The organism is Streptomyces sp. NPDC042364 (genome assembly GCF_056437585.1).
In genome coordinates this window covers 406,087-460,696 of the sequence record NZ_JBWKAJ010000005.1, presented here as the reverse complement: position 1 = coordinate 460,696, position 54,610 = coordinate 406,087, and the positions used below count along the sequence as shown (strand labels likewise).

The 54,610-nt window shown below is 70.8% G+C and carries 60 protein-coding genes (2 of these 60 running past the window's edge); 32 read left to right on the top strand and 28 right to left on the bottom strand.

Annotated elements, in window-relative coordinates; all coding sequences use genetic code 11:
• A protein-coding gene (locus tag AC067N_RS13920) for a phosphatase PAP2 family protein (RefSeq protein ID WP_478679101.1) crosses the window boundary here: on the top strand, positions 1–712 show its 3' portion. The gene continues 11 nt to the left of window position 1, outside the view; 712 of the gene's 723 nt are visible here — the last part of the coding sequence; the start codon falls outside the window, past its left edge; its stop codon occupies positions 710–712.
• A 119-nt stretch (positions 713–831) separates the two neighbouring features.
• On the opposite strand, the gene AC067N_RS13915 is transcribed toward AC067N_RS13920, so the two are convergent.
• Complete coding sequence (locus AC067N_RS13915; protein ID WP_478679100.1) at positions 832–2,400, bottom strand: FAD-binding oxidoreductase; 1,569 nt, start codon at positions 2,398–2,400, stop codon at positions 832–834.
• 567 nt (positions 2,401–2,967) lie between these two features.
• Here AC067N_RS13915 and pstS point away from each other — a divergent pair.
• From pstS to pstB, 4 genes are all read left to right on the top strand, one after another.
• A complete protein-coding gene (gene pstS, locus AC067N_RS13910; RefSeq protein ID WP_478679099.1) occupies positions 2,968–4,095 on the top strand; it encodes a phosphate ABC transporter substrate-binding protein PstS in 1,128 nt (375 codons plus the stop codon).
• A 138-nt stretch (positions 4,096–4,233) separates the two neighbouring features.
• A complete protein-coding gene (pstC, locus tag AC067N_RS13905) occupies positions 4,234–5,241 on the top strand; it encodes a phosphate ABC transporter permease subunit PstC (protein WP_478679098.1) in 1,008 nt (335 codons plus the stop codon).
• Positions 5,238–6,302, top strand: coding sequence for a phosphate ABC transporter permease PstA (gene pstA / locus AC067N_RS13900; protein WP_478679097.1), 1,065 nt, complete (start codon positions 5,238–5,240; stop codon positions 6,300–6,302). The genes pstC and pstA overlap by 4 nt, the downstream gene beginning before the upstream one ends.
• A gap of 70 nt (positions 6,303–6,372) precedes the next feature.
• Positions 6,373–7,149, top strand: a complete 777-nt coding sequence (gene pstB, locus AC067N_RS13895; protein ID WP_478679096.1) for a phosphate ABC transporter ATP-binding protein PstB — start codon at positions 6,373–6,375, stop codon at positions 7,147–7,149.
• A gap of 154 nt (positions 7,150–7,303) precedes the next feature.
• On the opposite strand, the gene AC067N_RS13890 is transcribed toward pstB, so the two are convergent.
• Both AC067N_RS13890 and AC067N_RS13885 read right to left on the bottom strand, forming a co-directional pair.
• Positions 7,304–8,302 (bottom strand): inorganic phosphate transporter, encoded by a 999-nt coding sequence (locus AC067N_RS13890; RefSeq protein ID WP_478679095.1) that lies wholly within the window; start codon positions 8,300–8,302, stop codon positions 7,304–7,306.
• A gap of 7 nt (positions 8,303–8,309) precedes the next feature.
• On the bottom strand, positions 8,310–8,930 hold the full coding sequence (locus AC067N_RS13885) for a DUF47 domain-containing protein (RefSeq protein ID WP_478679094.1): 621 nt from the start codon (positions 8,928–8,930) through the stop codon (positions 8,310–8,312).
• A 188-nt stretch (positions 8,931–9,118) separates the two neighbouring features.
• Here AC067N_RS13885 and AC067N_RS13880 point away from each other — a divergent pair, with 188 nt between their 5' ends.
• Positions 9,119–9,484 carry a metal-sensitive transcriptional regulator gene (locus tag AC067N_RS13880; protein WP_478679093.1) on the top strand — a complete coding sequence of 122 codons (366 nt, stop codon included), beginning with the start codon at positions 9,119–9,121 and terminating at the stop codon, positions 9,482–9,484.
• 95 nt (positions 9,485–9,579) lie between these two features.
• Here the strand turns inward: AC067N_RS13880 and AC067N_RS13875 are convergent, their stop codons facing one another.
• The 11 genes from AC067N_RS13875 to mshD form a co-directional block, all read right to left on the bottom strand.
• Entirely contained in the window at positions 9,580–9,750 is a 171-nt protein-coding gene (locus AC067N_RS13875) for a hypothetical protein (RefSeq protein ID WP_478679139.1), read from the bottom strand.
• A gap of 287 nt (positions 9,751–10,037) precedes the next feature.
• Positions 10,038–10,859 (bottom strand): SCO4651 family lipoprotein, encoded by an 822-nt coding sequence (locus AC067N_RS13870; RefSeq protein WP_478679092.1) that lies wholly within the window; start codon positions 10,857–10,859, stop codon positions 10,038–10,040.
• 415 nt (positions 10,860–11,274) lie between these two features.
• On the bottom strand, positions 11,275–11,688 hold the full coding sequence (locus AC067N_RS13865; protein ID WP_478679091.1) for an NUDIX hydrolase: 414 nt from the start codon (positions 11,686–11,688) through the stop codon (positions 11,275–11,277).
• The gene (locus AC067N_RS13860; RefSeq protein ID WP_478679090.1) at positions 11,685–12,773 is read right to left on the bottom strand and encodes a CHAD domain-containing protein; all 1,089 of its coding nucleotides are present in this window, start codon (positions 12,771–12,773) and stop codon (positions 11,685–11,687) included. Before AC067N_RS13860 ends, AC067N_RS13865 begins: the two co-directional genes overlap by 4 nt.
• Positions 12,754–14,985 carry an RNA degradosome polyphosphate kinase gene (locus tag AC067N_RS13855; RefSeq protein WP_478679138.1) on the bottom strand — a complete coding sequence of 744 codons (2,232 nt, stop codon included), beginning with the start codon at positions 14,983–14,985 and terminating at the stop codon, positions 12,754–12,756. The genes AC067N_RS13860 and AC067N_RS13855 overlap by 20 nt, the downstream gene beginning before the upstream one ends.
• A gap of 427 nt (positions 14,986–15,412) precedes the next feature.
• The gene (locus AC067N_RS13850; protein ID WP_478679089.1) at positions 15,413–16,255 is read right to left on the bottom strand and encodes an ABC transporter permease; all 843 of its coding nucleotides are present in this window, start codon (positions 16,253–16,255) and stop codon (positions 15,413–15,415) included.
• Positions 16,252–17,244, bottom strand: coding sequence for an ABC transporter permease (locus AC067N_RS13845; RefSeq protein ID WP_478679088.1), 993 nt, complete (start codon positions 17,242–17,244; stop codon positions 16,252–16,254). Before AC067N_RS13845 ends, AC067N_RS13850 begins: the two co-directional genes overlap by 4 nt.
• On the bottom strand, positions 17,241–18,227 hold the full coding sequence (locus AC067N_RS13840) for an ABC transporter permease (RefSeq protein ID WP_478679087.1): 987 nt from the start codon (positions 18,225–18,227) through the stop codon (positions 17,241–17,243). Before AC067N_RS13840 ends, AC067N_RS13845 begins: the two co-directional genes overlap by 4 nt.
• Positions 18,224–19,189 (bottom strand): ABC transporter ATP-binding protein, encoded by a 966-nt coding sequence (locus AC067N_RS13835; protein WP_478679086.1) that lies wholly within the window; start codon positions 19,187–19,189, stop codon positions 18,224–18,226. Before AC067N_RS13835 ends, AC067N_RS13840 begins: the two co-directional genes overlap by 4 nt.
• Entirely contained in the window at positions 19,186–19,581 is a 396-nt protein-coding gene (locus AC067N_RS13830) for a GntR family transcriptional regulator (protein ID WP_478679137.1), read from the bottom strand. Before AC067N_RS13830 ends, AC067N_RS13835 begins: the two co-directional genes overlap by 4 nt.
• 126 nt (positions 19,582–19,707) lie before the next feature.
• Positions 19,708–20,637 carry a mycothiol synthase gene (gene mshD, locus AC067N_RS13825; protein ID WP_478679085.1) on the bottom strand — a complete coding sequence of 310 codons (930 nt, stop codon included), beginning with the start codon at positions 20,635–20,637 and terminating at the stop codon, positions 19,708–19,710.
• A 333-nt stretch (positions 20,638–20,970) separates the two neighbouring features.
• Between mshD and AC067N_RS13820 the strand changes: the two genes are divergently transcribed.
• A complete protein-coding gene (locus tag AC067N_RS13820) occupies positions 20,971–22,773 on the top strand; it encodes a bifunctional metallophosphatase/5'-nucleotidase (protein ID WP_478679084.1) in 1,803 nt (600 codons plus the stop codon).
• 83 nt (positions 22,774–22,856) lie between these two features.
• Here AC067N_RS13820 and AC067N_RS13815 read toward each other — a convergent pair whose 3' ends face one another.
• From AC067N_RS13815 to AC067N_RS13805, 3 genes are all read right to left on the bottom strand, one after another.
• Positions 22,857–23,747 (bottom strand): AraC family transcriptional regulator, encoded by an 891-nt coding sequence (locus tag AC067N_RS13815; protein WP_478679083.1) that lies wholly within the window; start codon positions 23,745–23,747, stop codon positions 22,857–22,859.
• A gap of 82 nt (positions 23,748–23,829) precedes the next feature.
• A complete protein-coding gene (locus tag AC067N_RS13810; protein ID WP_478679082.1) occupies positions 23,830–24,135 on the bottom strand; it encodes a hypothetical protein in 306 nt (101 codons plus the stop codon).
• Positions 24,135–24,362, bottom strand: a complete 228-nt coding sequence (locus AC067N_RS13805; protein ID WP_478679081.1) for a hypothetical protein — start codon at positions 24,360–24,362, stop codon at positions 24,135–24,137. The genes AC067N_RS13810 and AC067N_RS13805 overlap by 1 nt, the downstream gene beginning before the upstream one ends.
• Positions 24,363–24,511: 149 nt before the next feature.
• Here AC067N_RS13805 and AC067N_RS13800 point away from each other — a divergent pair, with 149 nt between their 5' ends.
• A complete protein-coding gene (locus tag AC067N_RS13800) occupies positions 24,512–25,339 on the top strand; it encodes a helix-turn-helix domain-containing protein (RefSeq protein ID WP_478679080.1) in 828 nt (275 codons plus the stop codon).
• The gene (locus AC067N_RS13795; RefSeq protein ID WP_478679079.1) at positions 25,336–25,545 is read left to right on the top strand and encodes a DUF397 domain-containing protein; all 210 of its coding nucleotides are present in this window, start codon (positions 25,336–25,338) and stop codon (positions 25,543–25,545) included. The genes AC067N_RS13800 and AC067N_RS13795 overlap by 4 nt, the downstream gene beginning before the upstream one ends.
• 25 nt (positions 25,546–25,570) lie before the next feature.
• Here the strand turns inward: AC067N_RS13795 and AC067N_RS13790 are convergent, their stop codons facing one another.
• Complete coding sequence (locus AC067N_RS13790; RefSeq protein ID WP_478679078.1) at positions 25,571–26,221, bottom strand: hypothetical protein; 651 nt, start codon at positions 26,219–26,221, stop codon at positions 25,571–25,573.
• A gap of 112 nt (positions 26,222–26,333) precedes the next feature.
• Positions 26,334–26,999 (bottom strand): hypothetical protein, encoded by a 666-nt coding sequence (locus tag AC067N_RS13785; protein WP_478679077.1) that lies wholly within the window; start codon positions 26,997–26,999, stop codon positions 26,334–26,336.
• Positions 27,000–27,340: 341 nt separating this feature from the next.
• Here AC067N_RS13785 and AC067N_RS13780 point away from each other — a divergent pair, with 341 nt between their 5' ends.
• Together AC067N_RS13780 and AC067N_RS13775 are read left to right on the top strand one after the other, a co-directional pair.
• Entirely contained in the window at positions 27,341–27,688 is a 348-nt protein-coding gene (locus AC067N_RS13780; RefSeq protein ID WP_478679076.1) for a DUF6247 family protein, read from the top strand.
• 32 nt (positions 27,689–27,720) lie between these two features.
• Complete coding sequence (locus tag AC067N_RS13775) at positions 27,721–28,011, top strand: hypothetical protein (protein ID WP_478679075.1); 291 nt, start codon at positions 27,721–27,723, stop codon at positions 28,009–28,011.
• A 12-nt stretch (positions 28,012–28,023) separates the two neighbouring features.
• Here AC067N_RS13775 and AC067N_RS13770 read toward each other — a convergent pair whose 3' ends face one another.
• From AC067N_RS13770 to AC067N_RS13755, 4 genes are all read right to left on the bottom strand, one after another.
• A complete protein-coding gene (locus AC067N_RS13770) occupies positions 28,024–29,478 on the bottom strand; it encodes a HAMP domain-containing sensor histidine kinase (protein ID WP_478679074.1) in 1,455 nt (484 codons plus the stop codon).
• Positions 29,475–30,209, bottom strand: a complete 735-nt coding sequence (locus tag AC067N_RS13765) for a response regulator transcription factor (RefSeq protein ID WP_478679073.1) — start codon at positions 30,207–30,209, stop codon at positions 29,475–29,477. The genes AC067N_RS13770 and AC067N_RS13765 overlap by 4 nt, the downstream gene beginning before the upstream one ends.
• A 131-nt stretch (positions 30,210–30,340) precedes the next feature.
• Positions 30,341–30,571 (bottom strand): hypothetical protein, encoded by a 231-nt coding sequence (locus AC067N_RS13760; RefSeq protein ID WP_478679072.1) that lies wholly within the window; start codon positions 30,569–30,571, stop codon positions 30,341–30,343.
• Between the two features lie 156 nt (positions 30,572–30,727).
• Positions 30,728–31,867, bottom strand: a complete 1,140-nt coding sequence (locus AC067N_RS13755; RefSeq protein WP_478679071.1) for a S1C family serine protease — start codon at positions 31,865–31,867, stop codon at positions 30,728–30,730.
• A 230-nt stretch (positions 31,868–32,097) separates the two neighbouring features.
• Between AC067N_RS13755 and AC067N_RS13750 the strand changes: the two genes are divergently transcribed.
• Positions 32,098–32,739: a hypothetical protein gene (locus AC067N_RS13750; protein ID WP_478679070.1), complete on the top strand. Its 642-nt coding sequence runs from the start codon at positions 32,098–32,100 to the stop codon at positions 32,737–32,739.
• A gap of 60 nt (positions 32,740–32,799) precedes the next feature.
• On the opposite strand, the gene AC067N_RS13745 is transcribed toward AC067N_RS13750, so the two are convergent.
• A complete protein-coding gene (locus AC067N_RS13745) occupies positions 32,800–33,822 on the bottom strand; it encodes a LacI family DNA-binding transcriptional regulator (RefSeq protein ID WP_478679069.1) in 1,023 nt (340 codons plus the stop codon).
• A gap of 106 nt (positions 33,823–33,928) precedes the next feature.
• Positions 33,929–34,708 carry a winged helix-turn-helix transcriptional regulator gene (locus AC067N_RS13740; protein WP_478679068.1) on the bottom strand — a complete coding sequence of 260 codons (780 nt, stop codon included), beginning with the start codon at positions 34,706–34,708 and terminating at the stop codon, positions 33,929–33,931.
• A 207-nt stretch (positions 34,709–34,915) separates the two neighbouring features.
• Here AC067N_RS13740 and AC067N_RS13735 point away from each other — a divergent pair, with 207 nt between their 5' ends.
• The 8 genes from AC067N_RS13735 to AC067N_RS13700 all read left to right on the top strand — a co-directional run bounded on the left by AC067N_RS13735 (position 34,916) and on the right by AC067N_RS13700 (position 40,557).
• A complete protein-coding gene (locus AC067N_RS13735; RefSeq protein ID WP_478679067.1) occupies positions 34,916–35,884 on the top strand; it encodes an alpha/beta hydrolase in 969 nt (322 codons plus the stop codon).
• Positions 35,885–35,915: 31 nt separating this feature from the next.
• Complete coding sequence (locus AC067N_RS13730) at positions 35,916–36,170, top strand: MoaD/ThiS family protein (RefSeq protein WP_478679066.1); 255 nt, start codon at positions 35,916–35,918, stop codon at positions 36,168–36,170.
• A gap of 10 nt (positions 36,171–36,180) precedes the next feature.
• Positions 36,181–37,473: a hypothetical protein gene (locus AC067N_RS13725; protein WP_478679065.1), complete on the top strand. Its 1,293-nt coding sequence runs from the start codon at positions 36,181–36,183 to the stop codon at positions 37,471–37,473.
• Between the two features lie 304 nt (positions 37,474–37,777).
• Entirely contained in the window at positions 37,778–38,506 is a 729-nt protein-coding gene (locus AC067N_RS13720; RefSeq protein WP_478679064.1) for an LmeA family phospholipid-binding protein, read from the top strand.
• A 268-nt stretch (positions 38,507–38,774) separates the two neighbouring features.
• Positions 38,775–38,855, top strand: a complete 81-nt coding sequence (locus AC067N_RS13715; protein WP_355172694.1) for a putative leader peptide — start codon at positions 38,775–38,777, stop codon at positions 38,853–38,855.
• A gap of 129 nt (positions 38,856–38,984) precedes the next feature.
• Positions 38,985–39,824 carry a sulfurtransferase gene (locus AC067N_RS13710; protein WP_478679063.1) on the top strand — a complete coding sequence of 280 codons (840 nt, stop codon included), beginning with the start codon at positions 38,985–38,987 and terminating at the stop codon, positions 39,822–39,824.
• A gap of 75 nt (positions 39,825–39,899) precedes the next feature.
• On the top strand, positions 39,900–40,190 hold the full coding sequence (locus AC067N_RS13705; protein ID WP_043502058.1) for a DUF1416 domain-containing protein: 291 nt from the start codon (positions 39,900–39,902) through the stop codon (positions 40,188–40,190).
• Between the two features lie 97 nt (positions 40,191–40,287).
• A complete protein-coding gene (locus tag AC067N_RS13700; RefSeq protein WP_478679062.1) occupies positions 40,288–40,557 on the top strand; it encodes a DUF3099 domain-containing protein in 270 nt (89 codons plus the stop codon).
• A gap of 65 nt (positions 40,558–40,622) precedes the next feature.
• On the opposite strand, the gene AC067N_RS13695 is transcribed toward AC067N_RS13700, so the two are convergent.
• Entirely contained in the window at positions 40,623–40,985 is a 363-nt protein-coding gene (locus AC067N_RS13695; protein WP_055537811.1) for a DsrE family protein, read from the bottom strand.
• Between the two features lie 266 nt (positions 40,986–41,251).
• On the opposite strand from AC067N_RS13695, the gene AC067N_RS13690 reads away from it, so the two are divergent.
• From AC067N_RS13690 to ygfZ, 3 genes are all read left to right on the top strand, one after another.
• On the top strand, positions 41,252–41,827 hold the full coding sequence (locus AC067N_RS13690; RefSeq protein WP_478679061.1) for a heme-binding beta-barrel domain-containing protein: 576 nt from the start codon (positions 41,252–41,254) through the stop codon (positions 41,825–41,827).
• A gap of 65 nt (positions 41,828–41,892) precedes the next feature.
• Complete coding sequence (locus AC067N_RS13685) at positions 41,893–42,408, top strand: Fur family transcriptional regulator (RefSeq protein ID WP_478679060.1); 516 nt, start codon at positions 41,893–41,895, stop codon at positions 42,406–42,408.
• Between the two features lie 10 nt (positions 42,409–42,418).
• Complete coding sequence (ygfZ, locus tag AC067N_RS13680; RefSeq protein WP_478679059.1) at positions 42,419–43,384, top strand: CAF17-like 4Fe-4S cluster assembly/insertion protein YgfZ; 966 nt, start codon at positions 42,419–42,421, stop codon at positions 43,382–43,384.
• A 37-nt stretch (positions 43,385–43,421) separates the two neighbouring features.
• On the opposite strand, the gene dtd is transcribed toward ygfZ, so the two are convergent.
• The gene (dtd, locus tag AC067N_RS13675; protein WP_478679058.1) at positions 43,422–43,847 is read right to left on the bottom strand and encodes a D-aminoacyl-tRNA deacylase; all 426 of its coding nucleotides are present in this window, start codon (positions 43,845–43,847) and stop codon (positions 43,422–43,424) included.
• Positions 43,848–44,064: 217 nt separating this feature from the next.
• Between dtd and AC067N_RS13670 the strand changes: the two genes are divergently transcribed.
• From AC067N_RS13670 to AC067N_RS13655, 4 genes are all read left to right on the top strand, one after another.
• Entirely contained in the window at positions 44,065–44,703 is a 639-nt protein-coding gene (locus tag AC067N_RS13670) for an RsiG family protein (RefSeq protein WP_478679057.1), read from the top strand.
• A 145-nt stretch (positions 44,704–44,848) separates the two neighbouring features.
• Positions 44,849–45,898, top strand: coding sequence for an asparaginase (locus tag AC067N_RS13665; RefSeq protein WP_478679056.1), 1,050 nt, complete (start codon positions 44,849–44,851; stop codon positions 45,896–45,898).
• 76 nt (positions 45,899–45,974) lie between these two features.
• A complete protein-coding gene (locus AC067N_RS13660; protein ID WP_478679055.1) occupies positions 45,975–47,264 on the top strand; it encodes a GNAT family N-acetyltransferase in 1,290 nt (429 codons plus the stop codon).
• A gap of 408 nt (positions 47,265–47,672) precedes the next feature.
• Positions 47,673–48,515, top strand: coding sequence for a winged helix-turn-helix domain-containing protein (locus tag AC067N_RS13655; RefSeq protein ID WP_478679054.1), 843 nt, complete (start codon positions 47,673–47,675; stop codon positions 48,513–48,515).
• Positions 48,516–48,532: 17 nt separating this feature from the next.
• Here the strand turns inward: AC067N_RS13655 and AC067N_RS13650 are convergent, their stop codons facing one another.
• A complete protein-coding gene (locus tag AC067N_RS13650; RefSeq protein WP_468103107.1) occupies positions 48,533–48,721 on the bottom strand; it encodes a hypothetical protein in 189 nt (62 codons plus the stop codon).
• Between the two features lie 166 nt (positions 48,722–48,887).
• Between AC067N_RS13650 and AC067N_RS13645 the strand changes: the two genes are divergently transcribed.
• From AC067N_RS13645 to AC067N_RS13625, 5 genes are all read left to right on the top strand, one after another.
• On the top strand, positions 48,888–49,778 hold the full coding sequence (locus AC067N_RS13645; RefSeq protein ID WP_478679053.1) for a GntR family transcriptional regulator: 891 nt from the start codon (positions 48,888–48,890) through the stop codon (positions 49,776–49,778).
• Positions 49,779–49,807: 29 nt separating this feature from the next.
• The gene (locus AC067N_RS13640) at positions 49,808–50,515 is read left to right on the top strand and encodes an HAD family hydrolase (RefSeq protein WP_478679052.1); all 708 of its coding nucleotides are present in this window, start codon (positions 49,808–49,810) and stop codon (positions 50,513–50,515) included.
• A 339-nt stretch (positions 50,516–50,854) separates the two neighbouring features.
• Entirely contained in the window at positions 50,855–53,047 is a 2,193-nt protein-coding gene (locus AC067N_RS13635) for a phosphotransferase (RefSeq protein ID WP_478679051.1), read from the top strand.
• Positions 53,044–53,652 carry a TetR family transcriptional regulator gene (locus AC067N_RS13630; RefSeq protein ID WP_478679050.1) on the top strand — a complete coding sequence of 203 codons (609 nt, stop codon included), beginning with the start codon at positions 53,044–53,046 and terminating at the stop codon, positions 53,650–53,652. Before AC067N_RS13635 ends, AC067N_RS13630 begins: the two co-directional genes overlap by 4 nt.
• Before the next feature lie 67 nt (positions 53,653–53,719).
• Positions 53,720–54,610 carry the beginning of a HelD family protein gene (locus tag AC067N_RS13625; RefSeq protein ID WP_478679049.1) on the top strand. It continues 1,275 nt past the right edge of the window, so 891 of the gene's 2,166 nt are visible here — the first part of the coding sequence; the start codon lies at positions 53,720–53,722; the stop codon falls past the right edge of the window.

Sequence of the window (54,610 nt, the reverse complement as noted above, 5' to 3'; positions counted from 1 at the left end):
CGCCGCGCATGCCGCACTTGCCGCTGATTCCGGATCCAATCCCGACGTCGAGCTGCTCTACGACATCAACGGCCTGGCCAAGGCCGCGCCGACCTGGCTCGACCGGGTCATGGAGTTCGTCGGCGAGTACGGCCTGCTGTTCGCCATGGTGCTGCTGATCCTCGGGTGCTGGTGGGGTGTGCGCAAGCGCGGCGGCGAGGACGCGGCCTCGTCCGTGGCCGCGCTGGTGTGGGCGCCGCTGGCCGCCGGCATCGCCGTACTGGTCAACGTGCCGATACGCGGATTCGTCGAGCGGCCCCGGCCCTTCCTCGACCACGAGGGGCTGGAGGTGCTCGTCTCCGGCAAGACCGACTACTCCTTCGTGAGCGATCACGCGACCCTGATCATGGCGATGGGCGTCGGGCTCTTCCTCGCGAACCGCAGGTTCGGGCTGGTCGGACTGGTCGTCGCGCTGCTCGGCGGTTTCATCCGCGTGTACATGGGCGTGCACTACCCGACCGATGTGATCGGCGGCTTCGCGCTCGGCACCGCCGTCGCCCTGCTGCTCTCGCCGCTCGCCATGGCGCTGCTGACGCCGGTGACGAGGGCGATCGAGCGGTCGCCCCGGGTGGGGTGGATCGTCCGGGCGCGCGGGCGCGACGGACAGCGCGCGGTGATCCCGGGCGCGCGGGTGGAGACGTCCTCGGCGGAGGAGCGGGACCTGGCGGCGTAGCACCGCGAGCCGGACCCGGCGTACGAACGGCCCCCTCACCGCAAGCCGGTGAGGGGGCCGTCGTCATGACCGGGGCTCCCGCGACGGCGTGAGCGCCCCGGAGCGGGCCGCCTCAGGGGCTACAGCGCCTGCGGGAACGTGAAGAAGCGGTTCGGGTCGTACTTCTTCTTCAGGGTCGTCAGCCGGGCCGTGGCGTCGCCGTAGTACGCCTTCTTCCAGTCGGTGAGGGTCGGGTCGCTGTAGTTCTGGTACGCGGCGCCCGAGGCGTGGCGGGACATCGACTTGTGGGCGGTGTTCAGCCAGGACTGGGCGGCCGTGCCGGAGGTGCCGGCCCGCCAGGAGGCGATGTACTGGGCCAGCATCCGCGAGCGGCGGTGGACGAAGGCCGTCGCCGTCGGCGCGACCCGGTTCACCTGGCCGCCGAGCGCGGTGAGCGCGATGCTGCCGGCACCGCCCTTCACCCCGGTGATCTGGGTGAGCAGGGTCTGGATGCCGGCCGAGGAGATCGAACGGTCGAAGAAGTCCGAGCGGGCGGCGTACGTCTCGCGGCCCAGGGCGCCCTTGGGGGAGCGGCCGGGGGTCGTGCCGGGCAGATGGCACTGGGCGTCGTCGGCGAAGGACGAGCAGCCGGCGTAGCCCTCCATGGCGTCCTCGTACGTACGGCGCTTGAGGGAGACGCCGCGGGCCGGGGCGCCCACCCGGTCGGCGAGCCGGTCGACGGCGTTCTGCAGCTCGCCGTAGGTGCCGAGGGAGAAGGCGGCGACGGAGACCCTCGGGGTGCCGCCGGCGGCGTTCGAGATGTGGCAGGACGACCAGATCTCGTCGGGCTGGGCGGGGCCCCACTCCTGCCAGGCCCTCAGGACGGCGGCGGCCTTGGACCAGGGCCAGGTGAGGTACGCGGTGACGCCGGGCGGGGCCGCGTGGGTCTTGAAGCGGAGTTCGGTGACCACGCCGAAGTTGCCGTTCCCGGCGCCGCGCAGGGCCCAGAAGAGGTCCTTGTGGGTGGTGGCGTCGGCGACCAGCCGTTTGCCGTCCGCCGTGATGAGGGTGGCCTGGGTGAGGCTGTCGCAGGTCAGGCCGTAGGCGCGGGACGTCACGCCGTGGCCGCCGCCGAGGGTGAGGCCGGAGACGCCGACGGTGGGGCAGGAGCCGGCGGGGATGGTGACGCCCTTGGCGGCGAGCGCGCGGTAGACGTCGATGAGCTTCGCGCCGGCGCCGATCACGGCCTCGCCGCCGGAGGCGCGGACCTTGTTGAGCTTGGAGACGTCGACGATCAGACGGCCGTTGCCGGAGGACCAGCCGGCGTAGGAGTGGCCGCCGTTGCGTATCGCCACCCTGAGGTCGTGGGCCCTGGCGTAGGCGAGGGTGGTGCGGATGTCGTCGGGGTGGGCGACGTAGGCGACGGCGGTGGGCTTCAGGGTGTCGAAGCGGGTGTTGTAGAGCTGGCGGGCCGTGGTCCAGGCCTTGTCGCCGGGGCGGACGAGGGGGCCGTCGAGGTCGCGGGCGAGGGCGGACCAGTTGGCCGCGGTGGGCTTCCCGCCCGCGCGCGTGGCCGTCGTCGTGGTCGTCCGGAGGGAGGCGTTCGTGGCCGTGGCCGAGGCGTCGGAGCCGCCGCCGGAGGTGCAGGCCGAGGTGGTCAGTGCGGTGAGTGCGGCCGCACCGCCGCCGATGAACGTACGCCGTTCCATGTGCGCCTCCCGGTGCGCCGCGATGTGGGGTCGTGAGACGAGACGGGCGTGGGTGGGGGTGGGGTTCCCTCAGCCGCGGGTGCGGGTGCGGGTGCGGGATCGGGTTCGGGATCGGGTTCGGGTTCGGGTTCGTCGTGGTGGCTTCGCGTGAGTCCGCGACGCCGTGGGCAAGGCTGCGGTGGACGTGTCTGGTATGCGTGGAGTTTCCTTTTGTTGGGGATTAGTGACCCCGTTAACTGCACATGTGCTGTTCGGTCCTGGAGTGGAGGGTGACTGTGCGAGGGGGTGTCCGGTCCAGGGGGCGGCGGGCTCCGTGAGCATTCCGTTACCTCACCGCACTGTCGGCAGGGGTTCACTCGTCGTTCACTTCCGTCCATCGGCGGCTTCACCTGATCTGCCTAATTTCGGCCTTACCCGGTGCGGGACGCGAGCCGAGAACACGGCCTCTCATCCCGTGACGACAGCAGCCTGAGGGGCGACAGGTGCCCGCAAGAGCACTCCCGAGGCTGATACGACGACTTCGCACGCCGCCATGTGGACGGCGGCTCCTGGAAGGAACTCCCGAAAGTGAAGCTTCAGCGCAAGAACCGGCTGCGCGCCCTTTCTCTCGGTGCTGTCGCCGTCACCGGCGCCCTGACCCTGACGGCTTGTGGGTCGGACGACACGGGCGGCAACACCGCGGGCGACAGCACGGCGTCGGCCAACAGCAAGATCGACTGCGGCGACGCCAAGGGCCAGCTGCTGGCCGACGGCTCCTCCGCGCAGAAGAACGCCATCGACGCCTGGGTCAAGCAGTACACGGCCTCCTGCAAGAGCGTCCAGATCAACTACAAGGGCAGCGGTTCGGGCGCCGGCATCACCGCGTTCACCCAGGGCCAGGTCGCCTTCGCCGGCTCCGACTCCGCGCTGAAGCCGGAAGAGGTCACCGCCTCCAAGAAGGTCTGCTCCGGCGGCCAGGGCATCGACCTGCCGATGGTGGGCGGCCCGATCGCGGTCGGCTATAACGTCCCGGGCGTCGACAGCCTGGTCCTGGACGCCAAGACCCTCGCGCTGATCTTCGACAGCAAGATCACCAACTGGAACGACAAGGCCATCGCGGCGCTGAACCCCGACGCGAAGCTCCCCGACCTCAAGATCCAGCCGTACCACCGCTCGGACGAGTCCGGCACCACGGACAACTTCACCAAGTACCTGATCGCCGCCGCTCCCGACCAGTGGAAGTACGAGGGCGGCAAGGCCTGGCAGGCCAAGGGCGGTCAGTCCGCGCAGGGCTCCTCCGGTGTCGCCCAGGGCGTGAAGGAGACCGAGGGCGCGATCTCCTACATGGAGCTCTCGTACGCCAAGGACGGCATGAGCACGGTCGACATCAAGACCGAGGCCGCCGAGCCGGTCAAGGCGACCGTCGAGAACGCCACCAAGGCCATCTCCGAGGCCCAGGTCGTGGGCACCGGCAAGGACCTCGCGCTGAAGCTGAACTACACGCCGACCGCCGAGGGCGCCTACCCGATCACCCTGGTCACCTACGAGATCGTCTGTGACAAGGGCAACAAGGCGGACACCCTGCCCGCCACCAAGTCCTTCCTCGGCTACATCGCCAGCGAGGACGGCCAGGCGCTGCTCGCCGACGCCGGCTACGCCCCGATGCCCGAGGAGATCATCACCAAGGTCCGCAGCACCATCTCGGACCTGAGCTGACCTGAGTGCGGCCCGGCCCCCACCGGGACCGGGCCGCACCGTCCGGTGCACCGCCGCCAGGAGCCGTCCCGCCACCGCGGGCGGCTCCGCCCCGAGTCGACGTCCCCGCGACGACGGCTCCGCAGACCGGAGAACCTGATGGACATATCCACGACCAAAGACACCCCACTTCCCTCCACGCCACCGCCCCCCGCCAAGGAGGCGAAGCGCGCCGCGCGCGGCGCCACCCGCCCCGGCGACCGCATCTTCCTCGGGCTCTCCCGCGGCTCCGGCATCTTCCTGCTGGCGATCATGGCGGCCATCGCGGTGTTCCTCAGCTACCGGGCCGCACTCGCGATCAGCCAGGACGAGGGCAACTTCTTCACCACCTTCGAGTGGAACCCCACCGGCACCCCGCCGGTCTTCGGCATCGCGGTGCTGGCCTTCGGCACCATCGTGTCGTCGGTCATCGCGATGGCCATCGCGGTCCCGGTCGCCGTCGGTATCGCCCTGTTCATCACGCACTACGCCCCGCGCAGGCTGGGCGGCCCCATCGCGTACGTGGTCGACCTGCTCGCCGCCGTCCCGTCCATCGTGTACGGCCTCTGGGGCGCCCTCGTGCTCGTACCGCAGCTCGACGGCCTCTACGGCTGGCTGAACGACTACCTCGGCTGGACCGGCATCTTCGAATGGCAGGGCGGCGCCCCCCGTTCGATGCTCACCGTCGGCATCCTGCTCGCGATCATGATCCTGCCGATCATCACCAACGTGAGCCGCGAGGTCTTCCGCCAGGTCCCGCAGATGCACGAGGAGGCCGCGCTCGCCCTCGGCGCCACCCGCTGGGAGGTCATCCGCATGGCGGTCCTGCCCTTCGGGCGCTCCGGTGTCATCTCCGCCTCGATGCTCGGTCTGGGCCGTGCCCTCGGCGAGACGATGGCCGTCGCGATGGTCCTGTCCTCCAGCTTCGAGATCAACCTCAGCCTGCTCGACCCGGGCGGCGGCACCTTCGCCCAGAACATCGCCAGCAAGTTCAGCGAGGCCACCGAGATGGGCCGGGACGCGCTCATCGCCTCCGGTCTGGTCCTGTTCGTCATCACCCTGCTGGTCAACGGCGCGGCCCGCCTGATCATCGCCCGCCGCAAGGAGTTCTCGGGGGCCAACGCATGAGCAACGCAACTCTCTCCGACAGGCGCCCCAGCTCCCTGCGCGCCGCGTCCCTGCCCAAGTGGTTCTCCTGGGCGGTCGCCGCCGCCTCGGTCGGCCTGGGCCTCGGCATCTCGGCCGCGCTGGGCCTGGAGAGCTCCATCCAGTGGGCCCTCATCGCCGGAGTCCTCTTCGTCGCCGGGACGTTCGGCATCGCCGCCCGCGTCGAGGGCAAGCGACAGGCCAAGGACCGGGTCGCCACCAGCGTCGTCTGGGTCGCGTTCCTCCTCGCCGTCGCCCCGCTGGCCTCCCTCGTCTGGGAGACGGTCAGCCGCGGGGTGAAGGTCCTCGACATGTACTTCCTCACGCACTCGATGGGCGTGGTCGCCGACACCGAGCCGGGCGGCGGCATCTACCACGCCATCCTCGGCACCCTGGAGCAGGTCGGCCTCGCCACCCTGATCTCCGTGCCGATCGGTGTGCTGACCGCGATCTACCTCGTCGAGTACGGCCGCGGCAACCTCGCCAAGGCCGTCACCTTCTTCGTCGACGTCATGACGGGTGTCCCGTCGATCGTCGCGGGTCTGTTCATCCTCAGTACCTGGATCCTGATCCTGGGCATGGGCCCCTCCGGCTTCGCCGGCGCGATGGCGCTGACCATCCTGATGCTGCCGGTCGTCGTCCGCTCCACCGAGGAGATGCTCAAGCTCGTCCCGAACGAGCTGCGCGAGGCATCCCTGGCCCTCGGCGTGCCGAAGTGGCGCACCATCCTCAAGGTGGTGCTCCCGACCGCGATCGGTGGTATCACGACAGGTGTGATGCTCGCGGTCGCCCGTATCGCCGGTGAGACCGCCCCGGTCCTGCTGCTGGTGTGGGGTTCCAACTTCATCAACACGAACCCCTTCACCGACCCGCAGGCGTCGCTGCCGATGTACATCTATCTGCAGTACGCCAACAGCGGCGGCTCCGGAGCGGCGTACGACCGTGCGTGGGCGGCGGCCCTGACGCTCATCGCCTTCATCATGATCCTGAACCTGGCGGCCCGCGGCATCGCCCGCTGGAAGGCTCCCAAGACCGGTCGCTGACGCGGCCATACAGCGACCAGTTCCCCAGCGAATTCCCCGCGAATTCCTCGCGAAAGAAGCAGTGATTCACATGGCCAAGCGAATCGACGTCAGCGGCCTCAACGCCTATTACGGTTCCTTCCGGGCCATCGAGGACATCTCGATGACCGTCGAGCCCCGCACCGTGACGGCCTTCATCGGCCCCTCCGGCTGCGGCAAGTCCACCTTCCTGCGCACCCTGAACCGGATGCACGAGGTCACGCCGGGTGGCCGCGTCGAGGGCAAGGTCATGCTCGACGACGAGGACCTGTACGGCGCCGGGGTCGACCCGGTGTCGGTGCGGCGTGAGGTCGGCATGGTCTTCCAGCGCCCGAACCCGTTCCCGACGATGTCGATCTACGACAACGTGGCGGCCGGCCTGAAGCTCGTCGGCAGCAAGAAGAAGTCCGAGATGGACGACGTCGTCGAGAAGTCCCTCAAGGGGGCGAACCTCTGGAACGAGGTCAAGGACCGCCTGGGCAAGCCGGGCTCCGGCCTCTCCGGCGGGCAGCAGCAGCGGCTCTGCATCGCCCGGGCGATCGCGGTCGAGCCGAAGGTGCTGCTCATGGACGAGCCCTGTTCGGCCCTGGACCCGATCTCCACCCTCGCCATCGAGGACCTCATCGGTGAGCTGAAGGAACGGTTCACGATCGTCATCGTGACGCACAACATGCAGCAGGCGGCGCGTGTCTCGGACCGTACGGCGTTCTTCAACCTGGCGGCCGTCGGGCAGCCGGGCAAGCTGATCGAGATCGACGACACCGAGCGGATCTTCTCCAACCCGTCGGTGCAGGCCACGGAGGACTACATCTCCGGCCGCTTCGGCTAGGCCGGTCTGCGGGTGCCGGAGCCGCCGTCCCGGCTCCGCCCCGCCCCCAGGACCCCTCGTGGCGCTGCATGGCGGTGCCGCCACGAGGTAGGTAAAGGGCCCGTCCCCCGGCTCCCGGGGGACGGGCCCGCGCCCTTTTCGGACGGTGTTCCCGTCAGAGGAACGCCAGGTTCACGATCCAGAAGCTGGTCGCGGCCACCAGGGCGGCCGCCGGCATGGTGATGAACCAGCCGAGGATGATGTTCTTGGCGACGCCCCAGCGGACCGCGTTCACCCGCTTCGTGGCGCCGACGCCCATGATCGCCGAGGTGATGATGTGGGTCGTCGAGATGGGGGCCTTGAAGATGAAGGCCGTGATGAACATGATCGACGCGCCGGTGGTCTCGGCGGCGAAGCCCTGCGGCGGGTCGAGTTCGATGATCTTCCGGCCCAGGGTGCGCATGATGCGCCAGCCGCCCGCGTACGTGCCGAGGGACAGCATGACCGCGCAGGCGATCTTCACCCAGACCGGGATCGGGTCGCCGTAGTCCTCGACGTCCGCGATGACCAGGGCCATCACCACGATGCCCATCGTCTTCTGGGCGTCCTGGAGACCGTGGCCGAGGGCCATACCGGCAGCCGACACGGTCTGCGCTATACGGAAGCCGCGCTTGGCCTTGTGCGGGTTGGAGCGGCGGAAGATCCACATGATCGCCGCCATCACCAGATAGCCGACGACCAGGCCGACCACCGGGGAGACGAACATCGGGATGACGACCTTCTCCAGCACACCGGACCAGTAGACCGTCGTCCCGCCGGCCAGGGCCGCGCCCACCATGCCGCCGAACAGCGCGTGGGAGGACGAGGACGGCAGACCGAAGTACCAGGTGATCAGGTTCCAGGTGATCGCGCCGACGAGGGCCGCGAAGAGGATGCCCATCCCCTTCGAGCCCTCCGGGGTGGAGATCAGCCCTTCGCTGACCGTCTTGGCGACCCCGCTGCCCAGGAAGGCGCCGATCAGGTTCATGACCGCAGCCATGGCGAGCGCGGCACGCGGGGTGAGCGCACGGGTCGACACCGAGGTCGCGATCGCGTTCGCGGAGTCGTGGAAGCCGTTGGTGTACGTGAAGAAGAGCGCGACCCCGATGGTCACGACCAGAGCGAAGGTGTCCATGAAGGGCTCAGGACTCCTTGACCGCGATGGTCTCCACCGTGTTCGCCACGTGCTCGAAGGCGTCCGCGGCCTCTTCCAGCACGTCCACGATCTGCTTGAGCTTCAGGACCTCGATGGCGTCGTACTTGCCGCTGAAGAGATAGGCGAGCAGCTTGCGGTGGATCTGGTCCGCCTGGTTCTCCAGCCGGTTCACCTCGATCCAGTACTCGGTGAGGTTGTCCATCGTGCGGAGGTTGGGCATGGCCTCGGCGGTCAGCTCGGCCGCGCGCGCCAGGACCTCGATCTGCCGCTCGACGCCCTTCGGCAGCTCCTCGACGTTGTAGAGGACGACCAGGTCGACGGCCTCCTCCATGAAGTCCATGATGTCGTCGAGGGAGGACGCGAGGGAGTAGATGTCCTCGCGGTCGAACGGCGTGATGAACGAGGAGTTCAGCTGGTGGAAGATCGCGTGGGTGGCGTCGTCACCGGCGTGCTCCGCTGCCCGCATGCGCTCCGCGATCTCGGCCCGGGCGGACGTGTCCGCCCCGAGCAGTTCCATCAGGAGCTTCGAGCCCGTGACGATGTTGTCCGCGGAGGCGGCGAACATGTCGTAGAAGCTCGTCTCCCTGGGGGTCAGACGAAAGCGCACAAGGGGTCCTCGGGGTGCATCGGTTTCGGTCAGGCTGATGCTAAGTGCATCATCCGGCCACGGCTAATGGGCCGTCCCCCAGTGTCGCCCATCGGCCACGGCGGTCGGCAGGGGGGCCGCCCGCAGGCCGTATACCCGCCAAAGTTCGGTACGATATACCCAGTAGGGGTATATGTCTGGAGGACGCGATGACGACCACCGGGGCCGGCGCGGAAGCGCCCTCCGTCGCAGACGCCGTGGAGCCGCCCGTCGTGACCGACCACGACCGCGGAATCCATGGGTATCACCAGCAGAAGGACGAGCATCTCAAGCGTCTGAGGCGCATCGAGGGCCAGATCCGAGGGCTCCAGCGGATGGTCGACGAGGATGTCTACTGCATCGACATACTCACGCAGGTCTCCGCCTCCACCAAGGCCCTGCAGTCCTTCGCGCTGCAACTGCTGGAGGAACACCTGCGGCACTGCGTCGCCGACGCGGCCCTCAAGGGGGGTGCCGAGGTCGACGCGAAGGTGGAGGAGGCCACGAAGGCGATCGGCCGGCTGCTGCGGACCTGAGCGTCCGCGCGGCTCCCGGGTGATCGATTTTCGGCCACCGTCCGCGTTCCGACGGCTCCCGTGCCGCGCCGGCTGGGGGCCGTCGCCATGACGGACTACGGGCCGTCCTGCGCCCGTTCTTCCCGTACGCGGAGGACTTCGTCGATGCGGTCGGGGCTCAGGCGGTCCCCGTCGGTGGCCGAGGCGGCGATGATGAGTTCACCGCAGAGCTCGATCTCGGCGAGGGCCACGTGGTCATGAACAGCCGTACCGCCTGCCGGAGCCACGCGCATCACCTCTTCTCGGCCGTCACCCTCAGGGCTGTCCCGTGATCCCCGGTGGATCGGCGCGCGGCGTCGGATGCGGTGCATCGCGGGGCGGGGGAGCGTCCGCGTACTGGATGTATGCGGGCGTTCCGACAACGCGGCGAGGTGCCGTAGCCGGCGTCGCGCGCCCGCCGGGGGTGACGGGACAACCCTTAGGGTAGGCAGCGGCCCACGGAACGCGCATGGCACCAACGGACCATTTCCGGCCCCCCGCTGTCCCCCAGGGCCCCGGACTCCGGTCGTCCTGATCACTCCGCGATCTTCCCGGCGTAGATGTCCTCCGGCTCCGGCAGTTGTACGGCGACATGGACGCCGAAGTCGTACAGCAGCGTCGTCGAGGCGACGACCACCGTGCCCTGCTGCCGGCCGTTGACGAAGCTGAACCGGTGGCGGACCTTGCGGATCCGGCCCTCGTCGTCGAGGTACGCGTCGAAGGGGACCCGGGCGGTGGCGAACCCCCGGGCCGCGGCGCGCAGCGGGGCCCGGTTGCCCTCGGAGGCGGCACGGGAGGCGGCGGCGAGGTCGGCGGTGCCGCGGTAGTGGCGGACGGGGATGCCCTCGATCTCGGCCCGCCCGACGTAGGTCGCGGTGCGCGTGCCGCGCAGGACCTCGGCGGCGGCGAACGGGTCGGTGGCGCCGCCGGTGACCAGGTTGCCGTCGGAGAGGGTGCCGGTGTCGACGCGGACCCACTTGTCGGCGGGGACGCCCGCGCCCCGGTTCTTCATGAACAGGGCACCGGGGGCGAGGAGTTCGGTGATGGGGCGGTGCTCGCTGGTGCCCGCGGGGTCCTGCGGCAGCATCACCTTCAGCCGGCCGAGCTGTCTGCCGTAGTCGTAGACGCCCTCGCCGTGGATGCTGACACGGGTGCCGCCGGTGGCCATCTCCATCTCCGTGCGGGTCTTGGAGCTGCCCGCGCGGACGAGGGTGGGGGCGGCGCGGTGGAGGAGTTCGACGGGGTCGGAGGGGACGGCGTCGTCACCGGCGACGCCGGGGGCACAGCCCAGGGGGAAGACCATCAGTCCCGCCGCGACGACCACCGATCCCGCCCTGCCGCGCCGCCGCGTCACCATCGCCCGCAAACCCCCTGGCCGGTCCGTACCGGGTCCTCCTGCCGTCCGGGTTAACGACGGCTACGGGCGGTCGTCACGCGGGGGCCGGAGGGGCCGGGGCGGGGGGGAAGGGAGCGGAGTTGGGGAGACGTTCATCTGTCCTGGGTAACGTCATCGATGTGGCACAGCACGACGAGGCGGTATTACCGCAGGAGCACCGCACGACGACCGTCGAACAGGGCCGCTTCTGCGTGGCCCGCTGCTCGTGCGGCTGGCGCGGCCCGGCCCGCAGGGCCCGCAGCCTGGCCCGGACCGACGCCGAGGGCCACGCGGGCGGGGGGTGAGGGGGCGCCCGGCGCGAAAGGGCCCGGGGCAGGTCCGCGGCCGAGGACCGTGCGGCGCCCGGAAGGCCGTACGGGTCGTGCGCGGTCGGCGGTCAGGCGTGGCGGAGCGCCGCCAGGAACTCGTCGACCAGTTCCTGGTCGCGGGGCTGGGTGAGACGGGCGCGGGCCTCGGCCGGGTCCAGCCAGAGCACCCGGTCCACCTCACGGCTGGGGGTGAAGTCGCCGCCGGTCGCCTCGGCCGCCCAGTAACTCACCTGCTTGGCGCGTCCGCCCACGAAGTAGTGGGTCGAGGGCAGGCGCGGGCCGGGCTCGCAGCGGTACCCGGTCTCCTCCTCGACCTCGCGCAGCGCCCCCTCGAGGGGGGCCTCGCCGCGCTTCAGCTTCCCCTTGGGGTGCGACCAGTCGTCGTACTTCGGCCGGTGGACCAGGCAGATCTCCAGGTCTCCGGCGGCGGGGGAACGGCGCCACAGGACACAGCCCGCCGCGTTGATGACATCACCGCTCATGACGTACTCACCGCCTCCTTCTGCCAGGACTGCTGGAACGCGAAGCGGGCCGCCTCGACCTCGTGGCGTTGGTCGGCGTGCAGGACACCGAGGGCGTAGGCCGTGGCCGGGGCGATCCGGGGGGTGCGGGCGGCGGCCGCCGCCGCGGAGGCCGCCTCGGAGGCGTCGCGGTGGCGGTTGAGGGCGTCACCGGCCGCGAGGAGCCGGACGTCCACGGGGACGGCCTGGGGGTGGAGGACCTCCAGGGCGTAGCGGTGGAGGCGCAGCAGGAGCCGGACCTGGTGCCAGGGGGCGTCCTGGGGGTGGGGGGCGGTGTCGGGGGAGAGGCCGTGGACGAGGGCCTCGGCGTTGTAGGGGTGGCCGGCGGTCAGCAGGGGCAGGCCGGCGACCGCGTCACGGAGGCGGTCGTGCGCCGCGGCGGCCAGGGGCCGCAGGTCCGCGGCGGTCGCGGTGGGGGTGAGGGGGACCTCGCTGGCGAGGACGGCGAGGCTGTCGGCGACGGCGTGGAAGCGGGAGGAGCCGAGGGCCTGGAGGGCCGCCGAGTGGGCCCGGGTGCGGGCGAGGGTGAGCTGGCGGTCGAGGAGGGCGCCCGCCTTCGCGGCGCCGACGGTGAGGTTGCCGCGGTCGGGGGTGGCCGGGGGGCGGGCGCCGGTGCCGCCGGGCCCCGCGCGTTCCGCCCCGGCGGTGCGGCCCGCCAGGGCGGGGCCGGCCGGGGAGGGGAACCCGCCGGCGGCTCCGGACAGCCGGTTAAGGGCCGCCACCAGGCGCTCCAGCCGGGCCGCGTAGGCGTGCTCGCGGCCCAGGGTCCCCGACAGCCAGGCCAGTTCGGGGCGGAGGGACTCCGACCAGTCCGCGTCGAGCAGGGGGCGGAAGGTGTGAAGGGTGCCGCTGATGCGGCGGGCCGAGCGGCGCAGGGCGAGCGCCGCGTCGGTGGACTCCTCGGCTCCGGATGCCGCGCCCCCACCGGTCTCCCGGTGGGTGCGCAGCGCGCGGAGGAACTCGGTGGCCTGGGTCCGCAGATACCCGGCGAGGGCGTCGGCGGCGACGGCCGTGGAGTTCGCGGGGTCAAGGTGTCGCTGTGCCACGCCGGCGCCTCCGGGCGTCAATGAGCATCTCCTGGACGTTGCGCAGGGGCTGGCCGTCCGTGTCGGTCGAGTGCCGGGTCCACTCGCCGTCGGGGCCGAGGTGCCAGGAGGAGGTCGTGTCGGACATACCGGTCTCCAGCAGGCGGTTGAGGGCCGCCCGGTGGGCCGGGTCGGTGACTCGTACGAGGGCCTCGATCCGGCGGTCGAGGTTGCGGTGCATCATGTCGGCGCTGCCGATCCACACCTCGGGCTCACCGCCGTTGCCGAAGGCGAAGATCCGGGAGTGTTCGAGGAAGCGGCCGAGGACGGAGCGGACGCGGACGTTCTCCGAGAGGCCGGGGACGCCCGGTCGTACCGCGCAGATGCCGCGCACCCAGATGTCGACCGGCACCCCGGCCTGCGAGGCCCGGTAGCAGGCGTCGATCAGGGCCTCGTCGACCATCGAGTTGACCTTGATGCGGACGTACGCGGGACGTCCGGCGCGGTGGTGCTGGACCTCCTTGCTGATGCGGGCGATCAGTCCGTCGCGCAGGGACTTGGGGGCGACGAGGAGCCGGCGGTACGTCTCGCGGCGGGAGTAGCCGGAGAGCCGGTTGAACAGGTCGGAGAGGTCCGCGCCGACCTGCTGGTCCGCCGTCAGCAGGCCCAGGTCCTCGTAGAGGCGGGCCGTCTTCGGGTGGTAGTTGCCGGTGCCGACGTGGCTGTAGCGGCGCAGGGTCTCGCCCTCCTGGCGGACCACCAGGGACAGCTTGCAGTGGGTCTTCAGGCCGACCAGGCCGTAGACGACGTGGCAGCCCGACTCCTCCAGCTTGCGGGCCCACTTGATGTTGGCCTGCTCGTCGAAGCGGGCCTTGATCTCGACCAGGACGAGGACCTGCTTGCCGGACTCGGCGGCGTCGATCAGCGCGTCCACGATCGGGGAGTCGCCGGAGGTCCGGTACAGGGTCTGCTTGATGGCGAGGACGTCCGGGTCGGCGGCCGCCTGCTCCAGGAACGCCTGGACGGAGGTGGAGAAGCTGTCGTACGGGTGGTGCAGCAGGACGTCCCGCTCGCGCAGGGCGGCGAAGATGTCGGGCGGCGACGCCGACTCGACCTCGGCCAGGTCGCGGTGGGTGCCGGCGATGAACTTGGGGTACTTCAGCTCGGGCCGGTCCAGGGCGCCGATGCCGAAGAGACCGGTGAGGTCGAGGGGGCCCGGCAGCGGGTACACCTCGGCCTCGGAGATCTTCAGCTCGCGGACCAGCAGGTCGAGGACGTACCGGTCGATGGACTCCTCGACCTCCAGGCGCACCGGCGGCCCGAAGCGGCGCCGCATCAGCTCCTTCTCCAGCGCCTGGAGAAGGTTCTCGGCGTCGTCCTCCTCGACCTCCAGGTCCTCGTTGCGGGTGAGGCGGAAGGCGTGGTGCTCCAGCACCTCCATGCCCGGGAACAGCTCCTCCAGGTGGGCCGCGATCACGTCCTCGATCGGGACGTAGCGGCTGGGGGAGGCCTCCAGGAAGCGGGAGAGCAGCGGCGGCACCTTCACCCGGGCGAAGTGCCGGTGGCCGGAGACCGGGTTGCGGACGACCACGGCCAGGTTCAGCGACAGGCCCGAGATGTACGGGAAGGGGTGCGCCGGGTCCACGGCGAGCGGGGTGAGGACCGGGAAGATCTGGTGCCGGAAGAGCGTGAACAGGCGGGCCTGCTCCTTCTCGGTCAGCTCGCCCCAGCGGACCACGTGGATGCCCTCCTCGGCGAGCGCCGGGGCGATGTCCTCGTGGAAGCACGCGGCGTGCCGGGCCATCAGCTCACGGGAGCGGGCCCAGATCATCTCCAGCACCTCGCGGGGCTGGAGGCCGGAGGCGGACTTGGTGGCGACGCCGGTGGCGATACGGCGCTTCAGGCCGGCCACCCGGACCATGAAGAACTCGTCCAGGTTGCTGGCGAAGATCGCCAGGAACTTGGCCCGCTCCAGCAGGGGCGTGTTCGGGTCCTCGGCGAGCTCCAGGACCCGCTCGTTGAACGCGAGCCAGCTGCGCTCCCGGTCGAGGAAGCGGTTCTGCGGCAGGCGGTCGCCGTCGTACGGGGCCTCCTCGTAGGCGTCGAGGTCGGCGTCCATGTCGGGTTCGAGATCGGAGACCACGGCCGCCACCGTGTGCGGGCGGTGCGCGGCTATGGAGCCGACGGACGGCTGCGCGTGCTGGACCTGTGCCTGGGCATTCGACTGGCTCATACCACCATTGTTCCGCGCCGCGAGCATCACAGGCGCGTCGGAGAGAGCCGGCGGGAGCGCGGCGGCGTTCCCGGCGATGTCCGCGTCGATCCGCGCGACGACGTCGTCGGTGGTGCCGGAGCGCACGGAGGGCGCCGCGGGGCCCGTGGTGGTGGCCGCGGGAGCGCCCCTCCCCGCGCTCTTCCCGTTGCTTGGGCCGTTGCGTGGGGGTGGCGAGGGCTCGGGCACGACGGGGTTCATTGCGGAAGCGTCGCAAGGTCGTCTGAATCACCGGTTACGGAGACCTTACGTGCGGGATAGCGCAGGGCGGCCCGCCGGTTCCCCGGGCGCACGCCCCGGCCCCCGAGTGCTTCGTCTGACAGCGGTCCTCGCTGTACGCCAGCGGGGCACGCCCCCCGTAGGAGGGGCGTGCCGGGTCCGGGTGCCGTCAGCGGGTGCGGCGGCGCAGCAGCCGGTAGGCGGCGGTGGTGGCCAGGACGGCGACGGCGAGGATGACGCCGGTGGTCATCAGGTGCAGCGGCCAGAAGCGGGAGGCCGGGATGGCGTCGAGATCATGGCTCGCGACGGTGCCCGTGAGGGTCCTCGCCGGCCACAGCTCGCTCCAGTGGTCGTCGAGGTACAGGTGGAACCAGAGGACGAAGCCGAAGGCCACGGCCAGGGCCGGCAGTGAGCGCCGGAGGGCGAGGCCCGCGAGGGCGCCGACGGCCAGGGCGCACAGGGCGTACGCCAGGACCGCCGGGCCGCGGTTCAGGAAGGGGTCGGTGTAGTACCACTCGTCGCCCCGCAGCTCCTCTTCGGCCGACCAGAGCCAGCGGTAGACCAGGACCAGGACGGTGGTGCCGGCGGTCAGGGCGACCGCGGGCACCGCCAGCTTGGCGGTGAGCCACCGGGTGGGGCTGACGGACTGCGCCCAGGCGAGCTGGGCCGTGCCCCGCTCCAGTTCGCGGCCGATGAGGGAGGCGCCGGCCCAGGCGGCGACGCCGTAGGAGAAGTAGGCGATGAAGGTGCCGATCCAGGACAGGGCCGCGGAGTGGCCGAACATCATCACGTCCTTGCACCCGCCCTCCAGCCTCCGGCAGGCGGCGACCTCGGCCCGCAGCCGATCGCCCGGGACGTGGTGCGCCCAGAGCATCCAGGCGACCATCAGCAGGACGTACGCGCACCACACCAGCAGGGCCGGGCGGTGCACGCGCAGCACGGTCCAGATCAGGCCGCGGAAGCGGAACCGCCCGCGCGCGGTGTGGCCGGTGGTGGCGACGGCGGTGGTCATGACATGCCTCCCGTACGACGGCGCAGCAGGCGGAAGGAGACCGCGACCAGCAGGGCGGTGACGGCGAGGACGATGCCGGTCTCGACGAGCTGGAGGGGCCAGAAGTGGGAGGAGGGGTGGTAGTCGCGGTAGTGGCTCACGACGTCCCGTCCGAGGACGCAGTCCTCGTCGGCCAGGCAGGGGTTGGGGACGCGGTCCCCGGTGGGGGTGATGCCGCCCTCCGTGACGGTCATGCCGATGAAGCCGGGGTGCCCCTCGAACACCGGCTTCGTCGCGGTCCTCGCCGGCCACAGGTACGGCCGGGCCAGTTCGAGGGCGTAGATCAGACCGCCCATGGCGAAGAAGCCGTAGCCCAGGGAGGTCAGGGAGCGCCGGGTGAGCAGGCCGACCAGGACGCCGACGGCGAGTCCGAGCAGGACGTGGGCGAGGGCGGCGGGCCCGTTGGCTACGAAGATCTGGCTGTCGTGCCACTGCCAGATGCCCGAGGATCTCCACCGGTCGGTGTGGGCCTGCCACATCATCCGGTGCGGCTGGACGAGCAGGAGGGTGCCGGCGGTGAGCAGGCCCGCCGGGAGCGCGAGCTTGGCGGCGAGCCAGTGGGCCGGGGAGACGGACTGGGTCCAGGCCAGCTTCGCCGTGCCGTTCTCCAGCTCCCGCCCGATCAGCGCGGCACCCGCCCAGACGGCGACGAGCAGCGGCGCGATGCTGATGATCGCGGAGCCCAGGTACATGGCCGTGTCGTACAGCTGGATCGCGGGGGCGTTGAGGTCGCAGCCCGGGCCCGGCACTCCGTCGGCGCAGGGCCCCGAGTCGTAGGCGGTCCAGGCGGCTTCTCCGCCCGGTACCGCGGCCCACACCAGGGACCCGGCGGCCACGAGGACGAGGAGCGCCCAGAACCACACGGCCGCGCTGTGCAGGCGCAGCAGCGTCCAGGTCAGCCCGCGCGGGCCGCCTCCCGTACGGGACACGCCGGTCGTGACGGTGGTCATGCGGTGCCTCCCGTACGACGGCGCAGCAGGTGGAAGGAGACCGCGACCAGCAGGGCGGTCACGGCGAGGACGATGCCGGTCTCGACGAGCTGGAGGGGCCAGAAGTGGGAGGTGGGGTGGGACTGGGCCCAGTAGCCGACGATGTCGCTCCGGCCGCAGTCGGTCTCCTCGCAGAGGGCGTTCGAGACGCGGTCGCCCGAGGTGGTGATGACGCCCTGGTCGACGAGCATCCCGGTCCAGCGCGGCTCCGTGGTGGCCGAGCGGGCCTCCACCACCGGCCACAGGTGCTCCCAGTTCCCTCGGAGGACGACCATGAGGGCGACCGTGCCCGCGAACCCGGCGGCCAGCGCGGGCAGGGAGCGGCGCAGCAGCAGACCGGCCACCACACCGACGGCCAGGGCGAGGAGGGCGTAGGCGGTGGCGAGGGTGCCGTTGCCGGTGAAGGTGGCGTATTCGAACCAGTCCCGGGTCATCAGCGCGTGCCGCAGTCGCTCCTCGCGCCACCACACCAGGCGGTTCAGCAGGGTCAGCAGGACCGTCCCGGAGACGATCAGGGCGGCCGGGACCGCCAGCTTGGCGGCGAGCCAGCGGGCCGGGGTGACGGACTGGGTCCAGGCCACCTTCGCCGTACCGCTCTCCAGCTCGCGGCCGATCAGGGAGGCACCCGCCCAGGCGCCGACCAGGCCGGGGGCGGCGGCCAGGGCGGCGGAGCCGAGGCTGACGACCAGGTAGTAGCGGTCGTAGGCGGGACCCACTGTGCAGTAGTCGGTCTCCCTGCAACTGCTCTTCAGATAGGCGGCCCAGGCGGCGTCGACCCCCGGCCCCGCGGCCCACAGCAGCCCGCCGCCGATCAGCACCACCAGCAGCCCCCAGAACCACAGCGCCGACCGGTGCGGGCGCAGCACCGCACGGGCCAGGCTCCGGGTGGGGTGCGCGGGGCGGCGCTCCGGTGCCACGGGGGACACCATGGTCGCGGCGCTCATACGGAGGCTCCCCGGGTCTGCGCTCCGTCGGCCTCGCCCTCGCCGTTCCCGTTGTCCTCGCCGTTTCCGTTGTCCTCGCCGTTCCCGTTGTCCTCGTCCGTGAGGGTGAGCGCGGGTGCGCCGGGGGACCGCAGATGGGCGAGGACCAGCTCCTCCAGGGTCGGCGCGTCGGTCTGAAATCCGGCGGCGATCCGCCCCTCGGGCCGTATGAGCGCGGTGATCTGACGCCCGGTCGTGCGGGACTCGACGACGGTGTGCGGGGCGAGGTCGCCGGTCGGGCCCGTGACCAGGGTGTGGGCGGCGATGAGGGCGTCCATCGGGCCGGCGAGGCGCACCCGGCCGCCGCCGAGGAGGAGCAGATGGTCGCAGGAGCCCTCCAGTTCGGCCACGACATGGGAGGACATGACGACCGTCATGCCGTGTTCGGCGGAGTCCGCGAGCAGCGTGCCCATCAGCTGGTGCCGGGCGAGCGGGTCGAGGTCGGCCATCGGCTCGTCCAGCAGCAGCAGTTCGGGTCGCTTGCCGAGGGCGAGGGCGAGCGCGACCCGGGTGCGCTGGCCGCCGGAGAGGGAGCGGACCCTGGCGCCGAGGTCCAGCCCGCCCTCCTCGACGATCCGCCCGGCCACGGACGCGTCCCAGCGGCGGGGGTTGAGCTCGGCGCCCATGCGCAGGGTCTCGGCGATGGTGAGCTGCGGGTACAGGGGCTTGTCCTGGGCGACGTACGCCATGCGTTCGCGGGCTGCCGACGGGGTCGTGCCCAGCACGCTGATGGTGCCCTCGGTGGGGGCGAGCAGACCGGCCGCGTGGGCCAGCAGCGTCGACTTGCCCGCGCCGTTCGGTCCGACGACCGCGCAGACGCGCCCCGTCGGCAGCCGCAGCGTGCAGTCGCGCAGCGCCCAACCCCCTTGCCGCCACCCGAACTTCCTGCCGAGTGCGGCCGCCTCGATGGCGGTGTCGGTCATATCTCGTCCCCCTGGTCTTCCTTGAAGTGTTCTTCCAGCACCGAAGTGAAGAGCGCCTCGACGTCGCCCCGTTCGAGCCCGGTCTCCTTGGCCCGGAGGGTCCACGCGTCGAGCTCCGCGCGCAGCGGTGAGTCGACCGGACGGGCGCCCAGTGACTTCCGTACGAACGTGCCGAGGCCGCGGCGGGCCTCCACCAGGCCCTCGCGCTCCAGCTCGCGGTAGGCCTTCAGCACCGTGTTCGGGTTGATGGCGGTGGCCTCCACGACCTCGCGGGCCGTGGGGAGCTTGTCGCCGGGCTCCAACAGGCCGAGCCGCAGGGCCTGTTTGGTCTGCTGGACGATCTGCACATAGGTGGCGACACCGCTGCGCCGGTCGATGCGGTACTCGACCACTCGAACAACCACCCTTTCACTAATTGAGTAGTGAAAGGGTGGTGCAAGAAAGGGGGCGGTGTCAACGCACCGCCCCCTGCCTGTGGACGACTCCCGCCCGGGGGAGCACCGGTACCGCCCTGTGCGTCAGGTTTCGCTGCGGTACATCAGATCCGTCTCGTACGTCACGAATCCGAGGCGTTCGTACACGGTCACCGCCGCCTTGTTGTCCGCGTCGACGTAGAGCATCGCGGTCGGCAGGCCCTGCGCGGCCAGATGGCGCAGGCCGATCGTGGTGAGCGCCTTGCCGAGGCCGCCGCCCTGGGCGCCGGGGCGGACGCCCACGACGTAGACCTCGCCGAGCTGTTCCGTGGCGTGGACCTTCGTCCAGTGGAAGCCGACGAGTTCGCCGCCGCGGAACGCCAGGAAGAAGCCGGCCGGGTCGAACCAGGGCTCGGCCTTGCGGTCGTCGAGGTCCCGCCGGCTGAGGGAGCCCTGTTCGGGGTGGTGGGCGAACGCCTCCGCGTTCGCGGCGAGCCAGGCCGCGTCGTCCTCGCCGGGGACGAAGGCACGCACGGTGACTCCCTCGGGAAGGGCCGGCTCCGGGGGGTCGAAATCGGTCAGCGAGCGGCGCATCTGGCGCAGTTCGCGGAAGAGGGTGAGGCCGAGGACCTGGGCGAGATGGCGGGCGGCCGAGTGGCCGCCGTGCGCCCAGACGCGCAGGCGCTTGCCGGACTCGGCGAGCAGGGCCGAACCGAGGGCCCGGCCGTGCCCGTGGCCCCGGTACGAGGGATGCACGACGAGTTCGGCGGCGGGGGCCTCGACGGGATCGGTGTCCTCCAGTTGGGCGTAGCCGACCAGGGTGTCGTCGACGGTGAGGAGGAGGTGCCGTACGCCCTCGCGGGGGCCGCCGCGGAGTTGGAGTCGGCCCTGCTCGGACACCGCGGGCTGGCCGTCGACCTGGGCGGCCTCGTCGAGGAGGTCGAGGACGGCCGTCCTCTGGTCGGGGGTGAGTTCCAGGCGGGTCTCGATACTGCGGGCGGCTGAGTGGGGCCGGGCGGCGTCGTCGCTGGTCATGGGTTCGAGGTTAGCCGGGGGCCGGGGCGGGAGGGCGCCTCGGAAGCCGGTCGGTCCCCGCGGTGGCGGGTGCGGGCCGTGGATGGCCGGATCGCGCCCCCGCGGTGAGACCGCGCACGGGGCACTTCCGTGCCTGCGGCCATGCGGCACATGGGGTACTCCCGTGCCCCTTTCGGTCATGCCGTACGCCCCGTTTTGTCAACCATCCTCCTCGATGGCAACCAGGTCGTAACCATGAAACCCCTGTCGCGCTACGCGCGTTGAATCTACGCTTCGGGCCGACGGGGCCTGTTCTCACGTTTTCCTCAAGTCTCTTACGAACCAGGGGGGCACATGTCAGCCACACCCCACGCGCATCGCCGTGGCAGCCGCCGGAACCGGATCGTCGCGGTCGCGGCCGGCCTCGCGACCGTCGGTGCGCTGGCCGCCGCGATTCCGGCGAGCGCCGGTGAGGCCAAGCCGGGCAAGACCAAGCCGAGCCGCTACCAGGACGTACAGCTGCTGTCGTTCAACGACCTGCACGGCAACCTGGAGCCGCCGGCCGGTTCTTCGGGCCGGGTGACCGAGCTGCACGAGGACGGCACGACCACGACGATCAACGCCGGTGGTGTGGAGTACCTGGCCACGCATCTGCGCGAGGCCCGTGGGGACAACCCGTACTCGATCACGGCGGCCGCCGGTGACATGGTCGGCGCCTCGCCGCTGCTGTCGGGCCTGTTCCACGACGAGCCCACCATCGAGGCGCTGAACCACCTCGACCTGGACGTCACGAGCGTCGGCAACCACGAGTTCGACGAGGGCGCCAAGGAGCTGGCCCGCCTGCAGAAGGGCGGCTGCCACCCCACCGCCGGCTGCTACGTCAAGGGCAAGAAGTTCAAGGGCGCGGACTTCCCTTACCTCGCCGCGAACGTCATCGAGAAGAAGACCAAGAAGCCTCTCCTGAAGCCCTACTGGGTGTGGAAGAAGAACGGCGTCAAGATCGGCTTCATCGGTGTGACCCTGGAGGACACGCCGGGCGTCGTCTCCGCCGAGGGCGTCAAGGGCCTCACCTTCAAGGACGAGGTCAAGACGATCAACAAGTACGCCAAGGAGCTGGAGCGCCAGGGCGTGAAGTCGGTCGTCGCGCTCATCCACGAGGGCGGTGCCCCCGCCTCCACGTCGTACAACTACGACTGCGACTCGCCCGGCGCCGGCGACGGCATCTCCGGCCCGATCGTCGACATCGCCAAGAACATCACCCCGAAGGTCGACGCCCTGGTCACCGGCCACACGCACGCCGCGTACGCCTGCACGATCAACGACCCGTCGGGCAAGCCGCGCATGGTCACCTCGGCCGCGTCCTTCGGCCGCCTCTACACCGACACGACGCTGACGTACGACCGCAAGACCGGGGACATCTCCCGCACGGCCGTCAAGTCCGCGAACCACGTGGTGACCCGTGACGTGGCGAAGGCCGCCGACATGACGGACCTCATCAACCGGTGGAACACCCTGGCCGCGCCCATCGGCAACCGGCCCATCGGCTACATCTCCGCCGACATCCCGAGCACCGGCACCGAGTCCCCCATGGGCGACCTCATCGCCGACGCGCAGCTCGCCGCCGGCAAGAAGCTGGACCCGGAGACCGACCTCGCGCTGATGAACCCCGGCGGTGTCCGCGCGCCCCTCACCTACGCCGCCAAGGGCAGTGAGGGCGACGGCGTCGTCACCTATGCGGAGGGCTTCACCGTCCAGCCGTTCTCCAACACGGTGAACCTGCAGAACTTCACCGGCGCCCAGCTCGTGCAGATCCTCAAGGAGCAGGTCAGCGGCTCCAACGCGGCCTCGCCGAAGATCCTGCTGCCGTCGACCGGCTTCACCTACACGCTGGACCTGACGAAGACCGGCGCCGACCGGATCGTCGTCGACTCCATCAAGCTGAACGGTGCGGCCCTCGACCCGGCCGCCACCTACCGTGTCGCGACGAACAGCTTCCTCGCGGGCGGCGGCGACGGCATCACCACGCTCGGCCAGGGCACCAACGACCTGGTCGGCGGCGACGACCTCGCCGCGCTGGAGGCGTACCTGCTCGCCAACTCCTCGGCCGGCAACCCGATCGCCCCGCCGGCGGCCAACCGGATCACGATCATCAGCTAGTCGGTTCGCCGTATCGGTCGGTTCCCCGCGTCCCGGTGCACTCCGGGGCGCGGGGATTCGCGTCTACGGCCGTCGTCGCCGGATCACGCGCCGACGGCGGTCCGCTCCACTGGGATCCACAGCTCCGCGTCCGCCTCGGTGGCGTCCTCGGACAGACGGGTGCGGAGGATCTCCGGGCCCGGCCTGCTCTGGTACGGGTTGGACGGGAACCACTGGGTGAAGACGTCCCGCCAGAGGTACTGGAGGGCCTGCGGGAACGGGCCTGAGTTCTCGAAGACGGCCCACGAACCCGCCGGGACGACGAGCGCGTCCATGTCGTCCGGGACGTCCGGTCCGGCGGCCGACGTCACCACGGCGTGGTAGTAGTCGAGTTCGGTCCCCTCCGCCCTGCTCGGGTCGAGGTTGTCGCTCACCCCGAGGATGCCCTCCGGTTCCTGGTCGGACAGCGCGGCGATCCGCTCGATCGTGTCCCGCCCGAGCCCCCGGACGAACTCGACGATCCCCGGGTTCATCCCCTCATGGACCAGCGGAACCCTGACCTTCCTCCCCACCACACGGAACTCCTCCTTCTCCACGACCCGGTATCGCATGCTGCTGTTCCCTTCCACGACGAGACGGAAGGACATCCGAGGCTGGGAGCGCAGTGCCGCCCGGTCGCGCCGGGCCTCGCCCGGCCCCACCCCGTGCATCGCCTTGAACGCACGAGCGAACGCCTCCCCCGAGCCGTAGCCGTAGCGCACCGCGACCTCCAGCAGCGTCCGCTCCCCGGCGAGCACCTCGGCGCCCGCGACGGTGAGCCGACGGCGCCGGATGTACTCCGACAGCGATATCCCCGCGAGCGCGGAGAACAGCCGCCGGAAGTGGTAATCCGACGTGGCCGCGATCCGGGCCAGCTCGGTCACCTCGATCGGCTCGGCCGGATCGGCGAGCCGCGACTCGATGTGGTCCAGGGCCTCGTTCAGCCGCTCCAACACCTCGGTCTCCTTCCCTTGCGCCGTCCACGCTAGGAAGAGGACACCGCACCGCACCCGACATCCTGTGCCCGGCCGGGTCGGGTCATTCTGTGTCGGGCATGGGAGCGTAGGTCTCGTCGAGCCGTCGCCCCCGGCTGACGGCGATCCGTACGACGTCCTCCAAAGACTCCGCGGCCCGGGTGAGCGCGAACCGCAACACCCGCTCCCCGGCCACCGGGTCCGCCAGTACGGCCCTGCCACCGGCCGCGACCTCCTCCGCCGACCCCAGCTGCATCACCTCCACATGGTCGGCGAGCAGGGACAGGGTGCCCGGGTGCGCGGTGTCAGGGTCGAGATAACAGGGCTTGCCATCGGGGGAGGTCCAGGGCAACAGCCGCAGCTCGGGCATCACGCGGACACCCCGCCGAGTTCCACGCCGTAGACGTACAGCTCCTCGGTGCTCAGCACGTAGGGCCGTACGAAGTCGTCGTAGGGCTCGAAGGGCCAGAGGTCGTCGACGGGTTTGGGGGAGGGGAGCGGAAAAGGCTCGGGCGGCTCGGGGGTATCCACAGCCTGTGGGTCCACGTCCGCGTGCCGTTGCATGAACACCCGGAGTCTCGCGACGAATCCGCGCATGGCAAAGCTCCCCTTCTCGCCTCAGGGTTATTTCAGGGTCGGGATGACGAGCGGTGATTACCGTTCGCGATCAGATCGTCACGGCTGCGGCGTACGTTGGGGAAGAGGCCAGGCGTTGCCTGTGGCGCCAGACAACGGGGAGGGGTGACGTGGGCGAATCGGTTGACGGAAAGGCCGAGTCGGGCCGGGCGGTGCTGGGTCGGACGCTGAAATTCCTCCGGGAGAACGCCGGGAAGTCGCTGGGGCAGCTCGCCGATGCCACGGGGTACGACAAGAGCTACCTGAGCCGTCTCGAGTCGGGAGAGCGGCTGTCCAAGGTGACTGTGATGGAGGACCTGGACGGCTACTACGGGTGCGTTGACCTGCTGGTAAGCCTCTGGAAAGTGGCGCGGTACGACGCCTTCAAGGACAAGTACAAGGAGTTCATGAGGCTGGAGGCGACGGCGCAGATCATGCACAAGTACGCGCCGAACGTGCCCGGCTTGTTGCAGACGGAGGATGTCGCCCGAGAGGTGTTGTCTGGGCCTCAGACAACACCCGAGTTTGACGACCTGGTCGAGGAGCAGGTGGCCGCGCGCATGGGTCGGCAGCTTCTGCTGCGCAAGGACCCGGCGCCCCACGTCCGCTTCCTCATCGACGAACTTGCGTTCCGTCGCCCGTCTGCCAGCGCAGCGAGCTGGGAGGGCCAGTTGCTGCACCTTGAGGCCGCCGCGCAGTGGCCGAACGTCGTCATCCAGGTGCTGCCCTTCTCGGCAGGCATGCACCCTCTGATGGCGAGGGGATCACTGACGCTGATGTGGCAGAAGGACGGAAGTGCCGCCGCCTACACGGAAGGTGACAGCAGTGGTCTGCTGATGGACGATCCAGGGGACGTGGCCCACCACCGTTTGTCCTACGATCGGCTTCGGGATCTGGCACTTTCCCCGTCGGACTCGCTGACGTTCATCAGGGACGTACTGGAGGAGCACAGATCATGACGCGTACCCCTGACCTCAGCACCGCCGCCTGGCGCAAGTCGAGCTACAGCGACGGGGGAGACAACAACTGCCTGGAAGTCGCCGACGGCCCCCTCCGCCTGGTCCCCGTCCGCGACAGCAAGACCCCGAACGCCCGCCTCCTGATCTTCTCGGCTGCCTCATGGTCCCGCTTTGTGGACGGAGTCAAGGCCGGCCCGGTCGAGTGAGCGCCTGAGGGGAGGGGCCCCGGTCCTACACCCCCGCGTCCAGCACGTCCGTCGTGCCGTCCAGGAGGAACCTCCGGTAGTCGCCCTCGCCGAACAGCTCGCCGATCTCCATTCCGGGGAACTCGACGGGGCGTTCGCGGCCCTCCAGAGCGACCCGTACGCGCCACTGTTCGCCTCGGTGTTCCACGAGTACGTCGGCCCACTCCCGTGTCGGCGCGTCCACGCCGCGCAGCTCCGGTCCGCCCTCGGGCCCGTACTCGCGGAACGAGAACAGAAACGGCAGTTCGCCGACCAGGTGGGCGAGATGGGCCCAGGAGGGGGAGCCCAGCAGGACCGCTTCGCCCGACGCCTCGCCGGGCGCCCGTACCGGCGGCCGGGGATCCATCTCTCGTTCCTGCCGGAAGGCGCACGTGCGGGCCGCCACGTCCACGCTCCGCAACTCCAGCCCCTTCGGCCCGGCCTCGAAGGCCAACGCGGCGACGTCGTTCAGGAACGCGCCGACCTCGGCGTCCCGGCGATCCCGCTCGGTGGTGGCAGCCGACGATCCGGGTTCAAGACCGCCGAGAGGCTCGTACGAGAAGACGTACCGAGACGTCTCCCTGGACTCCCCGGACGCCCCGCGCTTCCCTCGATCACCGTGCTTCCCGTGCTCGTCGGCTTCCCCGTGCCTGCTCATCCGCGGTCCTCCCGAAGGTTTCCCGAACAGGGCGACGCCGCCCCGGACATCACACGATGCCCGAAGCGGCGCACAGGCCCTCGACCGACCCGCCCACCCGACTTCCCGACGGCTACGACGCCAGGGTCAGGGCGCCCTTGACGGTCTTCACCGGCTGGTACGTGAACACGTAGCGTTCCCCGTCCCGCGCCGTGCCGGAGTTCATGGCCTGTACGTCGGCCGCCGCGCTCTTCGGGATCTTGAACTTGGTGTTCACCCAGGTCGGGCACTTCAGGGTCTTCTTCGTGTCGTAGCAGAACGACGTCACCGCGCCGAAGTACGCGAAGCGAGGGCCCTCGCCGACCGGCGTCGCCGTCTCGTCCGTCACGAGGATCATCTTGCGGCGGTCCACGATCTTGCAGCTGCCGGACTTGCACTTGATGTGGTGGGCGAACCCGGTGAGGCCGTACCGCCTGTTGCCCTGGGAGGCGACGTTGGGCGACTTGGCCAGCCAGCCGATGATGCCGTACTTGGTGATGTTGTGACGCTTCTTGATCTTGGTCCAGCCGAAGCCGACCATCTTCCCCTTGCTGTTGCGGTAGTACTCACCCTGGCGCAGTGGCAACGTCCGTGACTTCGACCGCGAGTAGTCGAACTCCTTAAGGATCTTCAGCTTCGACGAGCCCTTCGCCGCCACGGCGTCCGTCGCGTCCTGTCCCGACATCGCCTGCGCCGGCCCGGTCCCGGCCAGCAGCGCCGCGGTCACTACGCCGGTGGCGACCAGCTTGATCTTCTGCATCGTCCCTCACAGCGATCGTCCCCGTTGAATCCCCCGGTGGGGCAGGGAAAGGACGACCACCGTACGAAGTCCGACACAAACGTCTCTATTGTCTCTTCGGGTACTGCCCCCAAGGACGGCACGCCTCGCTCGGCGGGGTGAACCGACCGGAAAACCGGGACGGGGACCGGTCCGTTCGCCCACCGTGGCGCCACGGCGGTCAACGCGAATTTCGATGCAGGTTTCCACCACCGGTCAGAGCGTCCACAGGCCCGGCCCGAGAGCGAGCGTGGACGAGCCGCGCTGGGATGGTGAGCGCGACTATGGTCGTAGACACGACGCGACGAAGGAGGACCTCGGTCATGGCTGCGCGCGCTGAGGATTTCGATCAGGTCGTCCCTCCCATGCCTGAGCGGACCCCCGCGGCACTGCGCAGGGCGATCGCCGAGCACGCACCTCAGCTTCTTCCGGACTTCGACGCGCACTGGAAGTGGGCGATCGCCGATGCCTACGACCTGGGCCCCGTGCCGGCGTTCATGGCGCGCTGGTGGGTCGAGTACGCGATCGCCCGCGATCCGAAACTGGACGCCCACATCACTGATCTCCACCACCGCGTGGCTGAGTGCACCGACATCGATGAGGCCAAGGCCCTCATCGAGGAGTCGGCCAATATCCGTCACCAGGCACACCGGCTGGAGCCCGGCCAGTGACGAGTAACGGATTCATGGGCCCTCCGTGGCAGATGGACTGGGCACTCAAAGCCCAGGCCACCCGCGACTCGCTGCCCGAGCAGGTGCGGAAGATGATCGACGCCGCGCGCGCCGAACTGGTCACGGCGAAGGACCCCTGTTTTCGGGGTGTCGAGACGGATGCGGATCTCCCCGCAGGGATGACGGTCCGGCCTCTGCGGTCCACCGATCCGAAGGGGCGTCACATCTTTTTCCTCGACCACGGGCACGGCTGGCTGATCTACGATTTCGTGCCCCGTGTGGACGATCCGCAGATCGTTGTGGACGAGGTCTTCTGGCAGTGACCGCGGCCCTCCTTACGCGGTCTCCGGTGGCTCCGGTGGAGGGGTGGCGGCGCCCGGTAGCCGTACCGTCGCCAGGGTGCCGCCCGTCTCCGCTCGGGTCAGGGTGACCTCGCCGCCGGCCTGCTGGATTGTGCGGGCCACGATGGACAGGCCCAGGCCGGAGCCGGGGAGGGCCCGCGCGCTGGGGGAGCGCCAGAAGCGGTCGAAGACGTGCGGGAGTTCATCGGCGGGGATGCCGGGGCCGTGGTCCCGGACGGTGAGGACACCGGAGTCCAGGGCGACCTCGATCGTGCCTCCCTCGGGGCTGAACTTCACCGCGTTGTCCAGGATGTTGACGATCGCCCGCTCCAGGGCCGACGGCTCGGAGCGCACGTACCAGGGCTGGAGGTCCGCCGTGATCGTCAGCTCGGGGCCGCGCAGCCGGGCCCGGCGCAGTGCGGCCTCGACCGTCTCCTGGAAGTCGACGATCTGGAGCCGACCGCCGTTCTGACCGGAGTCGGAGCGGGACAGCTCCTGCAAGTCGCCGATCAGCGAGGCCAGTTCCGTCATCTGCGCCTTCACCGAGGCGAGCAGGGCCTTGCGGTCGTCGGCCGGGAGGGGACGGCCCGTCTCCTCGCTGCGGCTGAGCAGTTCGATGTTCGTCCGCAGGGAGGTCAGGGGTGTACGGAGTTCGTGGCCCGCGTCCGCGATCAGCTGCTGCTGCAGGTCACGGGAGCTGGCCAGCGCGCTCGTCATCGAGTTGAAGGAACGGGACAGCCGGGCCACCTCGTCCTCGCTCTCCTCCTCCACCGGGATACGGATGCTCAGGTCCTCCGTGCGCGCCACGTGCTCGACGGCTTCCGTGAGCTTGTCCACCGGGCGCAGGCCCGCCCGGGCCACGGCCAGACCGGCCGCTCCGGCGCCGACGACTCCGATACCGGAGACGAGGAGGAGGATCAGGGCCAGGTCGCTGAGGGTTGCCTGGGTGCCTCTGAGCGGGAGGGCCGCGATCAGAGCCGCGTTCGACAGCCGGCCCGTCTCCGGATCAACGATACTCACCGGCTGGGTCTTGACGCGTACGTCGTTTCCCTTGGAGTCGGTGCTGTTGTGGTAGACGGCCTCGGTGCCGTCGACGACCTCCCTGTCGGTGTGGGTCACCTTGACCAGGCCGGAGGAGAAGTCCAGGACACAGGACGTCCCATCGTCCAGGAGCACCTGAAAATAGGTGTTGCGGGGGCCGAAGCGGGGGTTCTGCTCACTCACGGTCTGCGTGCAGTTGTTGACCGCGTACCTGGCCTGGTCCTGGATCGCCCCCATGCTCATGGCCTTGTCGAGCTCGTCGTCGACCTGGTCGTACAACTTCCCTCGCACGATGAACCAGCACGTCACCGATACCGCCGCCACCGCGAACGCCACCGCCGCCGCGACCAGCATCGCCAGCCGGGCCCGGATCGGGAGGGACCGGTAACGACGCAGGACCTTCCTCACTCCGCGCCGCCTTGCCGCAGTACGTACCCCACGCCCCGCACCGTGTGGACCAGGCGGGGCTCGCCGCCCGCCTCCGTCTTGCGGCGCAGATACATGACGTACACGTCGAGGGAGTTGGAGCTGGGCTCGAAGTCGAAGCCCCAGACGGCCTTGAGTATCTGCTCGCGGGTGAGGACCTGGCGCGGGTGCGCCATGAACATCTCCAGCAGAGTGAACTCCGTGCGGGTCAGCTCCACCGGCCGGTCACCCCGCCGCACCTCCCGGGTGGCCAGGTCCATCCGCAGGTCCGCGAACGTGAGCGCCTCGTCCTCCTGGACCGTCTCGGCGACGGCCGCCGCGTAGGAGCTGCGGCGCAGCAGGGCGCGGACACGGGCGAAGAGCTCGTCCAGCTCGAAGGGCTTGACCAGGTAGTCGTCGGCGCCGGCGTCGAGGCCGGTGACGCGGTCGCCGACCGTGTCGCGGGCCGTCAGCATCAGGATGGGGGTCGTGTCGCCCGCGCCGCGGATCCGGCGGGCCGCGGTCAGGCCGTCCATGCGGGGCATCTGGATGTCGAGGATCACGAGGTCCGGCTTGTACGCGGTCGCCTTCTCCAGCGCGTCCGCGCCGTCGACCGCGACCTTGGTGTCGTAGCCCTCGAAGGCGAGGCTGCGCTGGAGGGCTTCGCGCACCGCCGGCTCGTCGTCGACGATGAGGATGCGCTGGGGTTCACGGTCGCCTTCGGCAGGGCTCATGGTCGTGTCGTTCCTCGGGTGCGGCGGGGCGTGGAGGGGAGAGGGAGCGAGAGTGCTCGATCCGGATTCAGCCTCGCACGTTCCAGGGCCTCGGGATGGGAAGGGCTGTGGATAAGTCGAGGTTCAGCCGATCATCCGACAGGCGTACGGCGGTGAGTGCGGGCCGCCGCGGTCAGCGACTTCCGTCGGGCGGCCGTGGCCGTGGCCGTAACCGCGGCCCGGGCGACGGACGCGACCTCGGGAGCCCGTGCGACCGGTGCGTGCAGCTCGGCCGCCACCGCGAGGGCGAGGCCCAGCCCGGCGGGGCCGGGACCGGCCGGGCCGTCGGCAGCCGGGGCGTCGTGCGCAACCTGCTTGATCATGTCGACCTCCAAGGTCGAAGGAGCGTCAGTCGGTGGTCACGGGGGTCACGGGGGTCACGGGGGTCACGGGGGTCACGGTGGTCACGGTGGTCACGGTGGTCACGGGGGGCATGGTGGTCACGGCGGTCATGGTGGTCGCGGTGGTCGCGGTGGCCCTCAGTCCGAGCCGCCTGCTCGCAGCGTGCTCAGGTCGGACTTGACCGTGTTGACCGGGATGGCGAAGCCGAGGCCCGCGCTGCCGGCGTCGCCCGAGGAGGACGCGGAGTACATCGCCGAGTTGATGCCGATGATGTTGCCGTTCATGTCGATGAGGGCGCCGCCGGAGTTGCCCGGGTTGAGGGACGCGTCGGTCTGGATCGCCTTGTAGGTGGTCGTCGAGGAGCCGGTGTCGCCGTTGAACTCCCGGCCGCCGAACTCGAACGGCCATCCGCCGCCCCCGCCCTGCTGCTGTTGCTGCTGCTGGCCCTCGTCCGTGGAGACCGTCACGTCACGGTCGAGCGCGGAGACGATGCCGCTGGTCACCGTGCCGGTGAGTCCCTCGGGGGAACCGATCGCCACGACCTGATCGCCGACCTTGACCCCGTCGCTGTTGCCGAGAGTCGCCGCCTTCAGTCCGGAGGCGTCCCGCAGCTTGATGAGGGCGAGGTCCTTCTTGCTGTCGGTGCCGACGACCTCGGCGGTGTACGTCTTGCCGTTGTGGGTGGTCACCTTGATCTCGGAGGCGCCGGAGACCACGTGGCTGTTGGTGATGATCTCGCCGTCGCTGGTGATGATCACACCGGATCCGGTGGACTCACCCGCGTTCGAGCCGGCGTTGATCTCCACGATGCTGGGGCTGACCGCCGAGGCGACTCCGGAGACCGTGCCCTTCTCGCTGGTCGGAACCACACTCGTGCTGCTCGAACTGGAGGCGACGGTGTCGTTGCCGGTCAGCTCCTGGATGCCGTACGCCGTACCGCCACCGATCGCCGCCGCGACGATCGCCACGGCCGCCAGCAGCGCGAGGGGGCCCTTCGCCCGCTTCTTCGGCGCGGGCGCGGACACCGGAGCCGCACCGGAGGAGACCGGCTCGGAGAGGAGCGCGGTCGGGGCGGCCCCGTACCCCGGGGAGCCGTACTCGACCGCGGCGGGCGCGGAGCCGTACTCGGGCGTGGACGCCGAGGCCGAAGAGGTCTGCGGCGCCGGCTCGTAGGCCGGAGGGGGCGGCCACTCCGGGTTCACCGGAGAGGTGCCGTGCTGCTGGTCACCCTGGTAGGGGTTCTCGTATTCGCCGCTGCGGCGGAAGCTCTCGGTCATGGCACAGAGCTTGGCGCGCGACCATGAGAGATCCCTGAGTGCTCCCTGAGAAGCCCGGCAGAACCTCGTTCGCTTCATATAAAGGTGCAGGGCCCGGGTCACATGGGAAACAAAGGGGTTCGTCAGCGGGGATGCCAAAGAACGCAGTGTTGAACCGGAAACTCCCGGCTTGTGAAACCGCGCCGTACGGCCGGGTCCGTACGCGTGGGTCGGTACGGGAAAACTGGATCATGACCTCATCACGTTCCAGGGCGTGCTTCACCGTGTGCGCCGCCGCGGCGCTGCCCGCGCTGCTCGCCGCGTGCACCTCCGGCGGTCATGCCGAGGCGGCCGACCCCGCACCGTCGCAGCCGTCCCGCGCGGCTACCGCCGCCGACGCCGCCGCCGGCCCTTCGGGCGAGGAGCTCTCCGAGCGGGCTCAGGCGGCGCTGGCCGGTCTCGGGGACGAAAACCTGGTGGAGGCCGGTGTGGAGAAGGTGACCGACGGAGTGCACGCCGAACTCCTCCTGGACGAAGGCACGCCGTACCGGATCACCGTGGTGTGCGTGGGGCAGGGCAGCGCGCGGCCGGCGTTCACGCCCGGGAGTTCCGGCCGGGAGGTCGCGGTGCCGTGCGACGGCGCCCTCGTCCAGCAGCGCGTCACGGGCGGCAAGCAGCTCCGCGTCGACGTCGACGGCGGCAACGGGGCACGGGGCAACCGGCATGATCGTCTGGCAGCTCGACAGCGTCTGACGGCCGAGGCGGGCGCCACCGTGAAAGCCGGGCCAGCCCTCGCATCGCGTCTTCACGGATGCGGGGCCACGGTGCGTTCTTGGAGCGACGGCGCCCGATGCTTCTCAGGGGCGCGGGAGACCGGGCGGCCAGCCACGTAGAACCCGGGGCCGATCACGCATCCCAGCCCCTATGGCGCCGCACACGCCCCCGCCCCGCCGCTACGCACACCCGCACGACCGCCGAGTGACCAGCTTCGACGGGAACAGCTTCACCCGTTCCCGGCGGGAGCCCGCCACCCGGAGGCCGTCGTCGAGGACGAGGTCCACCGCTGCGCGGGCCATGCCTGTGCGGTCCGTCGCGACCGTGGTCAGCGGCGGGTCGGTCAGTGCCGCTTCCTTGACGTCGTCGAAGCCGGCGACCGCCAGCTCCCCGGGCACCTCGATACGCAGCTCGCGCGCGGCGCGCAGGACGCCGATGGCCTGGTCGTCGGTGGAGCAGAAGATCGCCGGGGGACGGTCCGGTCCGGCGAGCAGGTCGAGGGCCACGGTGTACGCGTCGTAGCGGTTGTAGGGGGCTTCGAAGAGGCGTCCCTCCGTGGAGATGCCGGCCTCCTCCATCGCCCGGCGCCAGCCCTCGACGTGGTCGGAGACGGGGTCGCCGACCAGGGGGGTCTCGGCGATGCCGCCCATACAGGCGACGTACTCGTGTCCGTGCGACAGCAGATGCTCCACGGCGAGCCGGGCGCCGCCGAGGTCGTCGGTGACCACGGCGACGTCGTCGATCGCCTCGGGCCGCTCGTGCAGCAGCACCACGCGCGCGTCCCACGCGTCTATCTCGGCGGCCGCGTTGTCATTGAGGGCGTGGCTGACCAGGATCAGCCCGGAGACGCGCATCCCGAGGAACGCCCGCAGATAGTGGACCTCGCGCTCGGCGATGTAGTCGGAGTTCCCGACGAGGACCATCTTGCCGCGCTCGGCGGCCGCCTGTTCGACCGCGTGCGCCATCTCACCGAAGAAGGGCTGACGGGCGTCCGGGACGATCAGGCCTATCAGCTCGGTGCGCCGCGACGCCATGGCCTGGGCGACGCGGTCGGGCCGGTATCCCAGCTCCTTGATCGCGGCGAGGACACGCTCGCGCGTGGCCGGGGCGACCGGCCGGGGTCCGTTGTTGATGACGTAGCTGACGACGGCGGTGGAAGTTCCCGCCAGTCGCGCCACATCATCCCGAGTCACCTTGGCCACGCGCGGAGTCTACGCGGATGGACCGCCCCTGGGCAGGGCGTACGGGAGCTCGTCTGAGCCAGAGCCATGTGTCCGCCGTGCGCTGAGGACCGGATGGGGCGACGCACTACGCCTCGGCCGTGACCTCGGCGGCCCCCAGGGGCGCCGTCTCGTCCGCATCCTCCGCCTTTGAACGCTCGGCCTTGGCCTTCGCCTCGTCGGTCGCGCGCTCGCCCTTCTCGGGCGTAACGAATCGATAACCGACGTTCCGGACGGTGCCGATCAGCGACTCGTGCTCGGGGCCGAGCTTGGCGCGCAGCCGCCGTACGTGCACGTCCACGGTCCGCGTACCGCCGAAGTAGTCATAGCCCCAGACCTCCTGCAGCAGCTGGGCGCGGGTGAAGACGCGGCCGGGGTGCTGGGCGAGGTACTTGAGGAGCTCGAACTCCTTGAAGGTGAGGTCGAGGACGCGGCCCTTGAGCTTGGCGGAGTACGTCGCCTCGTCGACCGACAGGTCGCCGTTGCGGATCTCCATGGGGGAGTCGTCGTTGACGATCTGCTGGCGGCCCATGGCGAGCCGCAGGCGGGCCTCCACCTCGGCGGGGCCGGCGGTGTCGAGGAGGACGTCGTCGATGCCCCAGTCGGCGGTGACGGCGGCGAGACCGCCCTCCGTGACGACGAGGACGAGCGGGCAGCCGGGCCCGGTGGAACGCAGCAGCTGACACAGACTGCGGACCTGCGGGAGGTCACGGCGGCCGTCGATGAGGATCACGTCGGCACCGGGGGTGTCGACGAGGGCGGGGCCTTCCGCCGGGGCCACGCGCACATTGTGCAGCAGCAGGCCGAGAGCCGGGAGCACCTCCGTCGACGGCTGGAGGGCATTGGTCAGGAGCAGCAGAGAACTCATACGTCTGGTTCCTCCTCGGTCCCTGCGAGGACGTTTACGGCACTGCGAACTGCACTGCGGAACTTCACAGCGGTCTGCTCTGCGTTCCCGGGGCCCCGTACACCTGCGGTCACCTGGTGTTTCCCGCTTCGTATACAACGCTTCCGAAAGCACAAAAGGACCCGGGGGCTACGTTGCCCGAGTCCTCTGTCCAGCAGAATAGCCCACATGAGCGCTGGTCCGGCAGGTGATGTGACGCGATCTTCCGATATCCCGGACTCTGAGACGGCGGCCCGAACGGCTTACCGGCCGCCGACGAGCCCTTTGCGCAGGTTTCTGAGCACGGAAGACGGGGTGAATATCGAGGCCGTATACGACCCGGGCACCGTCGTATACAACGCCTCTCACCATCTCTCCGACGACAGCGGAAAGCCACTCGGAAGTCATCCGGCGATCGTCGTCGCGCATGGATTCACGGGCGGGGTTGATCGGCCTCATGTTCGAAGAGTGGCGGCGGCTCTCACCCGGTACGGCTCCGTCGTGACCTTCTCCTTCCGCGGTCACGGACGGTCCGGCGGACACTCCACCGTGGGCGACCGCGAGGTCCTCGACCTGGCGGCCGCCGTCCGCTGGGCCCGCGGCCTCGGGCACGAACGCGTCGCCACGGTCGGCTTCTCCATGGGCGGCTCGGTCGTCCTGCGGCACGCCGCCCTGCCGGACGCCGGCACCGACGCGGTCGTCTCGGTCAGCGCGCCCGCCCGCTGGTACTACCGGGGTACGGCCCCCATGCGCCGCCTCCACTGGCTGGTGACCCGCCCGGCGGGCCGCCTCGTCGGCCGCTACGGCTTCGGCACCCGTATCCACCACCGCGTGGGGGCACCTCCCACGCCTTTCGGGCAGTGGGGGAGGGACCCGGTCCCGCCCTCCCCGGTGGAGTCGGTCCCCCGGATCGCCCCGACCCCGCTGCTGATCGTCCATGGCGACAGGGACGGGTACTTTCCCGTCGACCACCCCCGGATGCTCGCGGAGGCCGCGAGCGGGAACGCGGAGCTGTGGCTGGAGGAGGGGATGGGCCACGCGGAACACGCGGCCACCGAGGAACTGCTGGGCCGGGTGGGGGACTGGGTGGTGGAGAAGGGGCTGGGCGGCACGTTTCGCCCGCGGTTTCTCCACGGCACCGACTCCCCCGTAGCCTGATCCCCGTCCCGACTAGCCAAGAGGAACGCAGATGCCAAAGGGCACTGTCCGCTACTGGGCCGCGGCCAAGGCCGCCGCCGGCATCTCCGAGGAGCCCTACGACGCGGACACCCTCGCCGAGGCTCTCGGCGTGGTCCGCGAGCGGCACCCCGGTGAACTCGTCCGCGTGCTGCAGCGATGCTCGTTCCTCGTCGACGGGGACCCCGTGGGCACCCGCGACCATGGGACGGTACGTCTGGCCGAGGGCGGCACGGTCGAGGTGCTCCCGCCGTTCGCAGGAGGGTGACCCCCACATCATGAGCAACCAGCCGTACGGGTACGAGGGCCATCAGGGGCACCCCGGCTACGACGCCCACCAGCAGCCGGAGCCGCAGCAGCAGTACCAGGCCCAGCAGCAGCCGTACGCGGCGCAGCCGCAGTGGCAGGGGTACGAGGAGGGTCAGGCCGCCCACGCGCAGGAGTACGCGCAGCAGTGGGAGGGCCAGACCTGGGAGACCCAGACGCAGCCGCAGGCCGCCCCCTTCGCGGCGAACCTGACGGACACGGCGTACCTGCCCCCGCAGACGGACGGCCGCCCCGCGCAGTACGCCCCGGACCACCAGCCCTGGCCGCGGGCCCACGGCCACTCGCACGGGCAGGGTCACGGCCACCCGCATCCTCAGGGGCAGGACCAGGGCCACCCGCAGGCGCAGGCGCCGGTGCCTCCGTACGCCGCCCAGCCTCAACCGCAGGGGCCGGTGGCTCCGCACACTCAGGCCCAGGACGTCGATCCGGCGGGCTCCGGCGGGCCCGCACCCGCGTACGGGCCCCCGACGCTCACCGGGAACGCGCGGATCACCGACGCGCAGCGGGCGCGGGCCGAGGGGCGATCGCCGATCATCGAGCCGGGGATGCAGCCGGCGCTGATCACGGCCGTGCTGGGCCTGCTGCTTGCGGGCGGGGCGGCGCTCGGGGAGTACGCCCTCGTCGTCCCGCTGGTGATCCTTCAGGCGGTGACGGCGGCGGGCTGGTTCCGGCTGAACGGCATGTGGCCGGCCCGGCAGGGCATCGTGCTGGCGTTCGCGGGTGCGCTCGCGGCGGACGCGGCGCTGTTCGCGGCCGGGCGGGAGCACGCGCCCGCGGCGATCCTCGGGACGCTCGGGGTGTGGGTGCTGCTCGGGATCGTGCTCGGGCTGCGGAGCCACGCGGATCCCGACGAGCGGCTGTACGGCCTGATGGCGACGGTCGCCTCGGCGGCGCTGGCGATCATCGCGACGGGTCATCTGGCGGCGGACGCGGAAGCGGTCACCGTCGGAGGGGTCGCGGTGGCGGTCGCCGTGGTGGTGCGGGCGTTGCCGTTGCCCACGGCGGTGTCGGCGGTGGTGGCGCTGCTGGCGGCGGCCGGTGCGGGTCTCGCCGTGGGCGGCGCGACGGATCTCGGCGGCTCCGGGGCGCTGTTGGGCGCGGGGGCCGGACTGTGCGCGCTGGTCGGGCACCGGGTCGCCGGCTACGACTACCCGTCCCGTTTCGTGCACTTCACGGCCGGGGTCGCGCTGCCGCTGGCCGCGGCGGCGCCGGCGGTGTATCTGCTGGGGCGTGCGCTCGGCTGAGTCGAGGGTGCGTACGGCTGGGGGCCGGGGCGCGGCGGCTGCGGGTGCGTCGTGGTTTCTCGCGCAGTTCCCCGCGCCCCTGAAAAGCGGCCGGGGCTGCGCCCCGTGCTTTTCAGCAGAAGGGCGGGCCGCAGGCCCAACTCTCAAGGGCTCTCCCGGTCGGCCCGGCCCTGTCACAGGTGATCAACAACGTTCACGAACTCGCCCCCGCTTTGCTCCGGCGCGATTACGCTCGCCCGAAGCGGCCACTCTGGTCGTGGAGACGGGCGGGCCGCCGAGTGGACAACGTGGGGAACACCGAGACATGCGCGCACTGCGGATACTTGTGATCGTCGCCGTGATCCTGGGCGGCCTCTTCGTGGTCGCGGACCGCGTGGCCGTCGGGTTCGCCGAGGACGAGGTCGCTCAGAAGCTGAAGAGCAGCGAGGGTCTGTCCGGCACCCCGGACGTCTCCATCAACGGCTTCCCGTTCCTCACCCAGGTCGCCGGCGGCGAGCTGGACGACGTCGAGGTCGGCATCTCGGACTACGAGGCCACCACCGGCGACTCCGACGAGAGCATCCGCATCGCCGATCTGACGGCGCACATGCGGGGCGTGAAGTTCTCCGGCGACTACAGCTCCGCCACGGCCGCCTCCGCCACCGGCACCGCGACCATCGCGTACGACGAGCTCCTCAAGGCGGCCAAGTCCGAGCCGACGCGGATTCTCCCCGGAGTGACCGCCCAGGTCACCGGCCTCTCCGACGGCGGCAACGGCAAGATCAAGGTCAACATCAAGGTCTCGGCCCTGGGTTCCTCCACGACGTACCCGGTGCTGAGCACGGTCACCGTCGACGGCGACATCGTGAAGGTGCACGCCGACAACCTGCCGAACCTGGTGGTCCAGGCCGCGGAGGGCCAGGTCCGGTCGATCACCGACTTCGAGCAGAAGATCGATGGTCTGCCCGGCGGCATCGATCTCGACAAGGTGGAGGCCGCGTCGGGCGGTGTGGAGATCTCGGTGAAGGGTTCGAACGTCCGGCTGGCCGGGTAGTCCGCGAGGCGAGGCCGACGGGAATACCGGGAGCGCCGGGATGCCGGGAGCACCGGGGACGCCCGGATGAGGGCTGGGCCGACGAGCAGCGGTGTCCGACAGGCGAGACGGCGGCGTCCGTACCGTAGATGTGACGACGGCCCCGTCACCCCGGCAGCCCCTCCCCTGCCGCCGCCGCGAGTAACTCATCCCACAATCCGGACGATCGCGTCTCAGAATACGACATGCCGGTGACACGCCCGCCTGTCCGTCCCTACGATCGACCACCATGAAGCGACAGGCGGATCTCACGAAGCGGCGGGCAGTAGACCTGTGCCGCGTCGCCGCCATGCTCTGTCGCGCTTTCTGAGCGGCAGCCCTCGCCGGCCGCCTTTTCCCGTTCGCCCTGTCCAGTCAGGGCACACACCCGTGCGCGCCCGGCCGAACCGCCGGAGGCGCTTCGCACGCCCCGCCGCAACTGCCCCGGAGGAGAAAGAGCATGAGCCGCAGCGACGTCCTCGTCGACGCCGACTGGGTCGAGGCCAACCTCGACAACCCGAACATCGCCATCGTCGAGGTCGACGAGGACACGACCGCGTACGAGAAGAACCACATCAGGAACGCGATCCGGATCGACTGGACGAAGGACCTCCAGGACCCGGTCCGCCGTGACTTCGTCGACCAGGCGGGCTTCGAGAAGCTCCTGTCGGAGAAGGGCATCGCCAACGACACCACGGTGATCCTCTACGGCGGCAACAACAACTGGTTCGCGTCCTACGCCTACTGGTACTTCAAGCTGTACGGCCACGAGGACGTCAAGCTGCTCGACGGCGGCCGCAAGAAGTGGGAGCTCGACGCCCGCGAGCTGGTCGACGAGGTGCCCGTGCGCCCGGCGACCGAGTACAAGGCCAAGCCGCAGAACACCGCGATCCGCGCCTTCCGCGATGACGTCGTGGCGGCCATCGGCTCGCAGAACCTGGTCGACGTGCGCTCGCCCGACGAGTTCTCCGGCAAGCTGCTCGCCCCGGCCCACCTGCCGCAGGAGCAGTCGCAGCGTCCGGGCCACGTCCCGTCCGCCCGCAACATCCCGTGGTCGAAGAACGCCAACGACGACGGCACCTTCAAGTCGGACGAGGAGCTCAAGGAGCTCTACGCCGAGGAGCAGGTGGACCTCGCCAAGGACACCATCGCCTACTGCCGTATCGGTGAGCGCTCCGCGCTGACCTGGTTCGTCCTGCACGAGCTGCTCGGTGTCGAGAACGTCAAGAACTACGACGGCTCCTGGACCGAGTACGGCAGCCTCGTCGGCGTCCCGATCGAGCTCGGCGCCAACAAGTAAGCACCCGTAGCAAGCACACACCCCCGTACATCCCGACCGGCCTTCCTTCCGGTCAGACCCCTTCTGGAGAAAGACATGTGTGGAGCGAAGGCCGGCGGCCCGGACGCCTCGACGATCAAGCCCGGTGAGACCACGATCCAGGGTCAGGTGACCCGCGACGGCGAGCCGGTGACGGGCTACGTCCGTCTGCTGGACTCGACCGGCGAGTTCACGGCGGAGGTCCCCACCTCCGCGACGGGCCAGTTCCGCTTCTACGCGGCCGAGGGCACCTGGACCGTCCGCGCCCTGGTTCCCGGCGGCACCGCCGACCGCACGGTCGTCGTCGCCGAGAAGGGCGCGCTCGCCGAGGTCGCGATCGCCGTCTGAGGCACACCGTGAACGGCTGAAGGGCCGCGCCCCCCCGGGTTGGACGCCTGGGCGCGGCCCTTCGGCATGCCCGCTCGGCCCGTCCTACCCTGGAGACATGTACGCCCGGCGGCGCCACCGCTACTTCGTCATGATGGGGACGTGCCTCACGCTCTTCGTCCTGGCCTGGGGAGTCGTACGTCTCTGGTCGGTCCCCGTCGCGGTCGGCATGTGTCTGGTCGCCATGGTCATCCCGCCGCTGGCCGCCGTCGTCGCCAACCGGCGCGGGCCCGACGACCGCTGGTGGGACGACCCGTCCGGCGACCCCAAGTCCGACGAGTGGTGGGACGAACTGGACGGCAAGAAGCGGCCCCGGCGACAGCCCTGACCGGCCTGACCGGCCCCCGCCGGTCGCCGGTGGACCCTCGTCCCACCCGTCCGCGGACCGTCGTCTCAGTAGACGAGCGCCTGGGTGTCGTCCGCCAGCGTCTCCTGCACGAAGACCTGCGCCCCCGCGATCCGTACGCCCTTGATGACGTCCTGCTCGGTGATGTCGCGCCGCGCGGCGCACTGGGTGCACAGGGTGAGACGGCCGCCGGCCAGGATCGAGTCGATCAGATCGGGCAGCGGCGCCGCGTGCGGCAACTCGAACTCGGCGGCCCGCCCCGGCAGCGCGAACCACGCCGACTCACCGGTCAGCCACAGGGAGACCTCCACACCGCTGGCCACGGCCACCGCGGCCACCGTGAAGGCCTGGGAGCAGCGCTCGGGAGCGTCGGCCCCCGCCGTCACCTTGATCACGAGCTTCTTCGCCATGCCCGCAGCGTAGTCCGCGACCCCTCGGGGGGCCCGCCGGCCGCACGGGGGGAACCTCTCGGACCGTCGCCGCGGCGGGCCGCGTAAGCTGGGGGCCGGCCCTGTGTAGTACCGAACCTTCGCTCATTTCGAGGAGCACCCCGTGGAACTCTTCTTCGAACTCCTGCTGGTCGCGGTCTGCGTCGGCGTTCTCGCCTTCACCGGACTGGCTGTGAAGAAGCTGTACCAGGGCCAGCGCTGACCGACCACCCCAGGAACCGCCACTCATGATCGAGATCCCGTCCGACCTGCACAAGGACCTCGTCCCCCTCGCCTTCCTGCTCGGGAGCTGGTCGGGTGCGGGCGTCCACGACTTCCCCGGCTCCGAGAAGTGCAACTTCGGCCAGGAGGTCTCCTTCAGCCACGACGGCCGGGACTTCCTCGCGTACCACTCCCACACCTGGGTGCTGGACAACGAGGGCAACAAGGTCCGGCCGCTGGAGTCGGAGTCCGGTTTCTGGCGGATCGACGCCGACCGCAAGGTCGAGGTCACCATGGTCCGCAACGACGGCGTCGTCGAGGTCTGGTACGGCGAGCTGGCCGACAAGAAGCCCCAGATCGACCTGGTCACCGACGCCGTGGCACGGACCGCCGCCTCCGGCCCCTACACCGGCGGCAAGCGACTGTACGGCTATGTGAACAGCGACCTCATGTGGGTCGGCGAGAAGCAGACCCCCGAGGTCGAGCTGCGCCCCTACATGTCCGCCCACCTGAAGAAGGTCGTCACCCCGGAGGACGTCGAGCGCTGGGCCAAGGCCCTCCCCGACGACATGCCGGACGACGGCATCGCCTTCTTCAAGTAGTCACCAGTGCCGCGCCAGGCGTCGCGACGGGGGAACGCCGCCGGCCGCGGCACTAGACTTCCAGTGTGGTGAGCACCGACTGGAAGACTGATCTGCGGCAGCGCGGTTACCGCCTGACCCCGCAGCGGCAGCTTGTGCTCGAAGCCGTGGACACCCTGGAGCACGCGACCCCCGACGACATCCTCGCGGAAGTGCGGAAGACGGCGTCGGGGGTCAACATTTCCACCGTCTACCGGACCCTGGAGCTCCTGGAGGAGCTCGGGCTGGTCAGCCACGCGCATCTGGGGCACGGGGCGCCGACATACCACCTGGCCGACCGGCACCACCACATCCACCTGGTGTGCCGGGACTGCACCACGGTGATCGAGGCCGATGTCTCGGTGGCGGCCGAGTTCACGGCCAAGCTGCGTGAGACGTTCGGCTTCGACACGGACATGAAGCACTTCGCGATCTTCGGCCGCTGCGCGGACTGCACGGCGAAGGCAGCCAGGGCCGCGAAGGCCGCGCAGACGGGCGGCGGCGGTGGTCAGGCGGGCCGGAGCACCCGGGACGACCTGAAAGATTCAAGTACCGAGTCGTAGGCTTGGTCGTATGAAAAGCCCTCTGCTGTCCCTGCCCGGCGCCGTCCCCGCGGAGGGCGTGGACGAAGGTGTCGCCGCCCACTACGGCGATCTGTTCCGCGAACAGCGCGCCCTCGCCGACGGCACCGGATTCGTCGACCTCTCCCACCGGGGCGTCGTCACCGTCACCGGCCAGGACCGGCTCGGCTGGCTGCATCTGCTGCTCACCCAGCACGTCAGCGAACTCCCGGCCGGCCAGGCCACCGAGGCCCTCATCCTCTCCGCCAACGGCCACATCGAACACGCCCTCTACCTCGTGGACGACGGGGAGACGGTCTGGGCCCATGTCGAGCCCGGCACCCGGGAGGCGCTGCTCGCGTACCTGGAGTCGATGAAGTTCTTCTACCGGGTGGAGGTCGCCGACCGGACGGACGACTTCGCGGTCGTCCATCTGCCGGCCGGGTCGATCGCCGAGGTCCCGGAGGGCGTCGTCGTCCGCGAGACGCCGTACGGACGTGATCTCTTCCTCCCGCGGGCGGACCTGGAGACGTACGCCGAGAAGGCCGGCCCGGCGGCTGGTCTGCTGGCGTACGAGGCGCTCCGGGTCGAGCAGCACCGCCCCCGCCTCGGCTTCGAGACCGACCACCGCACCATTCCGCACGAGCTGGGCTGGATCGGCTCGGCGGTGCACCTCCAGAAGGGCTGCTACCGGGGCCAGGAGACCGTCGCCCGCGTGCAGAACCTGGGCAAGCCGCCGCGGCGGCTGGTCTTCCTCCACCTCGACGGCAGCGAGGTCCATCTGCCGCCCCCCGGCGCGGACATCCGGCTCGCCGACGACGGCCCCGAGGGCCGCAAGCTCGGCTTCATCACGACGTCGGTACGCCACCACGAACTGGGCCCGGTCGCGCTGGCCCTGGTGAAGCGGAACGTCCCGGTGGACGCGCGGCTCCTGGCGGACACGACGGCGGCGGCCCAGGAAGTGATCGTCGAGCCGTAGGCCCGGCGATCGTGGAGCCGTAGGCCCGGCACGGCCGCTACATCTCCAGCAGGACCGTGAAGGGGCCGTCGTTGGTCAGGGACACCCGCATCTTCGCGCCGAACCGTCCCGTCGCCACCGTCGCCCCCAGCGCCCGAAGCCGGGCCACGACCTCGTCGACGAGCGGCTCCGCGACATCGCCCGGGGCCGCCGCGTTCCAGGTGGGCCGGCGGCCCTTGCGGGCGTCCCCGTAGAGCGTGAACTGGCTGATCACCAGGAGCGGCGCGTCGACGTCGCTGCACGACTTCTCGTCGTTCAGCATCCGCAGGGACCACAGCTTCCGCGCCAGCTGCGCTGCTGTCTCCTTGGTGTCCTCGTGCGTCACCCCGACCAGGACGCACAGGCCCTCGCCCTCGATCGCCCCGACCGTCTCACCGTCCACGACGACGCTCGCGCCGTCGACCCTCTGCACCACCGCACGCATGCCGACCATCATCCCGCCGCCGTCCATCAGCCGTGCGTGAGGGGGTCCTCCTTACGGGCGGTTTGTGATCACAGGCGTTTGAGGAGCGCTTTGCCCGGTCTTTCTTATTGATCCATTACCGACCGTCTGGGGGTGGATCGCGGGGACTCGGTCACATAGCGGCCACCGAGAGTGGCACGATGCTCACACACACCGGTCGAGGGGACGGTTGAGGCGCATGAGCACATCGAGTACCGGGCAGCCCCCGGTCACTGTCACGTTTGCCCGAACGGGGACCGGGCCCGCACCCGGGATCCGCCGGCCGCCGGTCCAGCGCACGGACAGCGGCCCGCTGCCGCCGTCGGACACACCGGAGCGCGAGCTGTCACGGCTGCGGCTGCCGGAGCTGCGCACCCTGCGCCGGGACGCCCAGCGGGACGAGGCCGACCTCAGCTATGTGCGGCGGCTGCTGCAGGGCCGCATCGACATCCTGCGGGCCGAGTTGGCGCGCCGCGGGGGCGCGGGGGAGCCGTCCGCCTCCGACGGGCGGCCCACGGCGCTGGTCGACCGGCTCTCCGAGATCCTCACCGACGCCCCGGCGCGACACCGCTCCTCGGCCCGGCATGTGACCGTGCGGACGCCGCACGGCGAGGAGTACCGGCTGCTGGCGGCCGAGATGCTCGCCGAGGTCGAGCTGTCCGACCTCGCGGCCCGCACCGACGAGGAACTCACCGCCGGGCTCGCCCGCCTCACCCGCTACGAGCAGCGGGTGTCCGGCCGCCGCCGGCGGCTCCAGCGCACGGCGGACGAGTGCAGCGCCGAGATCGCGCGCCGCTACCGGGAGGGCGAGGCGCAGGTGGACGACCTGCTCCGCTGAGACGCCGGGCAGGGCCGTCACGGCCCCGGCTCGGCCCCGGCTCCGTCGACCACCGGAGCCGAGGGACCGGGCATGGTGTGCCGGGTGGCCGGTGTTGGGTACCGGAGTGAGACGCCGCCGCTCCCGTACCGGAAGGTGACCGCCGATGTCCGCGAACCCCACAGAGCCGGAGACGGCACCCGCCGGGTCCGATGAACCGGAGACGACCTCCGGGTCCGATGAACCGGAGACGACCTCCGGGTCCGGTGATTCCCCCGTCCCGCGCGTTCTCGCTGAGGTCGTGCGGTCGGGGTTCGTCGAGGGGCGGCACCGGGGGAGTCTCGTGGTGCTGGGGGCGGACGGGGCCGTGGAGTGGGCGTGGGGGGAGGTGACGACGCCGGTCTTCCCACGGTCCGCGAACAAGCCGATGCAGGCCGCCGGTGTGCTGCGCGCGGGGCTCGATCTCACGGGGGAGCGGCTGGCGTTGGCCGCCGCGAGCCACTCGGGTGAGGGCTTCCACCGGGATCTCGTCCGGAAGATGCTGGCGGAGTGGGGGCTGGGCGCGGAGGCGCTGGGGTGTCCGGCGGATCTGCCGTTGGACCGGGTGGAGGCGGAGGCGTATCTGGCCGCCGGCGGTGTCCGCGACCGGGTCGCCATGAACTGCTCCGGCAAGCACGCGGCGATGCTCGCGGCGGCGGCGCTGCGGGGGTGGCCCGTCGAGTCGTACCTGGACCCGGACCACCCCCTCCAGCGGCTCATCCGCACGGTGGTCGAGGAGGCGGCGGGGGAGCCGGTGGCGGCGGTGGGCGTGGACGGCTGCGGTGCTCCCCTGATGGCGATCAGCCTCACGGGGCTGGCCCGTGCGTTCCGCTCGTTCGTGCTCGCGCCGGACGGTTCCGCGGAGCGCCGGGTGGCCGACGCGATGCGGGCCCATCCCGAGTACGTCGCCGGTACGCGCCGCCACGACACGTGGCTCATGCGGGAGGTTCCCGGCACCCTGTCCAAGATGGGCGCGGAGGCGGTCCAGGCGGTGGCGCTCCCCGACGGCCGTGCGCTGGCGTTCAAGGTCGACGACGGAGGGGGACGGGCGCTGGGGCCGGTGCTCGGGCGGGCCTTGACCCTGATGGGGGTCGAGGGACCGGTGATCTCCCGTATCGGCCGGCAGCCGTTGCTGGGGGGCGGGCGGGAGGTGGGGGAGGTGCGGGCGGTGTTCTGAGGAGCACGGTTCGGCTGACCGGGGTGCCCCGGAAATCGTCGCGACAGTCCCTCCACGCACCCCCTAGCGTGGGTTCATGAGCCCCTCCCAGGACATAGCCGTGCGTGCCATCACCGAGGACGACAAGGCCGGTTGGATCCGTGCTCTGAACACCGGGTTCCTCCGGCCCCCGGAGACCTGGTCCGAGCAGGAGTTCAAGGACCGGACCGCGCACATCGACCCGGCCCGTACGCTCGGCGCGTTCGACGGGGACCGCTGCGTCGCCACGTTCCGTTCCTTCCCCCAGCGGCTGACGGCGGTGGGCGGTGCGACCGTCCCCGCCGACGCCGTCTCGAACGTCACGGTCAGCCCCACGCATCGCCGCCGGGGCCTGCTCAGCCGGATGATGGCCGAGGACCTCACCGCCGCCAGGGAACGCGGGGACGTCGTCGCCACGCTGATCGCCGCCGAGTACCCGATCTACGGCCGCTACGGCTTCGGCCCCGCCACCTCGACCACCGAGTGGATGATCGACGTGCCCCGCACCGGCCTGGACCCCCGCTGGTCGGGCCCCGAGGACGGCGGCCGTATCGACCTCGTCGACGGCCCGGACGTACGCAGGCTCGGCCCGGAGCTGCACGAGCGGCTGCGCCGCGCCCAGCCGGGCGCCGTGAGCCGCGACGAGCGCTGGTGGCGGCTCAACACCGGTGAGCCGGGCATCGTGTCGTCGTGGACCGAGCCGTTCTACGCGGTGTACCGCTCGGCGTCCGGTGAGGTCGAGGGCCTCGTGTCGTACGAGTCGGACGACAACTGGCACGACAAGCAGCCGCACAACACGGCCGAGGTCAACTGGCTGATCGCGACGACCCCGGCCGCCGAGCGCGCCCTGTGGCACTACCTCTGCTCGATCGACTGGATCACCAGGGTCAAGACGGGCTGGCGGGCCCCCGACGACCTCCTCCCGCACTTCTTCCCCGACCCGCGCGCCGCGCGCGTCACCGCCCAGGCGGACTGGCTGTGGGTGCGGATCCTCGACGTCGTACGGGCGCTGGAGGCGCGGACGTACGCGGGCACCGGGACGCTGGTGCTGGAGATCGCCGACCGATGGGGGTCCCGCCGCGCGAGCGGAGTCGAGGGTGGGGGACGGTTCGGGGCCGGGCGCTACCGGCTGGACGCCGGCCCGGACGGCGCGAGTTGCGTTCCGACGGCCGAGGACGGCGATCTGGTGCTGGACATCGCCGATCTGGCGACGCTGTGGCTGGGTGACGAGTCGGCGGTGCGGCTCGCCGCGCTCGGCCGGGTGCGGGAACAGCGGAAGGGCGCCGCCGCTGTCGCCGACGCCCTGCTGCGGACGTCCAGGCGCCCGTGGTGCCCGGACATCTTCTGATGCCGGGTCCGCCGCCGGGACCCGGGAGTTGTCGTTCGACCTTTCCTCGGTGTGCGGGTGTGCTGCATCCGTAGCTATTCAGTTGTGGTTGTGGCTGCGCATTCAGTTGTGGCTGTGCCATTCAGTTGTGGCTGTGCGGACCGGTCGAACTCCCGGCTCCCCTCCGGAAGGGAGGTCGATCGGTCGGTCTGTGTGAGCGAGGTCACCAACCGGCTGAAGGTTGGACCATGTCAGGAAAGTTGGCGACCAACTCATCCTTACTTATCTCCGCTTGGAGTCATCTCATAACCACCTTCCCATGAACTGCCGCAAGATGGCGCGAAGTTGTAATGTTTGTTCGTGGAGCGGGAACGTACGGCCGTCGATCGACGGAAGTCGTCACAGCGGCCCCGGAGGTCACATCACGAGGTGGCCGACGTGTTGCGCCGCCGGATCAGGTCCGGCGAGCTGCGACCGGGGCAGCGCATGCCCACCCAGGCCAAGCTCGCCGACGAGTTCGGGGTGGAGCGCGGTGCCGTCCGCCAGGCACTGCGCATCCTCCAGTCGGAGCGGCTGCTCACCAACGTTTCCAAGGGGAGCCCCGCGACGGTGGCTCCGGACCCGGCGATGACGTTCACCGGCGGCTCCGGATCGCCGCCACGGCCCACCATGGTGGAACTCGCCCCCCGCATATCCGCCGCCTTCGCCGCCCCGCACGTGGTGATCGACGCCCTGTGTCTCACGGCCGTGTCCCTCACGCTCGCCGTGGGTGAGCCGTTGCGGGAGATTCACGCGGGGCGCATAAAACCGGCCAGGGTCGACGTACGGGTGCTGCTGCCCAGCCGGAACATCCCGCTCGCCTTCCCGGCGCCGGTCGACGCCTCGGTCGACGGCCGGCTGCAACGCCGCTGGCTCGCCCAGCGCAACGCCCAGGGCCAGGTCCTGCGGCACAACCTGCTGGCCCTGCGGTCCACGCACGGCGTCGACGTCCGTGTCACCTTCCGCGCGCTGCCGTTCACCCCGCCGGTGAAGCTGTACCTCCTCAACGGGGCGGAGGCGCTGTTCGCGTACTACACCGTGCAGCGGAAGGAGACGGAAGTGGACAGCGAACAGCTGGAGATGTACGACGCCGAGGGCACCCAGTCGATGCTGTTCGCGTTCGAGGGGGGCGCCGCCTCGGCCACCCGGGACGCGAGCTTCGTGGAGCAGTCCCGGCTGTGGTTCGACGCGCTGTGGGACACCATCAGCTCGGAGCTGGTGCTCACCAGCTGACGGCGGTCGCGGCCGGGTCAGAGGGCGGGGCCCGCGAAGACCAGCGCGAGGATGACGGCGCCTATGGAGCTGCACGTGTGGTTGCGCGCCTTCAGGCCGATGGAGAGGAACAGCAGGCCGACGATTCCCATCGTGCCGTAGCGCCACTCGACCATCTGCTGGAAGGCGACGACGGCGATGGCGGAGAGGAGGGCGATGGCGGGCATGGTGGTACCTCCTTCGAGGCGCTGAGGCGGGGCCGGTAAGAGGAGGCAGAACTTCCGCCAACTTCACCAAGTTGGTCACCAACTCTGATTAGATGGTGCCCACTTGGTTGATACTCATAACCACCTTGCGGTGAACTCCACAAAGATGGATCAGAGTTGTAGCGTTTTGGTCGTGACCCAGGAGAACGTCGCAGTGAACGGCAGCAGAAGGCTCTCGTCCCAGGAGATCGCCGCCACCCTGCGGGAACGCATCCGCAGCGGCGAGCTCAGGCCGGGCGAACGTCTGCCCACCCAGGCCGAGCTGGCCGACGAGTTCGGCGTCGAGCGCGGCACGGTGCGTCAGGCCCTGCGCGTCCTGCACGAGGACGGACTGCTGAGCAATGTGAGCAAGGGCAGCCCGCCCCGGGTCGCCGAGGCCGCCCGCCCCGCCGGCAACGACCCCCAGCCGACGATGGTGGGCCTCGCCTCACGGCTCGCCGAGGCCTTCTCGGCACCGCACGTCCGTGTCGACGCCGCCTGCCTCACCGCGGAGACCCTGATGCTGGCGCTCGGCGAACCGGTCCGCCTCATCCATGAGGGAACCATCCGCCCCGAGTCGATCGACGTCCGTATCCTCCTGCCCTCGCGGAAGATCAACCTGGCCTTCCCGGTGCCCGTCGAGGGCCGCGGCGAGGACGACGAGGAGGACCCCGTCCACAAGCGCTGGCTCGACCAGCGCAACGCCCAGATCCGCGTCCTGCGCCACAACCTCACGGCGCTGCGCACCTCCCACGGCATCGACGTCCGCGTGACCTTCCGGGCCCTGCCCTTCACCCCGCCGGTGAAGCTGTACCTCCTCAACGGCACCGAGGCCCTCATCGCCTACTACATGCTCATGAAGCGCGAGGAGCAACTGGAGGGCGGCCCGCTGGAGATGTACGACGCCTTCGGGACCCAGTCACTGCTGTTCTCCTTCGCGCGGGAGACCGGCCGACGGGACGAGGCGTTCGTGGAGCAGTCCCAGCAGTGGTTCGACGCCCTCTGGGAAACCATCACCACGGACCTGACACTCTCCTAGTGACACCTGATGCGAAGCAGACTGATGCGGTGACCGTGGAGACAGAGATCCTACGAGAGCTGATCGCTCCTGTTCGTTACGTGCTGTTCGACTTCGATGGGCCGATCTGTCGGCTGTTCGCGGGCCATTCCGCGGAGCAGGTGGCGAAGGATCTGGTCGCATGGCTGGAGGGGCAGGGGCTGCACGGCCTGCTCACCGATGAGGAACGGGTCCACCCGGATCCGATGGTCGTGCTGTACGCCATCGACAGGAGGCACCCGCGCAGCGATCTGGTCGCCGAGCTGGAGGAGAGGTTCACCCAGCAGGAGCTGAGGGCGGTCACCTCCGCCATGCCCACCGCGTACGCCGATCCGCTCATCCGCACCTGGTCGGCGCTCGGCGGCCGGCTCGCCGTGGCCACCAACAACTCGCCCCGCACCGTGGCCGATTACCTCGCCGGCCGTGGTCTGACCGGGTGCTTCAGCCCGCACATATACGGCCGGACGAGCGACCTCCATCTGCTGAAGCCCGACCCCCACTGTCTGAACCGGGCGCTGGGCGCCCTGGGCGCCACCCCCTCCGCGGCCCTGATGATCGGCGACGCCCCGACCGACCTCATCGCCGCCGAACGGGCCGGAGTGCCGTTCCTCGGCTACGCCCGTGACGAGGACAAGGGAAGGCAGCTGAGGGACGCCGGTGCCCGCGTCGTCGTCAGGTCACTGGAAACCGTCCTCGGGGTGCTGCGGTCCCGGGCCTGAGCCATGAGCATGAGCAGGACCGTGCCCGCCGCCCGGTGCGCCCCGGACATCACCCGGCGCGTCGGCGACGAGGGCGCCCCGGGGTTCCCCCGGGCCGGCGTTCATCGAGAGCCGGCAGACCCGGTTCGACTCCTGGCGGCGGCTCCCCGGCGGCGGCTCCCTCCCGAACCGCCCGAAACGGGGCGCCCGGACGCGGGAGCCGAACGCGAGCCCTGAACGAGTCGTTGACCGGGTGGCGCGGGGCTCAGCCCATTACAGTGTCCCCACTCTCAACTTTCGTCGCATGCACATCAGAGGCGACGCACGGCTGTTCAGGAGTTCCCCTTGGATGGTCCACCCATGCCTGGCGCCCGGAGGACGGCGTACGACGACTTCGTGCGCCAGGCCAGGACCTTGGGATCGTTCGGCCGGGGCCATCACCACCTCAACTACACGGTGCGGACGCTGACGGAGGCCGACCGGCGGCTCGTGGGCTGTGACGAGGGGCAGTCCGTCACCGTACGGCAGCGCATCCGGTCCGCGCTGCCCGTGGTCATCAGGACGTGGCCGGACGAGGCGGAGGTCCTGCACGCGATCCGCGGTGCCCTGCCGCACGCGCCACGGTGTCTCGTCCAGCGCCGGGGCCTGACCGTCCTGACCCATGTGCCGGGCGTACCCCTGTCCAGCATCTGCCCCGACGGCAAACCGGTGGACACCCGTCTGGTCCAGGGACTCGCCGGGCTGTTGGCGGACCTGACCCGGGTGCGCCGGAAGGACCTGCCGCCGCTGCCGCAGTCGTGGCCCCGGTCGAGCAGGGACAGCCGGGCCTTCCTGCGGACGCTGGCCCGTGCGGCGGAGGAGCAGGTCAGACGGCGCAACTGGGAGAGGTTCGGCGGGCTCTTCGCGACCCTGGGCATCCCCGACGACGCCTTGCCGCGGTTCGCCGAGCGGGTGCCGGCGATGATCAGCCGCCCCTTCAGCCTGCTCCACACCGATCTGCACCGCGACAACGTGATCGTGTCGTACACCGGCGACCCCCCGCTGACCTGCGTCGACTGGGAACTGGCGAGCTACGGCGACCCCCTGCACGACCTCGCCACCCATCTGGTGCGCATGCGGTACCCGGACGGGCAGTGGGAGGAGGTGACGGCCGCGTGGGGCGAGGCGATGGGCCGGCGGCGGAGCGAGGCCGTCAAGGGCCTCGACCGCGACCTGAAGCACTACGTCGCCTTCGAGCGGGCCCAGTCCGTCTACCCGGACGTCATGCGCGCGGTGACCTCGCTCGGTGACTCCTCCGACCAGCGGGACCTGGACGAGGCGACCCGCACGGTGCACCGTGCCCTGGTGGCGGCCGAGGAACCCCTGCGGCTCAGGCGCGTGCCCGACGAGACCGCCGTCGAGCGCGTCCTCTCCCGCTGGAAGGCGTCCCACGGCAAGCGGCACAGCCGTGCGCGGATGGTCGCCGCCATCTCCTGGGAGCGCGACCCGAGGGTGCCCGAGCATCCGGAGTTCCCGGCCTCCGCGGTGCGGGAAGCGCTGTTCGAGGAGGGCGCGGTCTCCGCGGACCGGGTGTTCAGGGGGACGGCTCACATCAGTACGGCCGTACGGGTGTCCGGCTTCCCGCGCCCCGTGATGGTGCGGCGCAAGGTCGGTACGGCCGTGCCCCGGGAGCGGCGCTTCCTCAACGAGCACGCGGTCCTCAGGGCCGTCGAGCTGTCCTGCCCGGGGGTGCGCGCCCCGCGGGTGCTGGCGCTGGGCACGAGTGAACCGGGGGACCGGTTCACCATTCACTCCTACGAGGGGCCGGCGGGAGCGATCCGGCGCCCCGACCACCCGGTGGACGGCCTGCTGCCGCACGAGGCGGACGACCTCGTGGACCAGCTCGCCGAGCTGACCCGGGTCGAGGTCCGGGACCTGGACCGGAGCGCGGCCCTCGACGACTTCTACCCCCGGCTGTGCGACGAGCTGATCCGGATGGTCGCCGAACTCCCCCGGCGGACCGGCGACCTCGCCCGCGAACTCGGGCTGCCCGGCAGCGGCCGCCTGGGCGAACTCCTCCGGCGCCATCTGCTGACCCCGCGCCGCCCCGCCCTCCTGCACGGCGACCTCAACCCGTGGAACCTCGTGCGGCGCGAGGACGGTGCGGGGCTGACCCTCATCGACTGGGAGATGGCGATGGTGGGCGACCCGCTCTACGACCTGGTGCGCCATATGCACCTCACCCCGACCCTCGCGGACATCCGCGAGCGGCTGTTCAACCGCTGGAGCCGGCTCATGCCGGAGGAGTGCACCAAGGGCTGGCGGGACGACTGGCGGGTCTATCGCTGGATCGAGACCGTCCGCTCGGCCTACGTCGACCTCGATCGCCTCGTGACCGGTGACGGCCTGGAGGCGCCCAACGTGCGCCGGGCGGTGGACGGGTACGCCATGACCCTGGCCGCCGCGACCGCGGGCCTCGGGCTCCACGCCCGGGCGAACGCCTTCGACGGCTCCCGGGCCTCCCTGGGCGCCGGGTCCGGCGCCCGCGCGGTCTGCGTAGGCTCGCCCCCATGAGTGAGACCGGCCTGCGGGAGCGCAAGAAGCGGCGGACGTACGAGACGGTGTCGGAGATCGCGATCGAGCTGTTCCTGGAGAAGGGCTTCGACGCGGTGTCCGTGGCCGAGATCGCCGCGGCCGCCGAGATCTCCAAGCCGACCCTCTTCCGCTACTTCCCGGCGAAGGAGGATCTCGTCCTGCACCGCATCGCCGACCACGAGACCGAGTCGGCGCGAGTCGTGGCCGGCCGGGCCGAGGGCGAGTCGGTGGTGGGGGCGCTGCGGGCCCACTTCCTGGCCGGGCTGGCCCGGCGCGACCCGGTCACCGGACTCAACGACCACCCGCGCGTCCTCGCGTTCCACCGGCTCCTCTACGGCACGCCGTCGCTGGTCGCGCGCATGTACGGCCATCTGGAGCGGTCCGAGGAGGCGCTCGCCCAGGTGCTGGGCGGCGGGCTCGACGCGCGGGTCGCCGCCGGGCAGCTCGTCGCCGTACGCCGGGTGCTCGCGATGGAGAACTGGCGGCGGATCGAGCGCGGGGAGCGGGCGGAGGAGATCGAGCCGGAGGCCGTCGCGGCGGCTGAGCGCGTGTTCGGGCGGCTGGAGCGGACGCTGGTCGGGTGAGGGCCCCAAGAGCTGAGTCTCGGTAAAAAATTTAACTCGGTTACGTTATTTCGGTACGCTCGGCGGAATGACGTCCACTCGTGCGCCCGGGAACCCGGCCGACCCCTCCTCCGCCCTGCGTCACGCCCTCGTCCGTGAGCGCGTCCACCACGACGCCTGCCGCGCCGCCCTCGCCGCCATGGTGGAGGGGGCGGGGGAGCAGGTGGTGATCGGGGAGGACGTCTCCGCCTCGGGGGCGGACGCGGAGGTGCTCGGGTACCGGCTCCGCAGTCAGGCCAAGGAGCTGCGTGAACTGCCGGAGGGGCCGCTGTTCTTCGGCCGGCTCGACTTCGAGGGCGGCGGGCAGGGCGGCGGGCAGGGCGGCGGGCAGGGGGGCGAGCACTCCGGGCAGAGCTATCACATCGGGCGGCTGCGGATCACCGAGCATCCGGGGTCGCCGCCGCTGGTCGTGGACTGGCGAGCGCCGGTGGCCCGCGCCTTCTACCAGGCGAGCGCCAGGGACCCGAGGGGCGTGGCCGTCCGGCGGCGCTTCGGCTGGGCTCCCGGCAGCCGGGGCGACTCCGCCGACCTGACCGGGTTCGAGGACGAGCACCTGGGTGGCGGGGGCGCGAGCGACGAGGACCTCACCCCCGGCCGTCTCCTCGCCGCCGAGATCGAGCGGCCCAGGACCGGGCCGATGCGGGACATCGCGGCCACCATCCAGCCGGAGCAGGACGACCTGGTGCGCGCCGGTCTCGCGGCCTCGGTCTGTGTGCAGGGCGCCCCCGGCACCGGCAAGACGGCGGTCGGTCTGCACCGGGCCGCCTACCTCCTCTACACCCACCCCCAGCGCCTCCGCCGCGGCGGCATGCTGATCCTCGGCCCCAACCGGACCTTCCTCTCGTACATCGCGGAGGTCCTCCCGGCCCTCGGCGAGGTGGGCGTGCGCCAGTCGACCGTCACGGACGAGATCGCCCGG

Coding starts and splice junctions, on each gene's coding strand:
- AC067N_RS13915 (WP_478679100.1), bottom strand. CDS start 2,400: ATGGAACGGCGTACGTTCATCGGCGGCGGTGCGGCCGCACTCACCGCA.
- pstC (WP_478679098.1), top strand. CDS start 4,234: ATGGACATATCCACGACCAAAGACACCCCACTTCCCTCCACGCCACCG.
- pstA (WP_478679097.1), top strand. CDS start 5,238: ATGAGCAACGCAACTCTCTCCGACAGGCGCCCCAGCTCCCTGCGCGCC.
- pstB (WP_478679096.1), top strand. CDS start 6,373: ATGGCCAAGCGAATCGACGTCAGCGGCCTCAACGCCTATTACGGTTCC.
- AC067N_RS13890 (WP_478679095.1), bottom strand. CDS start 8,302: ATGGACACCTTCGCTCTGGTCGTGACCATCGGGGTCGCGCTCTTCTTC.
- AC067N_RS13880 (WP_478679093.1), top strand. CDS start 9,119: ATGACGACCACCGGGGCCGGCGCGGAAGCGCCCTCCGTCGCAGACGCC.
- AC067N_RS13870 (WP_478679092.1), bottom strand. CDS start 10,859: ATGGTGACGCGGCGGCGCGGCAGGGCGGGATCGGTGGTCGTCGCGGCG.
- AC067N_RS13865 (WP_478679091.1), bottom strand. CDS start 11,688: ATGAGCGGTGATGTCATCAACGCGGCGGGCTGTGTCCTGTGGCGCCGT.
- AC067N_RS13855 (WP_478679138.1), bottom strand. CDS start 14,985: ATGAGCCAGTCGAATGCCCAGGCACAGGTCCAGCACGCGCAGCCGTCC.
- AC067N_RS13850 (WP_478679089.1), bottom strand. CDS start 16,255: ATGACCACCGCCGTCGCCACCACCGGCCACACCGCGCGCGGGCGGTTC.
- AC067N_RS13845 (WP_478679088.1), bottom strand. CDS start 17,244: ATGACCACCGTCACGACCGGCGTGTCCCGTACGGGAGGCGGCCCGCGC.
- AC067N_RS13840 (WP_478679087.1), bottom strand. CDS start 18,227: ATGAGCGCCGCGACCATGGTGTCCCCCGTGGCACCGGAGCGCCGCCCC.
- AC067N_RS13835 (WP_478679086.1), bottom strand. CDS start 19,189: ATGACCGACACCGCCATCGAGGCGGCCGCACTCGGCAGGAAGTTCGGG.
- mshD (WP_478679085.1), bottom strand. CDS start 20,637: ATGACCAGCGACGACGCCGCCCGGCCCCACTCAGCCGCCCGCAGTATC.
- AC067N_RS13820 (WP_478679084.1), top strand. CDS start 20,971: ATGTCAGCCACACCCCACGCGCATCGCCGTGGCAGCCGCCGGAACCGG.
- AC067N_RS13810 (WP_478679082.1), bottom strand. CDS start 24,135: ATGCCCGAGCTGCGGCTGTTGCCCTGGACCTCCCCCGATGGCAAGCCC.
- AC067N_RS13805 (WP_478679081.1), bottom strand. CDS start 24,362: ATGCGCGGATTCGTCGCGAGACTCCGGGTGTTCATGCAACGGCACGCG.
- AC067N_RS13795 (WP_478679079.1), top strand. CDS start 25,336: ATGACGCGTACCCCTGACCTCAGCACCGCCGCCTGGCGCAAGTCGAGC.
- AC067N_RS13790 (WP_478679078.1), bottom strand. CDS start 26,221: ATGAGCAGGCACGGGGAAGCCGACGAGCACGGGAAGCACGGTGATCGA.
- AC067N_RS13785 (WP_478679077.1), bottom strand. CDS start 26,999: ATGCAGAAGATCAAGCTGGTCGCCACCGGCGTAGTGACCGCGGCGCTG.
- AC067N_RS13780 (WP_478679076.1), top strand. CDS start 27,341: ATGGCTGCGCGCGCTGAGGATTTCGATCAGGTCGTCCCTCCCATGCCT.
- AC067N_RS13775 (WP_478679075.1), top strand. CDS start 27,721: ATGGACTGGGCACTCAAAGCCCAGGCCACCCGCGACTCGCTGCCCGAG.
- AC067N_RS13765 (WP_478679073.1), bottom strand. CDS start 30,209: ATGAGCCCTGCCGAAGGCGACCGTGAACCCCAGCGCATCCTCATCGTC.
- AC067N_RS13760 (WP_478679072.1), bottom strand. CDS start 30,571: ATGATCAAGCAGGTTGCGCACGACGCCCCGGCTGCCGACGGCCCGGCC.
- AC067N_RS13755 (WP_478679071.1), bottom strand. CDS start 31,867: ATGACCGAGAGCTTCCGCCGCAGCGGCGAATACGAGAACCCCTACCAG.
- AC067N_RS13750 (WP_478679070.1), top strand. CDS start 32,098: ATGACCTCATCACGTTCCAGGGCGTGCTTCACCGTGTGCGCCGCCGCG.
- AC067N_RS13740 (WP_478679068.1), bottom strand. CDS start 34,708: ATGAGTTCTCTGCTGCTCCTGACCAATGCCCTCCAGCCGTCGACGGAG.
- AC067N_RS13735 (WP_478679067.1), top strand. CDS start 34,916: ATGAGCGCTGGTCCGGCAGGTGATGTGACGCGATCTTCCGATATCCCG.
- AC067N_RS13730 (WP_478679066.1), top strand. CDS start 35,916: ATGCCAAAGGGCACTGTCCGCTACTGGGCCGCGGCCAAGGCCGCCGCC.
- AC067N_RS13725 (WP_478679065.1), top strand. CDS start 36,181: ATGAGCAACCAGCCGTACGGGTACGAGGGCCATCAGGGGCACCCCGGC.
- AC067N_RS13720 (WP_478679064.1), top strand. CDS start 37,778: ATGCGCGCACTGCGGATACTTGTGATCGTCGCCGTGATCCTGGGCGGC.
- AC067N_RS13715 (WP_355172694.1), top strand. CDS start 38,775: ATGAAGCGACAGGCGGATCTCACGAAGCGGCGGGCAGTAGACCTGTGC.
- AC067N_RS13710 (WP_478679063.1), top strand. CDS start 38,985: ATGAGCCGCAGCGACGTCCTCGTCGACGCCGACTGGGTCGAGGCCAAC.
- AC067N_RS13705 (WP_043502058.1), top strand. CDS start 39,900: ATGTGTGGAGCGAAGGCCGGCGGCCCGGACGCCTCGACGATCAAGCCC.
- AC067N_RS13700 (WP_478679062.1), top strand. CDS start 40,288: ATGTACGCCCGGCGGCGCCACCGCTACTTCGTCATGATGGGGACGTGC.
- AC067N_RS13695 (WP_055537811.1), bottom strand. CDS start 40,985: ATGGCGAAGAAGCTCGTGATCAAGGTGACGGCGGGGGCCGACGCTCCC.
- AC067N_RS13690 (WP_478679061.1), top strand. CDS start 41,252: ATGATCGAGATCCCGTCCGACCTGCACAAGGACCTCGTCCCCCTCGCC.
- ygfZ (WP_478679059.1), top strand. CDS start 42,419: ATGAAAAGCCCTCTGCTGTCCCTGCCCGGCGCCGTCCCCGCGGAGGGC.
- dtd (WP_478679058.1), bottom strand. CDS start 43,847: ATGCGTGCGGTGGTGCAGAGGGTCGACGGCGCGAGCGTCGTCGTGGAC.
- AC067N_RS13670 (WP_478679057.1), top strand. CDS start 44,065: ATGAGCACATCGAGTACCGGGCAGCCCCCGGTCACTGTCACGTTTGCC.
- AC067N_RS13665 (WP_478679056.1), top strand. CDS start 44,849: ATGTCCGCGAACCCCACAGAGCCGGAGACGGCACCCGCCGGGTCCGAT.
- AC067N_RS13660 (WP_478679055.1), top strand. CDS start 45,975: ATGAGCCCCTCCCAGGACATAGCCGTGCGTGCCATCACCGAGGACGAC.
- AC067N_RS13650 (WP_468103107.1), bottom strand. CDS start 48,721: ATGCCCGCCATCGCCCTCCTCTCCGCCATCGCCGTCGTCGCCTTCCAG.
- AC067N_RS13635 (WP_478679051.1), top strand. CDS start 50,855: ATGCCTGGCGCCCGGAGGACGGCGTACGACGACTTCGTGCGCCAGGCC.
- AC067N_RS13630 (WP_478679050.1), top strand. CDS start 53,044: ATGAGTGAGACCGGCCTGCGGGAGCGCAAGAAGCGGCGGACGTACGAG.